The 48,663-nt window shown below is 62.8% G+C and carries 48 protein-coding genes, 1 tRNA gene and 1 other RNA gene (1 of these 50 cut by a window edge); 23 read left to right on the forward strand and 27 right to left on the reverse strand.

The features are described 5' to 3' along the window. The 6 genes from AC0L18_RS02930 to ffs form a co-directional block, all read right to left on the reverse strand. Positions 1-332 carry the 5' portion of a lytic murein transglycosylase gene (locus AC0L18_RS02930; RefSeq protein ID WP_473490542.1) on the reverse strand. The gene continues 943 nt to the left of window position 1, outside the view, so 332 of the gene's 1,275 nt are visible here — the first part of the coding sequence; the start codon lies at positions 330-332; the stop codon falls past the left edge of the window. A 176-nt stretch (positions 333-508) separates the two neighbouring features. Further along, on the reverse strand, positions 509-1,114 hold the full coding sequence (recR, locus tag AC0L18_RS02935; protein WP_023802085.1) for a recombination mediator RecR: 606 nt from the start codon (positions 1,112-1,114) through the stop codon (positions 509-511). Positions 1,115-1,238: 124 nt separating this feature from the next. Then, the gene (locus AC0L18_RS02940; RefSeq protein ID WP_473490543.1) at positions 1,239-2,126 is read right to left on the reverse strand and encodes a cell wall hydrolase; all 888 of its coding nucleotides are present in this window, start codon (positions 2,124-2,126) and stop codon (positions 1,239-1,241) included. 325 nt (positions 2,127-2,451) lie between these two features. Further along, positions 2,452-2,775, reverse strand: a complete 324-nt coding sequence (locus AC0L18_RS02945) for a YbaB/EbfC family nucleoid-associated protein (RefSeq protein WP_023802083.1) — start codon at positions 2,773-2,775, stop codon at positions 2,452-2,454. A gap of 96 nt (positions 2,776-2,871) precedes the next feature. Next, entirely contained in the window at positions 2,872-4,713 is a 1,842-nt protein-coding gene (locus AC0L18_RS02950; RefSeq protein ID WP_473490544.1) for a DNA polymerase III subunit gamma/tau, read from the reverse strand. A 105-nt stretch (positions 4,714-4,818) separates the two neighbouring features. Continuing rightward, positions 4,819-4,915, reverse strand: an RNA gene (gene ffs, locus AC0L18_RS02955) — signal recognition particle sRNA small type. Between the two features lie 365 nt (positions 4,916-5,280). Here ffs and AC0L18_RS02960 point away from each other — a divergent pair. From AC0L18_RS02960 to AC0L18_RS02970, 3 genes are read left to right on the forward strand one after another with little or no spacing between them, the layout of a single operon-like run. Beyond that, positions 5,281-5,700, forward strand: coding sequence for an HIT domain-containing protein (locus AC0L18_RS02960; protein ID WP_023802081.1), 420 nt, complete (start codon positions 5,281-5,283; stop codon positions 5,698-5,700). Between the two features lie 34 nt (positions 5,701-5,734). Next, the gene (gene nudC, locus AC0L18_RS02965; protein ID WP_473490545.1) at positions 5,735-6,676 is read left to right on the forward strand and encodes an NAD(+) diphosphatase; all 942 of its coding nucleotides are present in this window, start codon (positions 5,735-5,737) and stop codon (positions 6,674-6,676) included. An 18-nt stretch (positions 6,677-6,694) separates the two neighbouring features. After that, positions 6,695-6,988 carry a Dabb family protein gene (locus tag AC0L18_RS02970; RefSeq protein ID WP_128170948.1) on the forward strand — a complete coding sequence of 98 codons (294 nt, stop codon included), beginning with the start codon at positions 6,695-6,697 and terminating at the stop codon, positions 6,986-6,988. Here the strand turns inward: AC0L18_RS02970 and AC0L18_RS02975 are convergent. The 5 genes from AC0L18_RS02975 to AC0L18_RS02995 all read right to left on the reverse strand — a co-directional run bounded on the left by AC0L18_RS02975 (position 6,985) and on the right by AC0L18_RS02995 (position 10,824). Further along, entirely contained in the window at positions 6,985-7,635 is a 651-nt protein-coding gene (locus AC0L18_RS02975) for a glutathione S-transferase family protein (RefSeq protein WP_473490546.1), read from the reverse strand. The genes AC0L18_RS02970 and AC0L18_RS02975 overlap by 4 nt on opposite strands. Before the next feature lie 379 nt (positions 7,636-8,014). Continuing rightward, entirely contained in the window at positions 8,015-8,701 is a 687-nt protein-coding gene (locus AC0L18_RS02980; protein WP_473490547.1) for a hypothetical protein, read from the reverse strand. 217 nt (positions 8,702-8,918) lie between these two features. Next, positions 8,919-9,431, reverse strand: coding sequence for an isoprenylcysteine carboxylmethyltransferase family protein (locus tag AC0L18_RS02985; RefSeq protein WP_473490548.1), 513 nt, complete (start codon positions 9,429-9,431; stop codon positions 8,919-8,921). A gap of 153 nt (positions 9,432-9,584) precedes the next feature. Continuing rightward, positions 9,585-10,169 (reverse strand): nuclear transport factor 2 family protein, encoded by a 585-nt coding sequence (locus tag AC0L18_RS02990; RefSeq protein WP_473490549.1) that lies wholly within the window; start codon positions 10,167-10,169, stop codon positions 9,585-9,587. Between the two features lie 58 nt (positions 10,170-10,227). Next, on the reverse strand, positions 10,228-10,824 hold the full coding sequence (locus tag AC0L18_RS02995) for a VOC family protein (RefSeq protein ID WP_473490550.1): 597 nt from the start codon (positions 10,822-10,824) through the stop codon (positions 10,228-10,230). Between the two features lie 289 nt (positions 10,825-11,113). Between AC0L18_RS02995 and AC0L18_RS03000 the strand changes: the two genes are divergently transcribed. Beyond that, on the forward strand, positions 11,114-11,587 hold the full coding sequence (locus tag AC0L18_RS03000) for a VOC family protein (RefSeq protein WP_473490551.1): 474 nt from the start codon (positions 11,114-11,116) through the stop codon (positions 11,585-11,587). 64 nt (positions 11,588-11,651) lie between these two features. Here AC0L18_RS03000 and AC0L18_RS03005 read toward each other — a convergent pair whose 3' ends face one another. From AC0L18_RS03005 to AC0L18_RS03015, 3 genes are read right to left on the reverse strand one after another with little or no spacing between them, the layout of a single operon-like run. Further along, positions 11,652-12,455, reverse strand: coding sequence for an alpha/beta hydrolase (locus AC0L18_RS03005; RefSeq protein ID WP_473490552.1), 804 nt, complete (start codon positions 12,453-12,455; stop codon positions 11,652-11,654). A 44-nt stretch (positions 12,456-12,499) separates the two neighbouring features. Next, the gene (locus tag AC0L18_RS03010; protein ID WP_473490553.1) at positions 12,500-13,363 is read right to left on the reverse strand and encodes a prephenate dehydratase; all 864 of its coding nucleotides are present in this window, start codon (positions 13,361-13,363) and stop codon (positions 12,500-12,502) included. A 27-nt stretch (positions 13,364-13,390) separates the two neighbouring features. Then, a complete protein-coding gene (locus tag AC0L18_RS03015) occupies positions 13,391-14,119 on the reverse strand; it encodes a 3-deoxy-manno-octulosonate cytidylyltransferase (protein ID WP_473490554.1) in 729 nt (242 codons plus the stop codon). A 193-nt stretch (positions 14,120-14,312) separates the two neighbouring features. Between AC0L18_RS03015 and AC0L18_RS03020 the strand changes: the two genes are divergently transcribed. The 10 genes from AC0L18_RS03020 (at position 14,313) to AC0L18_RS03065 (ending at position 24,741) form a co-directional block, all read left to right on the forward strand. Further along, positions 14,313-14,987 (forward strand): c-type cytochrome, encoded by a 675-nt coding sequence (locus AC0L18_RS03020; protein WP_473490555.1) that lies wholly within the window; start codon positions 14,313-14,315, stop codon positions 14,985-14,987. 159 nt (positions 14,988-15,146) lie between these two features. After that, a complete protein-coding gene (locus AC0L18_RS03025; protein ID WP_473490556.1) occupies positions 15,147-17,024 on the forward strand; it encodes an extracellular solute-binding protein in 1,878 nt (625 codons plus the stop codon). Then, on the forward strand, positions 17,024-18,910 hold the full coding sequence (locus tag AC0L18_RS03030; protein WP_473490557.1) for an extracellular solute-binding protein: 1,887 nt from the start codon (positions 17,024-17,026) through the stop codon (positions 18,908-18,910). Before AC0L18_RS03025 ends, AC0L18_RS03030 begins: the two co-directional genes overlap by 1 nt. After that, positions 18,897-19,163: a hypothetical protein gene (locus AC0L18_RS03035; RefSeq protein WP_473490558.1), complete on the forward strand. Its 267-nt coding sequence runs from the start codon at positions 18,897-18,899 to the stop codon at positions 19,161-19,163. Before AC0L18_RS03030 ends, AC0L18_RS03035 begins: the two co-directional genes overlap by 14 nt. Then, positions 19,163-20,257, forward strand: coding sequence for a microcin C ABC transporter permease YejB (locus AC0L18_RS03040; protein WP_473490559.1), 1,095 nt, complete (start codon positions 19,163-19,165; stop codon positions 20,255-20,257). Before AC0L18_RS03035 ends, AC0L18_RS03040 begins: the two co-directional genes overlap by 1 nt. Then, entirely contained in the window at positions 20,257-21,396 is a 1,140-nt protein-coding gene (locus tag AC0L18_RS03045; protein WP_473490560.1) for an ABC transporter permease, read from the forward strand. Before AC0L18_RS03040 ends, AC0L18_RS03045 begins: the two co-directional genes overlap by 1 nt. A 216-nt stretch (positions 21,397-21,612) precedes the next feature. Continuing rightward, a complete protein-coding gene (locus tag AC0L18_RS03050; RefSeq protein ID WP_473490561.1) occupies positions 21,613-21,846 on the forward strand; it encodes a hypothetical protein in 234 nt (77 codons plus the stop codon). Next, positions 21,846-22,142, forward strand: a complete 297-nt coding sequence (locus AC0L18_RS03055) for a hypothetical protein (protein WP_473490562.1) — start codon at positions 21,846-21,848, stop codon at positions 22,140-22,142. The genes AC0L18_RS03050 and AC0L18_RS03055 overlap by 1 nt, the downstream gene beginning before the upstream one ends. Further along, positions 22,139-23,767, forward strand: coding sequence for an ABC transporter ATP-binding protein (locus tag AC0L18_RS03060; RefSeq protein ID WP_473490563.1), 1,629 nt, complete (start codon positions 22,139-22,141; stop codon positions 23,765-23,767). Before AC0L18_RS03055 ends, AC0L18_RS03060 begins: the two co-directional genes overlap by 4 nt. A gap of 32 nt (positions 23,768-23,799) precedes the next feature. Continuing rightward, entirely contained in the window at positions 23,800-24,741 is a 942-nt protein-coding gene (locus AC0L18_RS03065) for a 2-hydroxyacid dehydrogenase (protein ID WP_473490564.1), read from the forward strand. On the opposite strand, the gene AC0L18_RS03070 is transcribed toward AC0L18_RS03065, so the two are convergent. Then, positions 24,738-25,070, reverse strand: coding sequence for a hypothetical protein (locus AC0L18_RS03070; protein ID WP_027151648.1), 333 nt, complete (start codon positions 25,068-25,070; stop codon positions 24,738-24,740). The genes AC0L18_RS03065 and AC0L18_RS03070 overlap by 4 nt on opposite strands. 216 nt (positions 25,071-25,286) lie before the next feature. Between AC0L18_RS03070 and AC0L18_RS03075 the strand changes: the two genes are divergently transcribed. Both AC0L18_RS03075 and AC0L18_RS03080 read left to right on the forward strand, forming a co-directional pair. Further along, positions 25,287-26,297 carry a ligase-associated DNA damage response exonuclease gene (locus AC0L18_RS03075; protein WP_027151647.1) on the forward strand — a complete coding sequence of 337 codons (1,011 nt, stop codon included), beginning with the start codon at positions 25,287-25,289 and terminating at the stop codon, positions 26,295-26,297. 76 nt (positions 26,298-26,373) lie between these two features. Continuing rightward, complete coding sequence (locus AC0L18_RS03080) at positions 26,374-27,975, forward strand: cisplatin damage response ATP-dependent DNA ligase (RefSeq protein WP_473490565.1); 1,602 nt, start codon at positions 26,374-26,376, stop codon at positions 27,973-27,975. A gap of 106 nt (positions 27,976-28,081) precedes the next feature. Here the strand turns inward: AC0L18_RS03080 and AC0L18_RS03085 are convergent, their stop codons facing one another. Beyond that, positions 28,082-29,314, reverse strand: a complete 1,233-nt coding sequence (locus AC0L18_RS03085) for a hypothetical protein (RefSeq protein WP_473490566.1) — start codon at positions 29,312-29,314, stop codon at positions 28,082-28,084. A gap of 338 nt (positions 29,315-29,652) precedes the next feature. Here AC0L18_RS03085 and AC0L18_RS03090 point away from each other — a divergent pair. After that, positions 29,653-29,728: transfer RNA gene (locus AC0L18_RS03090), tRNA-Thr, on the forward strand. 432 nt (positions 29,729-30,160) lie between these two features. On the opposite strand, the gene AC0L18_RS03095 is transcribed toward AC0L18_RS03090, so the two are convergent. The 4 genes from AC0L18_RS03095 to AC0L18_RS03110 all read right to left on the reverse strand — a co-directional run bounded on the left by AC0L18_RS03095 (position 30,161) and on the right by AC0L18_RS03110 (position 34,058). Continuing rightward, positions 30,161-30,469, reverse strand: coding sequence for a hypothetical protein (locus AC0L18_RS03095; protein ID WP_473490567.1), 309 nt, complete (start codon positions 30,467-30,469; stop codon positions 30,161-30,163). A gap of 224 nt (positions 30,470-30,693) precedes the next feature. After that, positions 30,694-31,392: an outer membrane protein gene (locus AC0L18_RS03100; RefSeq protein ID WP_473490568.1), complete on the reverse strand. Its 699-nt coding sequence runs from the start codon at positions 31,390-31,392 to the stop codon at positions 30,694-30,696. A gap of 466 nt (positions 31,393-31,858) precedes the next feature. Then, positions 31,859-32,695 (reverse strand): tyrosine-type recombinase/integrase, encoded by an 837-nt coding sequence (locus AC0L18_RS03105; RefSeq protein WP_473490569.1) that lies wholly within the window; start codon positions 32,693-32,695, stop codon positions 31,859-31,861. Between the two features lie 235 nt (positions 32,696-32,930). After that, a complete protein-coding gene (locus tag AC0L18_RS03110) occupies positions 32,931-34,058 on the reverse strand; it encodes a PQQ-dependent sugar dehydrogenase (RefSeq protein WP_473490570.1) in 1,128 nt (375 codons plus the stop codon). A gap of 289 nt (positions 34,059-34,347) precedes the next feature. Here AC0L18_RS03110 and AC0L18_RS03115 point away from each other — a divergent pair, with 289 nt between their 5' ends. The 3 genes from AC0L18_RS03115 (at position 34,348) to AC0L18_RS03125 (ending at position 35,826) form a co-directional block, all read left to right on the forward strand. Then, complete coding sequence (locus AC0L18_RS03115; RefSeq protein ID WP_473490571.1) at positions 34,348-34,773, forward strand: globin family protein; 426 nt, start codon at positions 34,348-34,350, stop codon at positions 34,771-34,773. Positions 34,774-34,838: 65 nt separating this feature from the next. Next, on the forward strand, positions 34,839-35,165 hold the full coding sequence (locus tag AC0L18_RS03120; RefSeq protein ID WP_473490572.1) for a hypothetical protein: 327 nt from the start codon (positions 34,839-34,841) through the stop codon (positions 35,163-35,165). A 127-nt stretch (positions 35,166-35,292) separates the two neighbouring features. Next, entirely contained in the window at positions 35,293-35,826 is a 534-nt protein-coding gene (locus AC0L18_RS03125; RefSeq protein WP_287217706.1) for a DUF2380 domain-containing protein, read from the forward strand. Between the two features lie 75 nt (positions 35,827-35,901). Here the strand turns inward: AC0L18_RS03125 and AC0L18_RS03130 are convergent, their stop codons facing one another. Genes AC0L18_RS03130 through AC0L18_RS03150 form a run of 5 tightly spaced genes read right to left on the reverse strand, consistent with a single transcriptional unit; the run spans position 35,902 to position 41,184 of the window. After that, positions 35,902-36,732, reverse strand: a complete 831-nt coding sequence (locus AC0L18_RS03130) for a dipeptide ABC transporter ATP-binding protein (protein ID WP_473490573.1) — start codon at positions 36,730-36,732, stop codon at positions 35,902-35,904. Further along, positions 36,729-37,604, reverse strand: coding sequence for an ABC transporter ATP-binding protein (locus AC0L18_RS03135; protein WP_473490677.1), 876 nt, complete (start codon positions 37,602-37,604; stop codon positions 36,729-36,731). Before AC0L18_RS03135 ends, AC0L18_RS03130 begins: the two co-directional genes overlap by 4 nt. A gap of 2 nt (positions 37,605-37,606) precedes the next feature. Beyond that, positions 37,607-38,524: an ABC transporter permease subunit gene (locus AC0L18_RS03140; protein ID WP_023802898.1), complete on the reverse strand. Its 918-nt coding sequence runs from the start codon at positions 38,522-38,524 to the stop codon at positions 37,607-37,609. 1 nt (position 38,525) lies between these two features. Next, the gene (locus AC0L18_RS03145; protein WP_027151636.1) at positions 38,526-39,533 is read right to left on the reverse strand and encodes an ABC transporter permease subunit; all 1,008 of its coding nucleotides are present in this window, start codon (positions 39,531-39,533) and stop codon (positions 38,526-38,528) included. Positions 39,534-39,591: 58 nt separating this feature from the next. Next, positions 39,592-41,184, reverse strand: a complete 1,593-nt coding sequence (locus tag AC0L18_RS03150; protein ID WP_473490574.1) for an ABC transporter substrate-binding protein — start codon at positions 41,182-41,184, stop codon at positions 39,592-39,594. Positions 41,185-41,612: 428 nt separating this feature from the next. On the opposite strand from AC0L18_RS03150, the gene AC0L18_RS03155 reads away from it, so the two are divergent. Further along, positions 41,613-43,583, forward strand: coding sequence for a long-chain-fatty-acid--CoA ligase (locus AC0L18_RS03155; protein WP_473490575.1), 1,971 nt, complete (start codon positions 41,613-41,615; stop codon positions 43,581-43,583). Positions 43,584-43,612: 29 nt separating this feature from the next. Beyond that, complete coding sequence (locus tag AC0L18_RS03160; protein ID WP_473490576.1) at positions 43,613-44,374, forward strand: class I SAM-dependent methyltransferase; 762 nt, start codon at positions 43,613-43,615, stop codon at positions 44,372-44,374. On the opposite strand, the gene AC0L18_RS03165 is transcribed toward AC0L18_RS03160, so the two are convergent. Then, complete coding sequence (locus AC0L18_RS03165) at positions 44,358-45,080, reverse strand: HAD family hydrolase (protein ID WP_473490577.1); 723 nt, start codon at positions 45,078-45,080, stop codon at positions 44,358-44,360. The two genes, AC0L18_RS03160 and AC0L18_RS03165, sit on opposite strands and share 17 nt — an antisense overlap. A 5-nt stretch (positions 45,081-45,085) precedes the next feature. Next, the gene (gene pgi, locus AC0L18_RS03170; protein ID WP_473490578.1) at positions 45,086-46,729 is read right to left on the reverse strand and encodes a glucose-6-phosphate isomerase; all 1,644 of its coding nucleotides are present in this window, start codon (positions 46,727-46,729) and stop codon (positions 45,086-45,088) included. A gap of 346 nt (positions 46,730-47,075) precedes the next feature. Between pgi and pdxR the strand changes: the two genes are divergently transcribed. Then, on the forward strand, positions 47,076-48,663 hold a 1,588-nt coding region (gene pdxR, locus AC0L18_RS03175; protein WP_473490579.1), incomplete at its 3' end, for a MocR-like pyridoxine biosynthesis transcription factor PdxR.

Consider the following 48,663-nt stretch of genomic DNA (forward strand, 5'->3'; position numbering starts at 1 on the left):
ACCGTCTTTTCGGCGAAATAGGCGCCGGGCGAACCGAACTCCGCCTGATGCTGCTTTTGCGGCGTCGTCGCCTTTTTGCCCGGCATTGCCAGGTCGGGCAGTTTGAGGTTCGGTTTGATGCCGTCGAAGGCGGCGTCGAAGGTTTTTCTCAAGATGCCCTTGGCGTTGGCCTCGGGCCAGAGGTCGTTGTTGAGCCAGGCACGGAACTGGGTGTCGAGTTTTGTGGCGGAGGCGGGAGTGGTGGCGAGGAGGAATGCAGTCAGTGCGGCGAGGAGAAACGCGACTTTGTGAAAGCAGCGATCCGTCCCACCCCCCTCTGTCCTGCCGGACATCTCCCCCTCAAGGGGGGAGATCGGCAGCTTCAATCTTGTCGCCACTCTTGCAACGTTGAAGAATAGCGAAAGCCAACGCGACAGCCAATCTCCCCCCTTGAGGGGGAGATGTCCGGCAGGACAGAGGGGGATGCCACGGAACGCAGTCATTTCAGAAGCACCTCCCCCCAACAGCCTCAAAACGCCGTTCGCGAGCGCAGCGCGGCGGCCAGCGTGCCTTCGTCGAGATAGTCGAGTTCGCCGCCGACCGGGACGCCATGCGCCAGCCGCGTCACCTTGATATCGAAGCCGGACAATTGATCGGTGAGATAATGCGCGGTGGTCTGGCCCTCGACGGTGGCGTTGACGGCAAGGATCACCTCCTTGACCTCGCCGCCGGCGACGCGGTCGACCAGCGAGCGGATGTTGAGCTGCTCGGGGCCGATGCCGTCGAGCGGCGACAGCGAGCCGCCGAGCACGTGATAGCGGACATTCATGGCGGCCGCCCGCTCCAGCGCCCACAGGTCGGCCACGTCCTCGACGACGATGAGCGTGCCGGCGTCGCGGCGCGGATCGGTGCAGATCATGCAGGGGTCGGACGTATCGACATTGCCGCAGGTCGAGCAGATGCGCACCTTATCCACCGCCTCGCTCATAGCGGCGGCGAGCGGCGACAGCAACTGCTCCTTCTTCTTGATGAGGTGAAGCGCTGCCCGCCTGGCCGAACGGGGCCCAAGCCCCGGCACTTTGGCCAGGAGCTGGATCAGGCGTTCGATCTCGGGACCGGCGATTCGCTTCGACATCGCATCGGTTTAGGATTTTTCAATGGGTTTTGGAACACCGCAGCGGCGCGTGTCCTTCGAGCGCAACGACGCTGCTGCGGGACAATCGCGTCGGCTTGCGCTGCCGACGTCGACTATCAATAGCTCAGTAGGCTTCCAGCGGCCTGCCCTGGCCGGCGATCATCGCACCGATGGCATCGGTATTCTCGGGTGTCGATTCAAACGACATCGTCGGCTCGGCCGGCGCCGTCGGGAATGAACTAGCCGGTTGCGCACCGGCGGTGCTGCCGAAACGGGCGGCGTCCGGCTCCTGCATCGCCACAAAGGTCACCTTCTCCGGCGTTGCCTTCCCTGGAGTAGCCTTTGCCGGTTGCGATGCGACCGCCGTCACATAGGTTGCCTTGGTCGGTGTTAATTTGGCGGCCGGCGCCGCAGAGGCCATGAGCGTCACCGGTGCGGCGCGCGACCGCCGCGGCGTCGCCTGCGCCACCGCGACCGTTGGCTCGTCCGGCAACGGTTTCCAGTTCCGGCCGCGCTTTTCGTAGAAGGCGTTGCCGCCGGCGACCATGGTGTAGTGCATGTTCTTGTAAGGGAAACGCAGGCCGGCAGTGTGAAAGAACATCGAGTTCTTCAGCTTGGCCTTGCGCTCGCCCCTGAGCACCGCCTCGGCAGCTTCCTCGACATCGGGCATCGCCTTCGAATTCATCGGCCGTGTCATCACGCCCGGCGCGAACTGGCCGCGTTCGCCGACCACCTGGCAGATGGTGTTGCCGTGCTTGCCGGAGCGCAGCCGGTTCATCACCACCGTGCCGACGGCAATCATGCCGTCGCGGCTCGACCGGTTGGATTCGAAGAACATCGCGCGCTGGAGGCACTCCTTGTCCTTCGCCGTGTGATTGTAGGGCCGGGACCTGGCGGTATCGGTCAGGCTGGCCACGGACAGGCCGTGCGTGGTCTGACTGCAGGCGGCCAAAAACAGCGGAGAGGTGATGACGCCGAGCAGCAACGGCGTCTTCCATCGGGTCACGATCAAAGATATCCCTCATTCTGTCGCCAGCCCGCCCCTGGTTGCGGCAAGAATGAGACACTTTCGGGCAAAAAGATGGCTAAAGCGTTATTAAGTCTGCGGAGTTGCCCAATAGACACAGCGGGCGGGCAGACGGTGAAGCGGTGCGCTCCCCGGACTCGCTCGATCGGCACAACCATCAATACAGCTGAGAGGCTGTTGGAAAGTCGTTCCGGCGAGTCATATGGTGGTGGTTTCGAGAACCGGAGCGGAGCGGACATTTTGGGTCCGTGAGCACCGGAAGCGCAGAAACCGCCATCAGATGGCCGCCGGAGTAGAGTTTCCAAGCCTCTTAGAACGGCAGCTTCATTCCCGGCGGAATCGGCAGTCCTGCGGTCAGTGCCTGGGTCTTTTCCTGCATCATCTGTTCGACCTTGGCCCTGGCGTCATTGTGGGCGGCGAGAAGCAGATCCTCCAGAATCTCGACCTCGTCCTCCTTGAACAGTGACGGGTCGATTTTCAGGGACTTCATCTCGAATTTGCCGGTCAGCGTCACGCTGACCAGGCCGCCGCCGGCCTGTCCGGTGGCTTCCAACGTGGCGATCTCGTCCTGCATGGCCTGGAACTTGGCCTGCATTTCTTTCGCCTTGCCCATCAGGCCGAGAAGATCTTTCATCGCGTGGTCCTCTACGATTGATTTGTTTCTTTTTTAAGCATGATCGTCTCCGAAAACCGGCTCCCATTTTTTTTTGCTTCGCTGACCTTCGGTTGCTCAGGTTTCGTCTTCGTCGGTGGCCGGCTCGATCGGAACCTCGGCCTCCACCGCATCGGCTTCCGGTGCGTCGGGAATGCGCACGTCGATGATCTTGGCGCCGGGAAAACGCGCCAGGATGGCGGCGACGGTCGGGTCGCTCTTGGCATCAAGGAGGGCGTTTTCGCGCTTGGTCGATTCCATCTCGGCCAGCGTCTGGCCGCCCGCTTCCTTCGACAGCGACACCAGCCAGCTGCGTCCGGTCCAAGCGCGCAATTTGGCGGTCAGATCGTTGAGCAGCATCTTCGGCGCGTCGTCGGTCAGGCTGACGTCGATGCGGCCCGGCTCGATGCGCACCAGGCGCACGCAGCGCTTGACCAGCACCTTGAAGGCGATGTCGCGCTGGGCGTCGGCAAGGGCGATGATGTCGGCCAGCGATTTCACCGGCACCGGCGGCGCATCGGCGACCGGCTCCGGCGCCGGAACGAAAGGCGCAGGCATCGGCTCGGGTTCGACCAGCCGCATGGTCTGGGCGCCGCCATTGGCCGCCGGCATCCGCGTCTGCGCCACGCTGGCGCCGCCATTACCGGGATTTGCTGGGCCGGGATTTGCCGGGCCGGGATTTGCGGCGGCAGGGGTTGCGGGTGCACCATTCGAGCGTGGCGCGCCATTCGGCACCGACGCTGCGCCCTCCAGCGATTTCAGCGCCTCGTCCAGTGTCGGCAAGTCGGCGGCATGCGCCAGCCGGATCAGCACCATTTCGGCGGCGCTGACCGGCCGGTTGGAGGACTGCACCTCGGGAATGCCTTTCAACAGCATCTGCCAGGTCCGCGACAGCACCCTGACCGACAGCGCCTTGGCGAAATCGGCGCCGCGCCGTCGCTCGTCCTCTGACAGCGAGGCGTCCTCGAGGGCTGTCGGCACGAAGCGCAGCCGGGTGACGAGATGGTTGAACTCGGCCAGGTCGGTCAGCACAGCGGCCGGATCGGCGCCGGTGTCGTACTGGTTGCGGAATTCGGCCAGTGCGGCCGCCACATCGCCTTTCATCACATGTTCGAACAGGTCGACGATGCGGGCGCGGTCGGCCAGCCCGAGCATGGCGCGCACCGCTTCGGCGCTGACCACGCCGCTGCCATGGGCGATCGCCTGGTCGAGAATGGACAGCGAATCGCGCGCCGAGCCCTCGGCCGCACGGGCGATCATCGCCAGCGCGTCGTCATCGACCGCGATGCCTTCTTTTCTGGCGATCGAGGAGAGGTGCGCGACCAACGTGCCGGCATCGATACGCCTGAGATCGAAGCGCTGGCAGCGCGACAGAACGGTGATCGGAACTTTTCTGATTTCGGTGGTGGCGAAAATGAATTTGACGTGCGGCGGCGGCTCTTCCAGCGTCTTCAGCAGGCCGTTGAAGGCCTGCGTCGAGAGCATGTGCACTTCGTCGATGATGTAGACCTTGTAGCGCGCCGACACCGGCGCGTAACGCACGCGCTCGATGATGTCTCTGATGTCGTCGATGCCGGTGTGCGAGGCGGCGTCCATCTCAATGACGTCGACATGGCGGCCTTCCATGATCGCCTGGCAATGCTCGCCCGGCACGGCAAGATCGACCGAAGGCTGGTCGACATCAGATGTTTTGTAGTTCAGGGCCCGCGCCAGTATGCGCGCCGTCGTCGTCTTGCCGACACCGCGCACGCCGGTCAGCATCCAGGCCTGGGCGATGCGGCCGGTGGCGAAAGCGTTGGTGAGGGTGCGGACCATCGGCTCCTGGCCGATCAGTTCGGAGAAATTGGCAGGACGGTATTTGCGCGCCAGAACGCGATAGGCGGCGGCTTTTTCCGTTCCCGAATTTCCGGCTTCGCTCATTCGCCCGTAAAGCTCCAAGGGCCGCGGCTCAAGGCGGCCGATTCCTGCGCATAGTTTCGCCCGCAGGGCTTGGCGCCGTCAATGTCGCGGGAGAAAGGCGAAGAGGTGGGAGGCTGGAACAATGACCCGTTCCGGGCTCGTTAGGGCTGCTTCCTTCCGGACCTGACCCGGTTGGCGAGTGGACCGTCCACCACCAACCTCCCGGCTCCCATATCGGCAATCCGGCGATGAAATGCAAGGGCGCAGTGACAGGCGGCGAAACCAGAAAATAAAAAAACCGCCTCGGAGGCGGATCGCTGGCGCGATTAAGCACCAAGTTGAAACTACTGGCATAGCGGCCGGCACAAAGCAAGAACAGATGAGCGAAAGCCATGACCGGCAGACCAGAGAGGGCGAGATGGTGACTTCATTCCAGCCCAAAGTCTTGGCAGACCATACCCTGAGTTCTTCGCCGGACCATCATCGCCACGATAGGCCTTGATTCGCTTGCCGCCCTCTTGCGGGCTAACGGCGGCCGCTCTAGCGTCCATGGAGTAAAAAAATACTACAAAAGTGAAGGAAACGCCGATGTCGCCGGGCCTCGAGGCCGGATTCACGCTGGATGCTCGTCTGGAGGCCGACAGCGAGCAGTTGATGTGGCTCGGCCTGTGCGAGTTGCGGGTGATGAACGACCGCCGCTGGCCGTGGCTGCTTCTGGTGCCGCAGCGGCCGGGCGCGGAGGAAATCCATGATTTGACGCCGCTCGACCAGGCGATGCTGACCTTCGAGACCAATATGGTGGCGCAGGCGCTGAAAAGCGTGACCGGCTGCACCAAGATAAACAGCGGCGCACTTGGCAACATCGTCCGCCAGTTGCATGTCCATGTCATCGCGCGCTCGGAAGGCGATCCCGGCTGGCCGGGCCCGGTGTGGGGGCACGGTATGCGCGAGCCCTACGAGCGCTCGGACCTCCGCCGGTTTGCGCAGAAGATAAAGGCGGCGCTATAAGCCTGTCCCGTGTCCATCCTGAAGTTGAGTCTCGATGAGCTTCCGCCTGTTTGACGCGCCCTTGCGCGAGCCGAGCCAGTTCGTCGGCTTTGCCGGCAACATGATCGACCGGCAATCGGAAAACCGCGCCGACGATTCCGTCGAAAAGGCGCTCGCCGATCCTTCAGCCAGGCTTTTGCTGATTCATGGCGGGCGGCTCTACCTGAAGCTCATTGGTGGCGGCTTCGACCCCTGGTTCGGCGCCGAGGAAAGCCGGCCGCTCGAGGCGTCGCTCGACCGTGGCGTCCTGCTCGGTTTTTCCGACAGCGGCCCGGTGCTCGCCGTACCGGCCGGCATCGACCCCGAACAGCTGCCCGATACCATCAAGGCCATCGACTATCGCTCGGTCTACATGCAGGGGCTGATCGACGAGGCGGCGGCCGGCGCGATGGCGCAAGGAGCAGCGCTGCTCGCCTGGCATGCCAGCCACCGCTTCTGCAGCAAATGCGGCGCTGAAGCCGCGATGCGGGCCGGCGGCTACAAGCGGCTTTGCCCGGCCTGCGCCACCGAGCATTTTCCGCGAACCGACCCGGTGGCGATCATGCTGACGGCGACGCGTGAAAAATGCCTGCTCGGCCGCGGCCGGCATTTCGCGCCCGGCATGTATTCGGCGCTTGCCGGCTTCATCGAGCCGGGCGAGACGATCGAGGCGGCGGTGCGCCGTGAAACGCTGGAGGAAGCCGGTATCCGGCTTGGCCGCGTCGTCTATCACGCCAGCCAGCCCTGGCCGTTTCCCTATTCGCTGATGATCGGCTGCTTCGGCGAGCCGCTCAACGACGACATCCAGGCCGACCTCAACGAGTTGGAAGACTGCCGCTGGTTCTTTCGCGACGAGGTGCTGTCGATGCTGGCCCGCGAGCATCCGGGCGGCCTGGTCACGCCGCCGAAGGGGGCGATCGCCTACAACCTCATCCGCGCCTGGGCCGACAGCGCATAGCCTGCAGGGGAAGCAAAAATGATCCGTCATACAGTGGTGTTCAGGCTGAAGCACAAGGAGAGCTCGGCCGAGGAGGCAAAATTTCTGGCAGACGCCAAAATACTGGCGGCGATACCGGGCGTCGAGAAATTCGAGCAGTTGCGGCAGGTCAGCCCGAAGAACGATTATCGTTTCGGCTTCTCGATGGAGTTCGCCGACCAGGCTGCCTATTCCGGCTACAACGACCATCCCGACCACGTCGCCTTCGTCCGCGACCGCTGGATCCCGGAAGTCGCGGCGTTTTTGGAGATCGACTACGCGCCGCTGAGTTAAGTTGGTGACTTGCCGGTGAAAACCGCCAGTTGAGCGGCGAAAGCACGCTTGTAGGCGGGCCGGGCTTCGCCACGGGCGACATAGGCGGAGAGGTTCGGATATTCGTCCAGCATACCCGACCCGCTCAACCTTAGCAGCACGTGCACCATCATCAGGTCTCCGGCGCTGAATGCACCATCGAGCCAGTCGGCATCGCCAAGGCGACCGGAAAGCTCGCCCAGCCGGTCACGGATGCGATCTTCGACCATAGGCAGGCGCTGTTCGTGCCAGGTCTCGTCGCGCTCCAGGAGCACGGCGGTTTGGCGTTCAAGGATCGGCGGCTCCACGGTGTTTAGCGCGGCAAACATCCATGAGATTGCGCGCGCCCTGGCATTCGCCTCGTCCGGCAGCAGGCCCGCATGGCGCTCGGCGATATGGAACACGATCGCCCCCGACTCGAACAGCGCGAGATCGCCTTCTTCAAAGGTCGGAATCTGCCCGAAAGGATGAAGCGCGAGTTGCGCGGGTTCCTTCATCGCTTTGAACGAAACGAGACGAACCTTGTAAGGCAGGCCGACTTCTTCGAGCGCCCAGCGAACACGCATGTCGCGCGCCAGTCCCCTGCCGCGATCGGGCGACCGTTCAAAGGCGGTGATGGTGGGGCTCATTGGCAGGCTCCAGGTGATTGAATGACGCCATCGTGCGTGCCGTCGTTGATCGAGATCAGGCTCCGCATCTCGTCGCCTTCCTTCTTCGATTGTGCCAAGCAAAGGACGAATGTCGAGCCGGAATTCCGACATCTGGGTAAGAGAAGTTCGCGGGATCTGGGAGTGATCTCGCAGTCAGCCCCGGTGCTGTCGCCGCGCCGGAAGATGGCGTGAGATTCGGGTCCGGCGAAGACTGGCTTGCTTGAGCCCGTTGTCCCACATGTGACTGGCGCTGTCCTGGCGTTGCCGAGATTGCGTTCGTTGAGCGCCCGCGCCGAGCGCGTGCGCTCCGAGCGTCACCTGCCGCTCGGCGCGAGCCGAACGGCAGGTGGGCTGGGTCTTACTGGCCTGATGCATGCTGGTGGGCGTGTGGCGCACCGGGATTGTGATGCGCGCAGGTCACCCGCGGATTGAACTGGGCGAAGATGCCGTTCGGGTTTTCTCGATAGAGCCAGACATGCCGGTCGTGATGCGGCTCGAAGTTATGCGCCTCATCCACGGGCGTCGCCGGGTCGTCGATCATAGTGTCCCAGGGAACGCCGTGGAACGAAGGCGGGGCGTCGTGGCCGGCTTCCTTCCACGCTTTCGCGAAGACGAGATTCTCCACCGCGATCAGCTCGAGCGATCCGTCGGCCTGCGGCTCGTAGACGAGGACCGCGGGCTTGCCGAAGTCCGTGTGCGTGCCGGTGCCGTCGACGCGCGGGTTGGGCGGAGCGGTGATGCCGAGCATATCGGGGCGAAAGTAATGGAGGCCCATAGCCCCTAATTTCGGCGGCTGTCCCGTCATTTCGGCGGTCTCGCACATGTTTGCGGGATCGCGGATGTAGCCCTCCGCGACCGCGACATTGACGTTGCGGAACCGCTCCGTTGCCTGGCGGATTTCGGCAAGGCTCGGCTCGCCGGGCGCGGGGGACGATGATGCGTCGATCCGCGCTGCCTCCGCAAGTGTCAGCGGAGCGGCCGGGGCGGCGGTGATAATTATGATCGCGATTGCAGACGCGACAAAGGTTGCTGATCTTGAGGTCATCTGGATGATCTCCCGTATTCCTATCTTGTGATGACGTGGTAACTATGCCTGTAATTGGCACACTTAGTTTCTCTCGACGTCCCGAGGCAACCTGGCTACCACCACAATGTTTATGCAGTATGTCTCGATTGTTTCATTTGAAATGCATCAACTTGTTTGATTGATAACCACCTCTGTTTATACTGAAGCGCCCCAACAAGCAGACGGCATCAGTCTGTCAGTAGCCAGGGAAGTGCTTGCGCATGGCCCGCTCCTCCTGGAATATGCGGATGCCAAGCGGCACCGCGTAAATCGCCAGGCCGACCACAAGAGTGAAAAAGGCATGCAGCGTAAGCGCGAAACCAAGGAGCTCGGGGAGAATGTTGAGATAATAGTTCGGATGGCGAACCCACCCAAAAAGAGGGTGCGTTATCAGCACATGGTCTCGGGCGATCATTAGCTTTACCGTCCAGAAACGACCAAGCAGAAACGCGACGACCAGCAACATCACGGCACCGAAGCCATACAGGACTAGCCCGATGATCGTGACGAGGTCGAAAGACGTCGGTCGAGCAAGGCCTTCAATCGAAGCTGCGATGTAAAACGTAATGTGGGCCAGGGCGAGCCAGCGCGAGTTCCGCGAACCGTACTCGATGGCCCGGTTCTCTCGCAGCGCTTTTTCATTTCGCATCGAGATCGCAAGCATCACGATGCGAAAGACAATGGCTGCGATGATGAACAAGATAAGCATGCGGACGCATTCCAATCACAAGTTTCACCGCGTCGACGGAAGCTACCGTCGTAGCCAGCGGTGCCGCCATGCGGACGGTAATAATCCGGCCGCAGCGACTCTCAATCCGAGAGCCGCCACGCCGATCGGTCTCTTTCGCGGCGCTGCCGGTCTTCACCTGTCTCTTCTTGGCCGCGCGAAGCGCGCGGAGGAGGAAATCAGCGCGTTGAGCGGCTCGGCTGCATCGGTCAGCGCGCGTGATTGCGTCGCACCGAGGATCGGCAGAGCCGTCTTGTCGATCAGTCCGATCTGCGCAAGCACCGAAGCTTGGTCCCAATAGATGTGCTCGCTTTCGACCCGGCCGTCCTGAATTGAAACGATAGCGACCACCGGGATGTTCACCGGCCTGCCGGTCGGCTCGACGCCGGGCAGGATCCACGGCATCTCGATATCGTGAATGAAAGAGAACAGAAACTCGTCGACGATGCGTTTCTCTCCTACGGTCCGTGAGATGAGATCGAGCCTGGTGTTTTGCGGACTGCGGCCAATAAAGGACGTCGCATAGAAGTTCCGGACGTTGTCCCAGCCGCGGCCGCCGGTGGCGACCGGTACATGAATGACGTGTGGGTCGTTGACCATGGTCTGCATGGTTGCATCGACGTCCTTGGTGATGAATTCGTGATCCATATGGGCCTGCCAGACGTCCGTCATGACATGGTCAGGCGCAGCAGTACGCGTCCGTGGTAGCGGTGTCGTCATTGCTATTTCCTCGTCAGACGTGAGAATTGAATAGTGGGAGGGATGAAGGAGCGACCCGCTACGACGCGGATGCGAACGGCAGAGATTGTGGCGTCTGTTCACTCGCCTGCCGCACCAGTTGCTCGACCTCCTGCCGCAACGCCTCTTCGGGCAGCGCCAAATCGAGCGGATCCCCGTAAGGCTGGTCGAAGGCCATGCCGGTCGCCCAGTAGACTTCGACGAGATTTCCCTCAGGGTCATCGAAATAGAACGCAAGCGATACACCGTGATTGAAGGCCATTTTGATCGGCAGCCCCATGTCGATGATGCGCGTGTAAGCGGCGCGCAGATCGGCCAATGTGCCAACCTTGAAGGCGATGTGGCGCAAGGCAGGATTGGTGAAGATCGCGATCTGATGGGACTCTTCGGCCGGATCGCTGCTCAGGAAGGCGGTGGCGCCGAACGGGTTTTCTTCGCCGCTGCCGCCGACCACCTGAAGGCCGAGGACATCCTCATAAAATCGCGCGAGCGCAGCCGGGTTTTCGGCGACCATGCCGACGTGGCGAAGACCAACGATCCGTGGCGCGGTCGGCCTGCCTGTTTTCTTCTCAGTTACGATGGCGGGATCGGACCGATCGACGGCGATCCCCCCGTTTCTGAAGTGCTTCGTGGTCATGGTGACAAACTCCGTGTTGACTCAATTCCGTCCGCTCGTCGATCCGATGCGAACGAAGGCGGGGCGAAAAATTCGCGGAGGACGTTACATTCCGATTTCAGGAGCGAAGGAATCTGCTTTCAATTGAAACACCTTCCGCAACCCACCTGTCATGTCCATGGCCGGCCACCCTGTGATGGTGTGCAGAAAGGCCAACTCCAGTCATCGCAGGGTGGAGAAAAGTGGTTGGCTACCTATTTCGGAAGAGGGCGGATGGGGAACTTGGCCCCAAAGCGAAAGGAACCCGCAAATGGCAAAGAATACGATTTGCCTCTGGTACGATAAGGACGCCGAAGCTGCCGCCCGCTTCTACTCCGAGATATTTCCTGACAGCGTGGTGGGTGCTGTGCACCGTGCACCCAGTGACTACCCGGCCGGCAAAGAAGGCGACGTGTTGACGGTCGAATTCACAGTCGCAGGCCTTCCTTGTGTCGGCCTCAACGGGGGTCCCGAGTTCAAGCACAACGAAGCGTTCTCGTTCCAGATCGCCACCGACGATCAGGAGGAGACCGACCGTTATTGGAATGCCATCGTCGGCAATGGCGGCCAGGAGAGCGTGTGCGGCTGGTGCAAAGACAAATGGGGGATTTCCTGGCAAATCACGCCGCGCGTGCTGACTGACGCGATGGCGGCTGGCGGCGACGAGGCAAAGCGCGCGTTTGATGCGATGATGACCATGGTGAAAATCGACGTCGCCGCGATCGAGGCGGCGCGGCGCGGTTGACGCCCCATTGTGTCTTGCGGCCAAATTGCTGCCAGAGCTTGTCCGTTCGCCACCCAACTGCTCGTCAATCGCGCGTGACCGCCGCAACGGAGGCGCGTAGCGCTCCGGCGAAGTCGGGATGGCCATAGAGGTCGTTGTGGCCAGCCGCTATGGCGATGTGGCTGCGCAGGTCACGGGCAGCCTCGCGCAGAGGTGCCGAACGCGCCGCAGGTACGATGGTGTCGTTCTCGGCGGTGATGACGGCTGTGGGCACATCGAGGTTGCGCAGCGTTTCTGCCGTCTCCATGCGGTGCCGCAGCAAGAGGCGCACCGGCAGCCAGGGATAGTGGTGAGCGGCGAGTTCTCTGAGCGAATCGAACGGGGTCACCATGACGATACCGCGCAACGGCCGGGCCGTCGCCAGATCGGCCGCAACCGCAGCGCCGATGCTAAGGCCGATGGCGACGATGCCGGCTTTGGCATCGCTGGCCAGCTGGTCATGGGCGCGTCGGGCGTCCTCGAACAGGGCGGCGGCCGACGGGCTGCCGCTGCTCGGCGCATAGCCGCGGTAGTGCAGCGCAGCGACCTCATGTTCGGGAAATAACTGGTGCAGCATCAGGGCAAGTGCGTCGGCGTTCCAGGCGTTGCCGGCGAACCCCAGCAGCAGCGGGCGTGGCTCGGCCGGCGCCTGCCTTGCCGGCAGGCGGACCAGAACGACGCGCTCGCCATCCTCTGTCGCCAGTTCGACATGGCGGGCCCCAGCCGGCAGATCGGGTCCGAACCCCGCAAGGCCGGCCGGAAAAATCAGCCAGGACTGGAGCACATACACGACGGCAACAATCACCGCATACAATCCAGCGACCGCGAGCGTCAGTTTCAAAAGCCACATCGCAGGAATGTCGCCCGATGCTCGTCACCTGGCAAGGCGCTGCGCTAGTCCGCCACCTTCCATTGCTCGCGCGACTGGCTGGCCGGGTAGACGCCCAGAATCCGCATTTCGCGCGAGAAGAAGGCAAGCTCGTCGAGCGCCAGTTTTACCAGCGGATCGTCGGGATGACCCTCGATGTCGGCATAGAACAGGGTCGCCGTGAATGCGCCGAGCTGGTAGCTCTCCAGCTTGGTCATGTTGATGCCGTTGGTGGCGAAGCCGCCCATCGCCTTGTAGAGCGCGGCCGGCACGTTGCGGACGCGGAAGATGAACGTCGTCATCATCCTGGCCTCGACCGAGGGACGTTCGGCCCACTGCCTGTTCCTGGTCAGCACGACGAAGCGGGTGACGTTGCTGTCGGTATCCTCGACATTCTGCTCGATGATGTCGAGCCCGTAGAGCGTCGAAGCCAGCGCCGGCGCCAGCGCGGCCATGGTGCGGTCCTTCAGCTCGGCAACCAGCTTGGCGGCGCCCGCCGTGTCGCCGGCGACCACCGGCTTCCAGCCGTTCTTGCGGATATATTTGCGGCACTGGCCGAGCGCATGGATGTGGCTGTGCACGGTCTTGATCTCGTCGCGCCTGACGCCCGGCAGAACCATCAGCTGGAAATGGATCGGCAGGAAATATTCGCCGACGATGTGCAGCTTCGATTCCGGCAGGAGATGATGGATGTCGGCGACGCGCCCGGCAATCGTGTTCTCGATCGGGATCATGGCGAGGTCGGCCTTGCCGGTCTCGACCGCATTGAAAGCATCCTCGAAGGTCGGGCACGGCAACGGCTCCATATCAGGGAACATGTTGCGGCAGGCGGTGTCGGAATTGGCGCCCGGCTCGCCCTGGAAGGCTATTCTGTTGGTTTTCTCAGGCATGCCAAATGTCTCAGGTGTCCAGATGTCTCAGGTTGAAAGGACGGTTCTGGCGCGTTCGAGATCGTCCGGCGTGTCGACGCCGAACGGCGCCGACTGCACGATCTCGGCATCGATGCGCATGCCGGCCTCCAGCGCCCGCAACTGCTCGAGCTTCTCGCGCCGTTCCAGCGGCGACGGCTTCAGCGCGACGAAGCGCTCGAGCGCTGAGCGGCGATAGGCATAGAGGCCGATGTGATGATAGAGCGGCCCCTCGCCCCAGGGTGCGGTGGCGCGGGTGAAATAGAGGGCCCGCAGCCGTGTCTCCGACTGCGTCGAGCCGACGATCTTGACGACATTCGGATTGGTCTTTTCCTCGTCGCGGACGATCTCGATGCAAAGCGTGGCGATGTCGACCGTCGCATCCTCGAAAGGCTTCAGTGCGGCATTGATGATGTCGGGATCGATGGTCGGCAGGTCGCCCTGCACATTGACGATGGTTTCGACCTTGCGCCCGGGATCCAGCGTGGCCAGCGCCTCGAAGATGCGGTCGGAGCCCGATTCGTGGCCGACGCGCGTCATCACCGCCTCGAAACCGTGCGTCCGCACCGCGTCCGCCACGCTGTCAGTATCGGTAGCGACCACCACCCGGCCGAGCCCGGCCTCGGCGGCGCGGCGGGCGACATGGACGATCATCGGAACGCCGGCGATGTCGGCCAGCGGCTTGCCCGGCAGGCGGGTCGAGGCCATGCGGGCCGGGATGAGGATCAGCGTGGACATCGGGTGATGAAGCATCCGAAAAAGAGGAAGGGAAAAGTGGCAAAAGGTCTCACTGGAAGCGCCCTTATAGGTGTTGCAACGCCAGAGCAAAAGACCTAGTTTCCGCCCGATTTGACCGCCTCGCGGGGTGGTTCACGATTGCCGACGGACGGAGTGGACAGATCGGTCCGCCGGAAAAGGGAGCCTGGGGCGTATGGACTCTTTCGAAATCAACAAGCTGATCGGCGGCCTGCTCGGAACCGTGTTCGTCGTCTTCTCGGTCGGCATCATATCCGACGCGCTGTTCGCCTCCCCAGCACCGGAAAAACCCGGCTACGCCATCGAGGCGACCGAGGAGCCTGCCGAGGGCGGCCCGGCAGCCCCCGCCGAAGCCAAGCCGATCGCCGACCTCCTGGCCAACGCCAATGCCGAGGCGGGTGCGGCCGTGTTCAAGAAGTGCCAGGCCTGCCACACCGGCGAAAAAGGCGGACCGAACAAGGTCGGCCCCGATCTGTGGGACATCGTCGACCGTCCCATCGCCGAACATGCGGGCTTCGCCTATTCGGCCGGCATGAAAGAGTTTTCCAAGGGCGGCGCGGAAAAATGGACCTACGACCACCTCAATAACTTTCTGCTTTCGCCGAAGAAGCTGGTGAAGGGCACGGCGATGGGCTTCGCCGGCCTGCCGAAGGACGAGGACCGTGCCAACGTCATCGCCTATCTGCGCACGCTGTCGGACAGTCCGAAGCCGCTGCCGACACCCGGCGCTTCGGCCGAGAATGCAGCCGCGCCCGCCGAAGGCGCGGCGCCGGCCAAGCCGGTAGAGGGTGCGGCACCGGCCGCACCAGCTCCGGCCCCTGCTGCTCCCGCACCGGCTCCGGCGCAATAACGCAATTGTAATCGAAACATTCCTTGAAAAGGCCGGGTTCAGCCCGGCTTTTTCAATTGGAAAAGCGCATGTGCGGCGACAAAGCCGGCCTGTCGCGGTTTTCATGAGCGTCAAATGAACTAGATTGTCCGCTAGCAGCTATCGCACAGAGGAGAAGGCATGACGGTTGGCCGAACGTTTCTCAGATCGATGCTGGTTGTGGCGGCTTTCGCCGGCGGCCTGCAGGCAGCCTTGGCGGACGAATGGCGCACCACCTCGTCGCTGATCGGCGACTCCAAATATGGTGACAACTTCCAGCATTATGATTACGTCAATCCGAACGCGCCGAAGGGCGGCTCGCTGAATTCGGTGGTGCTTGGCACGTTCGACAGCTTCAATCCCTATATCGTCCAGGGTTCCGCCGCGGCTGGCTTCGCCCCGTTCGGCGGCGGATTGCTCTACGACACGCTGATGGAGCAGGCGACTGACGAAGGCAGCGTCAGCCATCCGCTGATCGCCGACGCCTACAAACATCCGGACGACTATTCGTCGGCAACATACCGCCTCGACCCGCGGGCCAAGTGGCATGACGGCAAGCCGATCACCACCGACGATGTAATCTGGTCGTTTCAGGTGCTGAAGGCCAACAGCCCGATGTACAGCCGCTATTTCGAGAATGTCACCGATGCGGTCGCGGTTTCCGACCGCGAGGTGGAATTCCATTTCGACCAGAAGGGCAACCGGGAACTGCCCAAGATTCTCGGCGATCTCGTCGTGCTGCCGAAGCACTGGTGGGAAGGTACCGACGCCACCGGCAAGAAACGCGACGTCACCAGGCCGACGCAGGAGCCGCCGCTCGGCTCGGCCGCCTACAAGATCGCCAGCTTCAAGCCGGGCTCTGAAATCATCTGGCAGAGGGTTCCGGACTACTGGGCTGCCAAACTGCCGGTGAAGATCGGCCGCGAGAATTTCGACAGGCAGCGTTTCAGCTACTTTCTCGACGACAATGCCGCCTGGCAAGCCTTCACCAAGGGCGGACTGCATGACATCAGGCCAGAAAACAGTTCGAGGCGCTGGAACACCGCCTATAATTTCCCGGCGATCCAGGCCGGCGACGTCATCAAGCAGGAATTCAAGACCGCCTCACCCGAACCGATGCAGGCCTTCATGCTCAACACGAGGCGTCCGCTGTTTGGGGATCGTCTGGTGCGCGCCGCGCTGACTTACCCGCTCGACTTCGAGGCCATGAATCGTACCTTGTTCTTCGGTTCCAACACCCGTACCAGCAGTTACTTCCAAGGCACCGAACTGGCATCGAGCGGCCTGCCACAAGGCAAGGAGCTGGAAATCCTTGAGCCATATCGCGACAAGCTGCCGCCCGAAGTCTTCACCCAGGAATTCAAGCTGCCGGTCTACGATTCGCCGCAGGCGGAACGCAAGTATCTCAAGACTGCGGTCGATCTCTTCGCCAAGGCGGGCTGGGTGATCAAGGGCGGCAAGATGGTCAATGCCAAGACAGGCGAGCCGTTCAAGTTCGAAATCCTCGGCTGGAACGATACCGACCAGGTCCTTTCCAGTCCCTACATCGCCAATCTGCGCAAGATCGGTGTCGACGCCACGTTGCGGCTGATCGACCAGACCCAATACATCAACCGCCTCAACAATTTCGATTTCGACGTCACCATATCGCAGTTGGGGCAGTCGGATTCGCCTGGCAACGAGCAGCGTGACTTCTGGAGTTCCAAGTCCGCAGACACGCCTGGATCCCGCAACTACGCCGGCATCAAGAATCCGGTCGTCGATGCGCTGGTCGACCGCGTCATCTTTGCGAAAGACCGTGACGATCTGGTTGCTGCCACCCATGCGCTCGACCGGGTGCTGCTGTGGAATTACTATGTCGTGCCGCAACACCATCGGTCGATGGTCTGGATGGCCTACTGGAACAAGTTCGGCATCCCGGAAAAACAGCCGACCTATAGCGGCGTCGACCAGAATTCCTGGTGGATCGACCCGGACAAGGAAAAGGCGCTGGCGGCAAAATACAAGAGTGGCAATTGATGGCGGCGCTGCCTCGCCGCGCCCCTCTGGCCCGCCGCGACTTTCTGGCCTTGGGCACTGCTGCCGCGGCGGCCGCGCTGCTGCCCGGCCGGGCCTTCGCCGCCATCCCGACCGGCGTCAACCTGCACGGCCTGTCGGCCTTCGGCGACCTCAAATATCCCCAAGGTTTCACGCATTTCGACTACGTCAATCCGGACGCGCCCAAGGGCGGCCAGATAAATTTCGCACCGCCTAACGCCACCTTCAACCAGAGCTTCCTGACGTTCAACACGCTGAATTCCCTGGTGTTGAGGGGGGATTCGCCGCCGCGCACCGAACACTGTTTCGATTCGTTGATGGCAAGCGCACTCGATGAGCCGGATGCGTTCTATGGGCTGCTTGCCGAGTCCGTTACCCTGTCTGAAGACCGCAATGGCTTCCGCTTCAATCTGCGACCGCAAGCGCGCTTCCATGACGGCACGCCACTGACTGCCGAGGACGTCGCCTTCGCATTGAAGCTTTACAAGGACAAGGGCCATCCGAACCTTTCCCAGACATTGCGGCATATGACGGACGCGGCTGCGGTCGATCCGGTTACCGTGGACCTCACCTTCGACGGCAAGCAGTCGGCGCAAAATATCCTTGCGATCGTCGCAATGCCGATCGTGTCCAAAGTGTTTTATATGGCCAACGAATTCGATGCCTCGACGATGACACCGCCGCTCGGCTCCGGACCCTACAAAATAGGGCGCGTGGCGGCCGGACAGACCGTCGAATATGAGCGCGTCGCCGACTATTGGGGCAGGGATCTGGCGGTGAACCGCGGCCTCTACAATTTCGACCGCATCCGTATCGACTTTTATCTCGATCGCCAGGCAGCGTTTGAAGCCCTGAAAAAGGGTGACACGCATTTTCGCGAAGAATTTACCTCGCGGGTATGGGCGACCGGCTACGACTTTCCGGCGCTGAAGGACGGCAGGGTCGTCAAACGTGAATCTCCCGGCGAGAAAGCGCCGGACATGCAGGCGGTCGCGCTGAACCAGCGTCGTCCGCAATTCCGCGATGTGCGCGTCAGACGTGCTATCGCCAATTGCTTCGATTTCGAATGGAGCAAGCGGGTTCTGTTTTACGGCTCTTACGAGCGCTCGCAATCGAACTTCGAACCGTCGGATTACAAGGCCGAGGGCCTGCCTTCGCCCGAGGAATTGGCCTTGCTGGAGCCGTTCCGAGCCGAGTTGCCGCCGGAAACCTTCGGCGAAGCGGTGATGCAGCCTGTCTCCGACGGTTCGGGCCACGATCGCAAGCTGCTGCGCGCAGCTTCGAGACTGCTTGCCGAGGCCGGCTGGAAGCGAGCCGGCAATTTCGTCGTCAATCAAAAGGGCGAGCGACTGCGGGTGGAAATGCTGGCCGAGGACGATGGCATCGTTCGGCTGTTCTCGCCGTGGTCCGAGAATATGAAGGCGATCGGCATCGACGCTTCGATCCGACAGGTCGACTCGACGCAATACGAAGCGCGGCAGAGCAATTTCGATTTCGATTTCAACCTGTTCAGATCGTCGATCGGGGCGACGCCGACTGTCGATGGCCTGGAAAACCTCTATCACTCCCGGATGGCGAAAACACCGGGAACGCGCAACTATCCCGGCACCGAAAGCAAGGCCATCGATGCGCTGATCGAGGCAGCCGGCAAGGCGCAGAGCCGGAACGAACTGGTGACGGCGCTCAAAGCACTCGACCGGGTCTTGCGCGCGCGGCTAGACTGGATTCCAACATATTATCTCGCGAATCACCGAGTCGCCTATTGGGACATGTTCGGCTTTCCCGAGCAGAAGCCCGATTTCGGCTTTCCGGTCGAGACGCTGTGGTGGTTCGACAAGGACAAGGCGGCAAAGATTGGCAAAGGGTGAATTTCCTGCAGGCGTCGGCGCCGCCCCTCACCTGCCTGCCGGCATCCTCTCCCCGTATAGCGACGGGGAGAGGGGCGCTTTCATCGACGGTTTCGCCAATCACAAGCGAGGCAATAAAGGCGCCGAGATTGCGGCCAGCCCCTTTCTCCCCGTCACTATACGGGGAGAAATGTCCGGCAGGACAATGAGGGGCGGCGCTGCCGTCGACGATTGGTCTGAAGCAGTGCTCTTCCTCGAGATGGACAATTTCTGATGGGCGCCTATATCCTGCGTCGCATCCTGCTGATGATCCCGACCCTGTTCGGCATCATGGCAGTGTCTTTCGCCGTCATCCAGTTCGCGCCGGGCGGGCCGGTGGAGCAGGTCATCGCCCGGCTGACCAACCAGGGCGGCAGCGATCGCCTTGGCGGCGGCGGTGGTGACGCCGGCGCCAGCAATTTCGACGTGGCCGGCGACGCCGGTTCGAGATATCGCGGCGCGCAAGGGCTCGACCCCGAGTTCATCGCCAAGCTGGAAAAGCAGTTCGGCTTCGACAAGCCGCCGCTCGAGCGCTTCGGCATGATGCTGTGGAACTATTTCCGGTTCGATTTCGGCGACAGCTATTTCCGCGACATTTCGGTGATCGATCTGATCCTGGAGAAGATGCCGGTGTCGATCTCGATCGGACTGTGGATCACGCTGCTGTCCTACCTGATCTCGATCCCGCTCGGCATCCGCAAGGCCGTCAAGGACGGCACGGCATTCGACGTATGGACCAGCGGCGTCGTCATTGTAGGGTACGCCATTCCGGGCTTCCTGTTCGGCATCCTGCTGATGGTGCTGTTTGCCGGCGGATCGTTCTACGACTGGTTCCCGCTGCGCGGCATCACCTCCGACAATTGGGACCAGTTGTCCTGGCCGGCGCGGATCGTCGACTATCTCTGGCACATGACCCTGCCGCTGACGGCGCTGGTGCTGTCGGCCTTCGCCACCACGACGCTGCTGACCAAGAATTCGTTCCTCGAGGAAATCCGCAAGCAATATGTGGTGACCGCCCGCGCCAAGGGTCTGTCGGAACGACAAGTTCTCTACGGTCACGTCTTCCGCAACGCCATGCTGATCGTCGTCGCCGGCTTTCCGGGCGCCTTCATCTCGGCCTTCTTCACCGGCTCGCTGCTGATCGAGAACATCTTTTCGCTCGACGGCCTCGGCCTGCTCGGTTTCAGGTCGGTGGTCGAGCGCGACTATCCGGTGGTGTTCGCCAATCTCTACATCTTCTCGCTGCTTGGCCTGATCGTCGGGCTGCTGTCCGACCTGATCTATACCTGGGTCGACCCGCGCATCGACTTCGAGCGGAGAGACGTCTGATGGCCGGGGCCGCAGCCGAAACAGCGCCAGGCCGGATCGCACGGCCCTGGCTGTCGCCGCTCAACCAGCGGCGGCTGCAGAATTTCAGGGCCAACCGGCGCGGCTACTGGTCGTTGTGGATCTTCCTCGTGCTTTTCGTGCTGTCGCTGTTTTCCGAATGGATCGCCAACGACAAGCCGGTCCTCGTCTCCTACAAGGGCGAAATCCTGTTTCCGGTCGTGGTCGCTTATCCCGAAGAGAAGTTCGGCGGCTTTTATGCGGTCACCGACTATCGCGACCCGGTCATCCAGGACGAGATCAATGCTCATGGCTGGATGATCTGGCCGCCCGTCCGCTACTCCTACCGGACCGTCAACAACGCCATTCCCGAGGCAGCCCCAACCAAGCCGTCCTGGCTCTATGACACCAAGGCACGTTGCAACCAGTATCCGCAAGGCGCCGCCGACCCCAATTGCGTCGTCGGCAACTGGAACTGGCTGGGCACCGACGACCAGGCGCGCGACGTGCTGGCGCGCGTCATCTACGGATTCAGGGTCTCGGTGCTGTTCGGCCTAATCCTCACCGCCGGCTCGGCGGTGATCGGCGTGACGGCCGGCGCATTGCAGGGTTATTTCGGCGGCTGGACCGACCTTCTGTTCCAGCGCTTCATAGAAATCTGGTCGGCGATCCCGGTGCTTTATCTGCTCCTCATCGTCGCCGCCATCCTGCCGCCCGGCTTCTTCATCCTGCTCGGGCTGATGCTGCTGTTCTCCTGGGTGGCGCTGGTCGGCGTGGTGCGGGCCGAGTTCCTGCGCGCCCGCAACTTCGAATATGTCAACGCCGCGCGCGCGCTGGGCGTACCCAACGGTACTATCATGTTCCGGCATCTGTTGCCCAACGCCATGGTGGCGACGCTGACCTTCCTGCCCTTCCTGCTCAGCGGCTCGATCTCGACGCTGACCTCGCTCGACTACCTTGGCTTCGGCCTGCCGCCCGGCTCGGCCTCGCTGGGCGAGCTCCTCAAGCAGGCGCAGCGCAACCTCAACGCGCCATGGCTGGGCATCTCCGGCTTTGTCGTCATCTCGCTGATGCTGTCGCTGCTGGTCTTCGTCGGCGAAGCGACCCGCGACGCCTTCGATCCGCGCAAGACGTTCAGATGAGGGCGATGCAGGCTGGCATTCGGCATGTTATATTCCGGAATGGCAATCCGGACAAAAAGCCGACGTACCTCAAGGAACCGGCGGCTTTGATCGGTGGAACACCAGTGGCGGCCATCGCTCGATCGCTGCAGAGCAAATTGGCCGATATGAGCGAATCCGGAGCCATGACGGTGTGTTGGCGTCCGTTCAGTCCGTCAATCCGCAGAGGAAAGGGTCATGAATAGGGTCATCCTTGAACACTACCCGGCATCGAAGCTCCCGGATGAACTGCGAAAGGGCATAGCTCCGAGCGCCTCGGTCAAAGTGACAGTGGAGGAGGAGGCCACCAGGCCCGTTGGCCGCGCACAATTGCTTGAACTCATGCGGAATGCCCAGGCCAACGCGCCGGGAACAAGCCTCGACGAGGCTGTCGCGCGTGTTCGTGCCCTCCGCGATGAGTGGGAGGATTGATGGCTGCAGTCCGGCTTTATGTCGATACCAACATTTTCATCTATGCCTTTGAAAACAATGATGCCCTTGCAAAAAAACTGCTTCAGCTCATTTCACTGAACGAGGGCAGAAAGCAGCCGTTCCTGGCGACGAGTGAGATCGGCTGCACACAATTTCTGACTGAAGATACGAGATTGAAAGAGACCTATTCCATCGCACCAAATCGTCTCGTTCCCCCTCAAATGGCAGCCAAAATTTCGGTCATACGACCGGAAATTTCCGCCTTGGACAGGGTTGTCGCGGAAGTTGAGCGATGACCGCCCCTCTCCTTTCCGTGCAAGACCTCAGCGTTGCCTTCGCGCAGGAAGGCCGCCAGTCGATGGCCGTCGACCACATCTCCTTCGACATCGCCAAGGGCGAGACGGTGGCGCTGGTCGGCGAATCCGGCTCCGGCAAGTCGGTCTCGGCGCTGTCGGTGCTGAAGCTGCTGCCCTATCCGGCCGCCAGCCATCCGTCGGGAAAAATCCTGTTCCAGGGCGCCGATCTGCTCGCTGCCGACGAGAAGGCATTGCGCCGCGTGCGCGGCAACAAGATCACCATGATCTTTCAGGAGCCGATGACCTCGCTCAACCCGCTGCACACGATCGAGCAGCAGATCGTCGAGGTGCTGACGCTGCACCAGGGCCTGGGTGACCGCCAAGCCAAGGCGCGCACGCTGGAACTGCTCAACGAGGTTGGCATCCGCGAGCCGGAGAAGCGGCTCGACGCTTATCCGCACCAGCTTTCCGGCGGCCAGCGCCAGCGCGTCATGATCGCCATGGCGCTGGCCAACGAGCCGGAACTGCTGATCGCCGACGAGCCGACGACCGCACTCGACGTCACTGTGCAGGCGCAGATCCTCGAGCTGCTCGCGGAGTTGAAGAGCCGCAAAGGCATGTCGATGCTGTTCATCACCCACGATCTCGGCATCGTCAGAAAGATCGCCGACCGGGTCTGCGTGATGACCAAGGGCAAGATCGTCGAAACCGGGCCGACGAAAGAAATCTTCGCCAACCCGCAGCACAGCTATACGCGGCATTTGCTTGCCGCCGAACCCAAGGGCAAGCCGCCCGCCGCCAACACAGCCGCCAGGCCAGTGATGACCGGCCAGGACATAAAAGTCTGGTTTCCGATCAAGAAAGGCTTTTTCCGGCGCACTGTCGACAATGTGAAGGCGGTCGACGGCATCGACGTCACCGTGCGCGCCGGCCAGACGCTCGGCGTCGTCGGCGAATCCGGCTCGGGCAAGACGACGCTCGGCCTGGCGCTGGCCAGGATGATCTCGTCGACCGGAACCATCCAGTTCAACGGGCGCGATATCAACGAGCTGTCATTCAACGCCATGCGGCCGCTGCGGCGCGAGCTGCAGATCGTCTTCCAGGATCCGTTCGGGTCGTTGAGTCCGCGCATGTCGGTCGCCGAGATCATCGAGGAAGGGCTGAAGATCCACGAGCCGAAACTGTCGCCCGATGAGCGCGACAAGCGCATTGTCGATGTGCTCGGTGAAGTCGGGCTCGATCCCGCCACGCGCAATCGCTATCCGCACGAGTTTTCCGGCGGCCAGCGCCAACGCATCGCCATCGCCCGCGCCATGGTGCTCAACCCGCGTTTCGTCATGCTGGACGAGCCGACCTCGGCGCTCGATATGAGCGTGCAGGCGCAGGTGGTCGACCTTCTGCGCAGCCTGCAGGCGAAGCACGACCTCGCCTATCTGTTCATCAGCCACGACCTGAAGGTCATCCGTGCGCTTGCCAACGACGTCATCGTTATGCGCAATGGCAGGATCGTCGAGGCCGGCCCGTCCGAACAGATTTTCGAACGGCCGCAGACCGACTATACCAAGGCGCTGATCTCGGCCGCATTCAGGATCGAAACGGCGCCGGTCGGCATCGTCAGCGAGTAGGCTGAACCCGCATAAAGGAAAAAGAACCCGCCATGGAAAAAGGCCGTGTCCTGCTTGCCCTCACCGGTATCCATCCGGGCCGTTGGCGCGAACTCTTGGCGGCCGAACGCGAGGTGGTGCTCGAGCCGGAAGGCGCCAGCGATCCTTCGATCACCTATGCGGTGGTTTGGAAGCAGCGGCCGAACCTTCTGTCGTCGCTGCCCAATCTGCGCGCTGTCTTTTCGATCGGCGCCGGCGTCGACCACATCTTCGCCGATCCCACTTTGCCCGACGTGCCGATCGTCAAGGTCGTGGCCGACAATTTGACCCAGTACATGACCGAATATGTCGTCTGGCGGGTGCTCGATCACCATCGGCAGGGCCTGCTTTACCGGTCGCAGCAGCAAAGGAAGATCTGGCACGAGTCGCCGCAGCGGCCGGCCGGCGACATCTCCATCGGCATCATGGGGCTCGGCACGCTTGGCCGCGCGGCGGCGTCGGTGCTTTTGTCGCTCGGCTTTGCGGTCAATGGCTGGTCGCGCAGCGACAGGCCGATGGAAGGCGTTTCGACCTACGCCGGCGAGGCCGGCTTGATTCCCTTCCTCAACGCCACCGATATCCTGGTGGTGCTGTTGCCGCTTACGCCGCAGACGCAAGGCATCATCAATTACGGCGTGCTGAAGGAGTTGAGGAAACGCAACGGCCTCGGCGGCTCAGTGCTGATCAACGCCGGGCGCGGCAAGTTGCAGAAGGACGCCGACATTCTGCGTGCGCTGGAGGACGGCACGCTGAAGGAGGCGAGCCTCGACGTGTTCGAGGTCGAGCCGCTGCCGAAGACCAGCCGGCTGTGGAGCCACCCGAAAGTGTTCGTGACGCCGCATGCGGCGGCGACCTCCGATCCCGTGCATCTGGTGCCGATCATGCTGCGCCAGATGGCCGCCTTCGAGCGCGGCGAGAAGCTCGAGAACGTCGTCGATCGCAACGCCGGGTATTAACCCGGCTTGCCGCATTCGCGGCGGGCGATCGACCGGTTCATGGCGTCGATCCGGCCGCTTGCCTGTTCGACGTCGCGCTGGGCCTTGGAACGGGCGTCCGGCGTGAACGGGCCGAGGCCCACCCCGGGATCGGAGAAGGACGGCTTGGCATCCAGTGGAAGGCGGTATTGCTGCGCCAGCCGGTTTCGTTGCGCCAGCAATTGATCGCAAGGCACGCTGTCATATTGCAGCGAGGACTGGACATTCGCGTCCTGTCGCTCGGCAATCGAGGTGCCGACGCAACCGGCTATTGCCAGGCAAGATGCCAAGACCACCAAGTTCCAGCGCATGCAACGTCCTCCGTGTCAGTGTCCTGCCCTTTCGGGCACGCGAATCGGACTTTTTCGCAGCCGCCGCCACGCGTGGCGCAGGTGAACGAAAAGGGTCGCCGGACAAGGCCTGATGCGATTTCGTGATGGAGATCCCGCCGGCAGTTGCCTGTATGCCGAGTCAGCAGTCACTTGCAACAGGCTTCCCGCGCCGGAATTAGCAACTATCTTGGAGCCATGCGCGCCAGCGACCTGCTTCACCCTCGGCCCGAGGGCCTTTATTGCCCGCCCGGCGATTTCTTCATCGATCCGGTGCGGCCGGTCAGCCGGGCGCTGATCACACACGGCCATTCCGACCATGCCCGTTCCGGCCACCGCTCGGTGCTGGCTACACAACAAACGCTGGACATCATGCGGCTGCGGTACGGCGAGGGTTTTGCCGGGACGACGCAAGCGGCAGCACTTGGCGAGGCGATTGCGCTGAACGGCGTCACCGTAACCTTCCATCCGGCCGGCCATGTGCTGGGCTCGGCGCAGATCGAGGTCGTGCATCAGGGCTCATGCATCGTCGCTTCGGGCGACTACAAGCGCCAGAGGGACGCGACTTGCGAGCCGTTCGAACCGGTCAAGTGCGACGTGTTCATCACCGAGGCGACTTTCGGCCTGCCGGTGTTCCGTCATCCGCCCGATACCGAAGAGATCGCCCGCCTGCTGAAATCGACGGCGCAGTTTCCCGAACGCGCGCATCTGGTCGGCGCCTATGCGCTCGGCAAGGCGCAGCGCGTCATGCGCTTGCTGCGCGACGCCGGCTACGACAGGCCGATCTATATCCACGGCGCGCTGGCCAAGCTCAGCGACTACTATCAGAGCCAGGGCATCGAGCTCGGGACGCTGGAGCCGGCGACCGTCGAGAGCAGTGGCAAGGAGGATTTCACCGGCGCCATCGTCGTCGGCCCGCCATCGGCGTTCGCCGACCGCTGGGCGCGGCGCTTTCCCGATCCGATCTCGTGCTTTGCCTCCGGCTGGATGCGCATCCGCCAGCGCGCCAAGCAGGGCGGCGTCGAGCTGCCGCTGATCGTTTCCGACCATGCCGACTGGGACGAACTGACCGCCACGATAAGGGAAACCGGCGCCGGGGAAATCTGGGTGACGCATGGCCGCGAGGAGGCCCTGGTGCGCTGGTGCGAACTCGAAGGCATCGCTGCCAGGCCGCTGCATCTCGTCGGCTATGAGGATGAGGGCGATTGATGGCGGTCACGGCCGATGTAGCGCTCTACGGCGGCGCGACAGAACGCAAGGCTGGCCCATTGGCGCGGCCCGCATCATGAACCGCTTCGCCGAACTTCTCGACCGCCTCGTGCTGACGCCGTCGCGCAACGGCAAGCTGACGCTGTTGAGCGATTATTTCCGCAGCGTCGAGGATCCGGATCGCGGCCTGGCGCTGGCTGCCATCACCGGCGACCTGACCATCGCGGCGGTCAAGCCGGCGATGCTGCGCGCGCTGGTCATGGAGCGCATGGACCCGGTGCTGTTCGGCTATTCCTACGACTATGTCGGCGACCTGGCGGAGACGGTGTCGCTGGTCTGGCCGCAATCGCCGGCGGATATCGCCAACCATGAGCCGACGCTCGCCGAGGTCGTCGCGAAATTGCAGGCGGCGAGCCGTTCCGACGGGCCGACGGTGCTGGCCCGGCTGCTCGACAGCGCCAGCGTCTCGGCGCGCTTCGCCATCATCAAGCTGGTCACCGGCGGCCTGCGCATCGGCGTTTCGGCGCGATTGGCCAAGCAGGCGCTGGCCGACCTCGGCAAGGTCGACGTCGCCGAGATTGAAGAACTCTGGCATGGGCTGACGCCGCCCTATGCCGAGCTGTTCGCCTGGCTGGAGGGCAAGGCAGAAAAACCCAAAAAGACAGCGCTGGCGCTGTTCCGGCCGGTGATGCTGTCCAACCCGATCGGTGACGGCGACCTCGAAAAGCTCGATCCCGCCGACTATGCCGCCGAGTGGAAATGGGACGGCATCCGCGTCCAAGCGGTATCGGAAGGCGGTGTTCGCCGGCTCTACTCGCGCACCGGCGACGATGTCTCCCGGGCTTTTCCTGACCTCGCAGAGGCGATGGATTTCTCCGCCACCCTCGACGGCGAGCTTCTGGTCGGCGATCCCCGGCAAGCGACCGGCACGTTCTCGGACCTGCAGCAGCGGCTGAACCGCAAGAGCGTGACACCGAAGATCCAGCAGCAATACCCGGCCTTCATGCGCTGCTACGACGTGCTTCAGATCGGCGACGAGGACTTGCGCATGCACCCTTTCCGCGAGCGGCGCGGCCACCTCGAAGCCTTCGTGCAGACGCTCGATCCGAGCCGCTTCGATCTTTCGCCGCTGGTCGAATTCACCGACTGGCAGGCGCTGGAGGAATTGCGCCGCAAGCCGCTGCATCCGGTGATCGAAGGCGTGATGCTGAAGCGCTGGGATTCGCCCTATCTCACCGGCCGGCCGAAAGGCCCATGGTTCAAATGGAAGCGCGATCCGCACACAATCGACGCCGTGCTGATGTATGCCCAGCGCGGCCACGGCAAGCGTTCGAGTTTCTATTCCGATTACACGTTCGGCGTCTGGTCCGGCCCGGAAGGATCGGAGGAACTGGTGCCGGTGGGGAAAGCCTATTTCGGCTTCACCGACGAGGAACTGAGGCAGATCGACAAATATGTCCGCGACAACACGATCGAGCGCTTCGGCCCGGTCCGCTCGGTGCGGGCCGACCGCAGACAAGGCCTGGTGATGGAGGTGGCGTTCGAAGGGCTCAACCGCTCGATACGGCACAAATCCGGTGTCGCCATGCGCTTTCCGCGCATTTCGCGGCTGCGCTGGGACAAGCCCGCGGCCGAAGCCGACCGCATCGAGACGCTGCAGGCGCTGCTCGATAGTTAGAGCGACGTGCGTCCAATTGGACGCACAAAGTACGCTCTAACAGTTATAATCTACGCATCGTGCTTTCCGAAAATCGATTCCGATTTTCGGGCCGATGCGTTGAGGCTCAAGGAACAATCGCGACGCGGATCTCGTAGATGTCGACCGACTTGCCCTGCTTGTCGAAGTCGGAATTGATGGCGATGGTGCCGGCAGCGCCCGGACGTTTGTCGGGAAACCGCACATCGAAGAGGTATTCGTTGCGCTCGTGGCCGACCGCGTAGCGCTTGCGGCCGCAGTCGCCGAGTTCGCCGAAATTGCAGTCGACGGAGATCTGCGTCTCCTGGCCCTCCTCGGAGCGGGCGATGATGTCGAACGTGGCGTGCTTGCCGGCGAGTTTGTCCAAGACGCCTTGCTCGACGTCGAAGCTGATCGCCGAACCGGAGGCGCCCGACCGGATGCGAAGGAAAGAACCGCTGTCGTCCTGCATGACTTCGGCCTTGGCATCCGAAGGCGCGCTGACAAGCGTTGGGTCGCTCGGTGAAAACACATTGATCCAGTCGCGCGCCTCATCCGCCTCGCCGGCGTTCAGCGGCGGGGCCGTGTCGCCTGGCGGCGTGAAATCATCATCTTCCACCGTCGGTGGCGTTTGCGGCGGGGCGGTGTCGAGTTCGGCCGCCGACTTGAAGACGCCGGTCTGGGCAGCGAAATAGAGGCCGATGCCGGCGGCTGCAAGCAGCGTCACGCCGAGGAAGATCGCGGTGAGAGGCAGGCGGGGGCCTCTCACCCGCCTGTCGTCGCGGTCGGGCATCACCTCTGCGTCGCCGTCTCCGGCCGATTGGGGGGACGACAAGTCGATCTCCGGCGCATCGGGAAAAGCCGCTTCGGGCATGATGTCGGGAACGACCGGCAAGACGCGCGAGCGCGGCACATCGGAAGCTGGGGGTGCGTCGGAAGCAGGAGGCGCGACCGATGCAGGAGGCTCAGCCGGACCGTCGACAACGACCTCAGGCGGCGGCGCTGGTTCAGCGTCGGCGCCGGCATCCGGTTCGGCATCGGCGTCGGGTTCGGCATCGGCTTCGCTGCCAGCCGGCTGCTCCGCAGCCGGTGCTGCAGCGTCGTCATCGGTCGGCCGGCCGACAGCGGGAACCGCCGGCAGGAATTCGGATTCGATTTCGGTTATCTTGGCCTGCACCGCCTTGCGGCGCTTGATGGCGACTTCCACCGTCACGTTCGGGTTGGCCTGCAGGGCACGATCAAGCGCGGCGAAGGCCGATCGGTAGACCCGCTCGCGAAACGCGCGGTCTTCGGCATTGCCTTTCTCGAAGGCATTCCGGATCGCTTTTTCGATCGCGTCCAACGGGGACCCCCTGCACGTATGGTCACATAGTCATGATCGTTAGCCGCAGGCGACCGATCAATCAACGGGCCAGCGGCCGCATTCTGCCTTGGCGATGCATCGAAAGCCGATTTCGGCGGTTTTCGGTAAAAGAATCAACATTTTTCGCCGGTTTCCCGATGCATCGCCGACGCGACAAGCACAACCTGGCGTTGAGGCTTCGCGCAACCGCATGGCCGGTCGGAGGGGCGGTCGCTTATAGGCCCGGGATGAGCCGACACGAATTGCCAAGTCCCATCTTGAATTTGTGGCGGGTTGCGTCTATCACCCAGCGCATCTTGGAGGCCTTGGCTTCCCGGGCCGCTTTAGCTCAGTTGGTAGAGCACATCATTCGTAATGATGGGGTCAGGTGTTCGAGTCACCTAAGCGGCACCACTTTTTTCCAACAAACTCAACAGCTTACGACCAACAGACCAATGCCGCCGATCAACCTGTTGTCACCGTGTCGCCACCGTGTCACCACTGCATCCAGCGAAGGCGCGCCGGAATGACGCAGCGCCGCCGAGGGGTCCGCAAGACTGGCCCGCGACTGTCTCAGGCTGAGCTGACGGCAGCTCGGAAACAGACCTCCTTCTCGGCGGCGGCGGTCGACCGCATCGTGTCAAAGGTCGCGGCAGCTCTCAAGCGCGGCGTTGCTGCGATCTCGGCAGGGCTCGACCGGCAGCAGCTCGGCCGCGATCTTGACCGCTGGCTGGCCGATTGTCGGACGTTCGCTGATCTAGCCCCATCGAGGCGTCATTCGCTGTACGCTGATCTAGCCCCATCGAGGCGTCATTCGCTGTACGCTGATCTAGCCCCATCGAGGCGTCATTCGCTGTACTTTGTGTAGCAGGCCAGTTCGACTTCGTTGCGGAAGCGTTTCGCGGCGCGCTTGCGCCCTTCGTCCGACGAGTATGCCGGCTGCTCGTAGGCGAACGTGACCATCGCGCGCATGGCTTGATTGATCTCTGGTGTGGTTTCGATCTGGTGGACCTTCGACATCGGCGTGTCGAGTTGCCGTGCCGTCATCAGCGAGTTGGCGGTTTCGCCTATCGTCGCGCAGAGGGAGGCCGGCGTCGCAGCCGGCTCCGGTTTCGTGTGTGCAGTCGCCTGCGACGCCGGTTCCGGCAGTTCCATCGTCGGCTCGGTGGCAAATGCTGAACTCGCGATCAAGGCCGCGGTGGCGGCGCCGGCAGCGGCGGGTCAAGTTGCCTGCTATCGCCCGTCCACGCCTCACGCGGCGGGGAGGGTGTCGAGACCTGAACGGTCGAGACGAAGAAGGGCACGCTCGGAGAAGTTATCTCCTCCGATAATGCCAAGGGAGAGTGAGCGCCGGAACGAGAAACCCGCCCTCGCGACGATCAGAACTTGTAGGCTATACCGAGGCGGACGTCGTGAGTTTCGAGATCGACGTCGTAGTCATCGAATGCAACTGCTCCGGCTCGTTCGTCCCCGTAGTCGGCATAACGATACTCGATCTTGCCGAGCAGATTGTCAGTAAATGCGTATTCCACGCCGCCCCCGATGGTCCACCCAGTCAGGGTCTCGTCCAAAGCGTGTTCGGTCGTGCCAAAGACCGTGTTGCCTACGTCGTAGTGGGCGAACGAAACGCCACCGGTGACGAACGGCAGAAATCGGTCGATCGCGTAGCCGACCCGCGCGCGAACAGACCCCACCCAGTCGATCTCTCCGTCGAAGCTCTGGCCAGCTACCGGATCTCCGGCGGGGTTCAAAAGGGGGCTTGATCCATCGACGTCGGCATAACTTATGTCGGCTTCGACGCCGAGCACCAGCGCGTTGCTGAACTGATAGTTGTAACCCGCATAGACACCGCCGAACCATCCGTCGGGGTCGATTGGGGATGTGAAACCGGGAAAGCCGGTATCCGAGTAGTCGGCGGTGGAATCTCCCCAAAGGTAGCCCGCTTGAAGGCCGACATAGCCGCCAGTCCATACGAATACGCTTGGCGCTTCAATCGCCACGTCCTCAACCACGGCGTCCGCGGCAAAGGCCGTGGAAGCGAGCAGCGAAAACGAAAGTCCTAGCAGCAACTTCTTCATGTGGGCGAGCCTCTTCGTGAAGGTAGGTAGAATTCTAAATTACATTTTTAGCAGCGTTTCTCACAATGCGCAGTTGTACATTTGCAACACAGGCTGGCATTTGTTGCAGTGACAATCGACTTACGGCCATGCGCAGGGTGGTTCGCGTGCTACTGCCGCACCCTGCTACCTATGTTAGGTTCTATCGAAGTTGACTGGAATCGCTTAAGAGGGCGTTAGGATCACGCGAAGAATTTCATCGTGAAATTAAGGGTTTGCGGACGTGCCCGGCATGACGGGCGAGATACCCCTGCTGATACTGGCGCGAGTAGTGGTTGTCGGTGCCGTGCAGCCCCGCCAGCCGGCGCGTCGATGTCGGAGCGGCCACAGAAGGCTCAGGCCGAGCGCGAGGCTTAGGACGATGGAACCCACCACCCGGCGGCTGCGTGCGCCTGCCTGCGGCTCGCAGGCGGCAAGGCGAGCGATTTCATCGGGCCGCCCGCTTCTTCATCGGCAGCAGCTTGCCGGGCGTCTTGCCGGCGAGCGGCGCCGCGATTGGCCCCACCGCACGGTCAGCGGCACGCTGGACGGGCGATGCCTGAAGATGAGCATAGATCGCAGTCGACTGGTGATCGGCGTGGCCGAGGATCGCCCCCGTCATCGCCAGCGTCTCACCGAAGGACACGGAATGCGAGTCGAGCGTGTGGTGCAGGGTGTGCGGCGTGACGCCGGTCAGTTCGGCCTTCTTCACGATCTTTGGCCATAGTCCCTTGGTGCCTTGGAAATGGCGGTTGCCGCGCTCGGCCGGAAACACCCACGGCGACAGGCCATCCGCCTCGCTCGCCTTGGCGTAGCGCGGCAGCGATGCCAGCAGTATCAGAGCTGGTGCCGCGAGCGGCCGGATGCTCCTGCCGGTCTTGCTTGTGGCGAGCCTGAGACAGGCGTGCTTGTCATCGACCTCGCTCCATTTGAGCCCGGCCATCTCATCGCGCCGGCAGCCGGTCAGCGCCCACAACCGCGTGATGTTGAGCGCCTTCGGGTTGACGCCTTCGGCCTCCAGCGCGTCGAGCGCCTTGCCGAGGCGGCGCACCTCGTCGAGGTCGAGGAACCGCGTGCGCTTGCCGTCGACCTTGTTGACCTTCGCCTTCTCGCAGGGGTTCTGCGCCGCCAGCGGTGGCGTGCGGCGAAGCGCAAAGCTGAACATGGCCGAGAGAACTCGCACCACCCGGCGCGCCGCCCCCGCGCCGCCCTTGACGATGATGCGGCGGCGCGGGCCGACCTTCTCGTCCTTGGCGGTCTTGCCGGCGGCGATGTCGCGCACCATGCGTTCGCTATTTAGATGATTTTGAGGTGATCACCGGAAACCCGCAGAAACCCGCTGGGCCATCATTCGTAATGATGGGGTCAGGTGTTCGAGTCACCTAAGCGGCACCACTAATCCACTGATACCATTGCGCTTTCTGTCGTATCGAAACGCAACGTTTCGAATGATTTAAAAATGTGGCAAAAAGTGCGGCAGCGAGGATGGTCGGCCCTTTCGCAAGCGCCACTGCGCGGCATCACTGCGACGCTGCTGCCGGCGTCAGTCGCAATATCTTTCCCGCTGGTTCGTCGGTCAGAGCCATGACCGCGCCGTCGGGAGCTTGCACCACGTCCCGGATACGCCTGCCGAGAGCGAGGACTTCCTCGCCGGCGACCTGCTTTCCATCGATCCTGACACGAACGATGCCTTCCGCCGACAGTCCGCCAATCAAGAGGTCGCCGCGCCAATCGGCAAACATGTCGCCGGTGTAGAAGGTCATGCCGGAAGGCGAGATGACGGGTGTCCAGCTATGGATGGAGTCGGCAAACTCCGGCCGCGTCGACGGTTCGGGGATGCGTTCGCCCGAATAGTGCCGGCCCCAGCTGACCAAGGGCCAGCCGTGATTCCTGCCCGCTTGCGGAATGTTCAGCTCATCGCCGCCGAGCGGTCCCATTTCCGCCGTCCAGAGCACGCCGGTTTGGGGATGGAGCGCAGCACTTTGCACATTGCGATGGCCGTAGGACCAGATCTCGTCGGCGCCGTTCTTGCCGACGAAGGGATTGTCGTCAGGCACGGAACCATCGGGGTTGATGCGGACGATCGTGCCGAGATGATTGTTCGGGTCCTGCGCCTCTCGCATCTTGCCGCGCTCACCGAGCGTGACGAAGAGCTTGCCATCCGGCGCGAATACCAGGCGGGAGCCGTAGTGCAGCCGGCTGGATACGGCTGGTTCCTGCCGGAAGATCACTTCGAAGTTCGAAAGCGCGCTGCCGTTCTCGTCCAGGCGTCCACGGCCGACCGAGGTGGCCGCGCCGCCGCCGCGTTGCTCCGAATAGGAGAGATAAACCGTTCGGTTGTCGGCAAAGTCCGGATCGAGCGCCACATCCAGCAGACCGCCTTGTCCGCTGGCAAGGACGTCCGGCACACCGTCGATCGGGTCGGAAACGGCTTCGTCGGTCGAGACGAGCCGCAGCCGCCCCGGACGCTCGGTGACCAGCAACGCGCCGTCGGGCAGGTAGGTCGCGCCCCAGGGATGCTCGAGCCCTTCGGCAAAGGTCTTGACCGCAACGCGGCCTGTTTCGCTCTCGATGCTGTCCTGCGCGAGCGTGGTCGAGGGCGCACCGAAGGCGAGAAGAAGAGACGAAGCAATGAGTATCCGCAGCATGATTTCTCCATCCGAACGGAGGCATAGGGACCGGCTCCCCGATATAATGACCGACTGCCGATGCAGTTCCAAGCTGGCGCCGCGCCCCAGGTTTTCAGCTATGGTCAGGTCGAGGTCCGCGAGAGTTCGGCCTGGCACTCTCGGCGTGCCTCTCGATAAAGAAGTCAAATGAGCGCGAACTGAAAACCAATTGAGACACAACTGAAACACATCCAGGCGCAGGCGACATGTATACGAAACGCTTTGGGGCGATGGTCGCCGCAAGAGCAGGAACGCAGGAGCGTCGCCGATGACACCCGACCAGACCAGACTTGTCCAGGACAGTTTTCGCGAGATCGTGCCGATCCGCGTGGCCGCCTCCGCGCTGTTCTACGAGCGCCTGTTCGCGATCGACGCGGATCTTCGCGCGCTGTTTCCGGTGACATACATGTCCAAGCAAGGCGCCAAGCTGATAGCGAGCCTCGGCTTCGTCGTGCATGGACTGGACCGAGCCGACACCATCCTGCCGACGGTGCGCGTGCTCGCCAGGCGTCACGTGACTTACGGTGTCGAGGAGCGTCATTACCCGATCGTCGGGCAAGCGCTCATCGAGACGCTGGCGGCCGGCCTCGGCACGGCTTTTACGCCGGCTGTCCGCGAGGCTTGGGAGGCGGCCTACGGGTTGCTCGCCAGCGTAATGATCGCGGCTGCCCGTGAGGATCAGCTCGCCGCGTAATTTTTGGGGATGCAGCCGCAGGCGACCACCCACCCAAACGACAATTCCAAATGGAGAGAAACACGATGTTCAGATACACAGCACTTGCGGCGCTTTGCGTCGTGGCAGGTTCCGCTTCTGCCGGCGAACTCACGGCCCGTCAGGGTGGGACCGTCGATCTCGGAAATTTTCATGGCGTCGTCTACTACACGGAGGCGGATGACGGCTACCGGGTGGTCACCACGATGGCGGCGGGCGAAGAAAACCTGCCAGTACGCTTCGTCGCGACCCTCAGCGAGGGCCAGGCGTTCGTGATCTCGGTCCCGGGCGCGTTGACAGGGGCCGGCCAGGCACTCGAAATCTCGCGCGCCAAAGGCAAGCTGGTTGTCGCGGAGGTGGAGTCCACCCAGTAACGGGTTGAAAGTTGACGTCGCGACGCAACCGGGTAGTCTGCGCCCGCTTCCGCGTCTTCCAACAGCGCGAAGAGACAAATCGGCACCGTCATTGGGATGGGTATCGTCCTAACCTCGGAGAAACGAGATGCTCAAGGTGCAAAGTGCGGAAGTTCGATTTCGACTTTTTGAGTGTGGACAATTTTTCCTGATCCTGATGGGCGCTGGTCTACTTGCGCCGGCCGCTTTTGCCGATGTCGTCGAGCCAGCGACCCTCGCTGTCGCGGATTTCGAGTTCAGGGATACATCAGGCGAAGTCAGGGACCAGACCGCCGAACACGAAGCGCGACTGAAGGCATTTGGCGTTGCGTTGCAGGATGGCCTTTCGGAGAAGATCAAGCTCGTCGCGTTACCCTGTCAGGCAGAACAGTGCACGATCAAGGACCCCGGCCTTGTCGATCTCTCGAAACAGGCAAAAACAGCCAGCGCGAAATATCTCCTGATCGGTCAGGTGCACAAGATGAGCACGCTGGTCGGCTGGGTGAAGTTTGCAGTGCTGGATTTGAGCAACAACAAACCTGTCTGCGATCGATACCTGACTTACCGGGGAGATACCGACGAAGCATGGCGGCGAGCAGCAGAGTTCACCGCGCGTGACGTCGAGAAGCACTGCATTCCGTAGGAATCGCGGTCGCTGCAGCCTTTGATCAGCCGGCGCCCTGAACCTCAGCATGGGCTGGGTACCGCAATTGCGGCGTCAGGCGGCCTTCTTCTTCGCCAGCCTCGCCTTGATGCTGGCGACATCGGCGCGCGGCGTCGCCGCGAACAGCGTCTTGGTGTAGCTGTGCTTGGGGTCGGCAAAGACCTCGTCGCGCGAGCCGTATTCGACGGCCTCGCCGTAATACATGACCATCACATCGTCAGCGATGTAGCGCACCACCGACAGGTCGTGGCTGATGAAGACATAGGTCAGCTCGAACTCGTCCTGCAGGTCGGCGAGCAGGTTGAGCACCTGCGCCTGCACCGACAGGTCGAGCGCCGAGACCGGTTCGTCGAGCACCAAAAGGCTCGGATTGAGCATCAGCGCGCGGGCAATGGCGATGCGCTGGCGCTGGCCGCCCGAGAACATATGCGGGTAACGGTTGTAATGCTCCGGTCCGAGGCCGACCTTCTTCAGCATCTTCATGGCGAGATCGCGCCGCTCGTCGGCTGGCGTGTCGGTGTTGATGAGCAGCGGCTCGCCCAGCACGTCGCCGATCTTCTGGCGCGGATTGAGCGAACCGTAAGGGTTCTGGAAGACGATCTGCACCTTGCGGCGCATCTCCTTCGTCAGCCCATCCCTGGCGATGTCGACCTTGTTGCCGTCGATGAAGAGCTCGCCCGCCGTCGCGGGATCGATCAGGGTTATGATACGTGCGAGCGTTGACTTGCCGCAGCCGCTTTCGCCGACGATGGCCAGCGTCTTGCCCTTTTCGACGCTGAACGAAACGCCCTTGACCGCGTGCACCGTGCGCGAGGGGCGAAACAGGCCGCCGCCGACATGGTAGTCGCGCACGATGTTCTTGCCTTCGAGAACCGCCACGCTCATGACGCGGCTCCCGTCGCAGGCCCGCTTCCCACGGCAGACGGAGCCGGTTCGAACAGCATGTCGGAAATGGTCGGCAGCCGGTCGCCGACGGCGTTTTCCGGCAGCGCCGACAGCAGCGCCCGGGTGTAGTTGCTCTTCGGCTGCTCGAACAGCGACAGAACGTCGGCCTCTTCCATCTTGCGGCCCTTGTACTGGACGATGACGCGGTCGGCGGTCTCGGCCACGACGCCCATATTGTGGGTGATCATGATCAGCCCCATGCCGTATTTGGCCTGCAGGCCGACCAAAAGGTCGAGAATCTGCTTCTGGATGGTGACGTCGAGCGCGGTGGTCGGCTCATCGGCGATCAGCAACTTGGGGTTGCAGGCGATGGCGATGGCGATCATGACGCGCTGGCACTGGCCGCCCGACATCTGATGCGGGAACGAGTTCAGCCGCTCTTCCGGATCGGCGATGCCGACCAGCTTCATCAGCTCGATGGCGCGGGCCCGACGCTGGGCGCGGTCCATGCCCAAATGGAAGCGCAGCACCTCCTCGATCTGGAAACCAGCGGTGAAACACGGGTTGAGGCTGGCGATCGGCTCCTGGAAGATCATCGAGATGTCCTTGCCGACGATCTTGCGGCGCTCGGACGGGCTGAGCTCAAGCAGGTCGATGCCGTCGAAGGCCATGCGATCGGCCTTTACCGTCGCCGTGTTCGGCAACAGCCCCATCACCGCCAGCATCGCCACCGATTTGCCGGAGCCGGATTCGCCGACGATCGCCAGCACCTCGCGCGGCTCGATCGACAGGTCGATGCCTTGCACGGCCATGAACGGTCCGGCGGCGGTATCGAACGACACGGTGAGGTTCTTGATGTCGAGAAGAGGCATGGTCACGACCGCTTCAGCTTGGGGTCGAAGGCATCGCGCAGGCCATCGCCGATCAGGTTGATGGCGAGCACCGTGATCAGGATGGCAAGGCCGGGGAAGGTCACCACCCATGGCGCGCGCAGGATGAACTCGCGCGCCGTGGCCAGCATTGTACCCCATTCCGGCGTTGGGGGCTGCGCGCCGACGCCAAGGAAGCCGAGAGCCGCGGCCTCGAGAATGGCGTTGGAGAAGGACAGCGTCGCCTGCACGATCAGCGGCGCCATGCAGTTCGGCAGGATCGTCTTCACCATCAGCCTGAGATGGCTGGCACCGGCCACCTTGGCGGAGATCACATACTCGCGGTTCTTTTCGGCCATCACCGCCGCACGGGTGAGCCGCGCGAAATGCGGCTGCAGCACCAGAGCGATCGCCAGCATGGCGTTGAACAGGCCGGGTCCGAGGATCGCCACCAGAACCAGGGCAAGCAGCAGCGACGGGAAGGCCAGGATGACGTCCATGACGCGCATGATCAGCGTATCGACCCAGCCGCGGAAATAGCCGGCGAGCACGCCGAGGACGATGCCGCTGGTCAGCGAGAAAACAACGACGACCAGACCGATGAACAGCGAGAACCGAGCCCCGAAAATCAGCCGCGAAAGCATGTCGCGGCCAACGGCGTCGGTGCCGAGCAGGAACGTCGATCTGCCGCCCTCCTGCCAGGCCGGCGGCGCCAGCAGCGCATCGCGGAACTGTTCGTCAGGCGAATGCGGCGCGACCAACGGCGCGAAGATCGCCACCAGCACCAGCGCAGTGAACACGACCAGGCCGATGACGGCGCCGGTGTTCATCGAGTAGTAATGCCAGAACTCGGTGAAGGCGCGTTGCCGGCCGCCGGTCGGAATGGAGGCGGCGGTGGCTTCTGCCGTGGTTTGGTCGGTCATCTCACTGCACCCGGATACGTGGGTTGATGACGGCGTAGAGCACGTCGACGATCAGGTTCACCGCCATGACGATCAGCGCGATGATCAGCAAGCCGCTCTGGACGACAACATAGTCGCGCTTGGCGATCGCGTCGATCATCCACTTGCCGATACCGGGCCAGGAAAAGATCGTTTCGGTCAGGATGGCGCCCGCCATCAGCGTGCCGACCTGCAGGCCGATGGTGGTGACGACGGGGATCAGCGCATTGCGAAAAGCGTGGAGCCCGATGACGCGACGCGGCGCCAGACCCTTGGCGCGGGCGGTGCGGACGTAGTCTTCGCCCAGCACCTCCAGCATCGCCGACCGCGTCTGGCGCGCTATGACGGCGAGCGGGATTGTCGCCAGCACGATCGCCGGCAGGACAAGATGACTGGCGGCGGACCTGAAAGCGCCGCTCTTGCCGGAGATCAGGCTGTCGATCAGCATGAACCCCGTCGTCGGCTTGAAGAAATATTGAAGGCCGATGCGGCCGGAAACCGGCGTCCAGCCGAGATAGCCGGAGAAGAAGATGATGAGCAGCAGTCCCCACCAGAAGATCGGCATCGAATAGCCGGTCAGCGCCACGCCCATCGTCGCCTGGTCGAACCAGGATCCGCGCTTGACCGCGGCGAAGATGCCGGCGGGAATGCCGATGAGCACGGCTATGATCAGCGCGATCGTCGCCAGTTCCAGCGTCGCCGGAAACAGCGCCTGGAATTCACCGAGCACCGGCCGCTTGGTGGCGAGCGATATGCCGAAGTCGCCGGTCAGGACCCTGCCGATATATTCCAGATACTGGACGACATAAGGCCTGTCGTAGCCAAACCGCTCGACAAGCTCGGCGTAGCGTTCGGGGCTGACGCCGCGCTCGCCGGCCAAGGCCGTGATCGGGTCGCCCGGCAGAAGCCGGACGAAAGCGAACGCCGCCAGCGATATGCCGAACACGGTCGGGATGATCAAGGCGAGCTTGTGGAGGAGATAGCGGAGCATCTTGCTTCATAGAACGGCGGCGCTTTAAGTCCAGCGTCGCCGTTCTATTTCTCAGCAGTTATTCGGCGACGTCGACGCCGTCAAACCGATGAATGCCGAGCGGATCCATGACGAAGCCCGTAACTTTCTTGTTCATCGGCATGAAGACCTTGGAATGGGCGATGGTCAGCCACGGCGCGTCACGCTTGAACACGACCTGAGCCTCCTCGTAGATCTTGGTGCGCTCGGCGACATCGGTGGTCGCCTTGCCCTTCTGCAACAGGGCTTCGAACTCCTGGTTGCACCAGATCGCATAGTTGGACTGGCCGATGGCATCGCAGCCGAGCAGGAACAGGAAGTTGTCCGGGTCGCCATTGTCGCCGGTCCAGCCGAGCTGGAAGGCGCCGTCACGGTCCTTCTGCTTGCCGCGTTCGCGATACTCGGTCCATTCGTAGCTGACGATCTCGGCCTTCACGCCGATTTTGGCGTAGTCGGCCTGGATCAGTTCCGCGACCCGTTGGGCATTCGGATTGTACGGGCGGCTGACCGGCATTGCCCAGATCTTCATCGACAGATCCGTGACGCCGGCATCAGTCAGCATCTTCTTGGCCGCGTCCGGATCGTACGGATCGTCCTTGACCTCCTTGTTATAGGACCACATCGTCGGCGGGATCGGGTTTATCGCCGCCTGGCCAGCGCCCTGATAGACCGCATCGAGAATGGCCTGCTTGTTGACGGCCATGTTGAGGGCCTTGCGGACCTCGACCTTGTCGAAGGGCGCCTGCGTCGTGTTGTAGGCCATGTAGCCGATGTTCAGGCCTTCCTGCTCGTCGACCTTGAGGTTCGGGTCGGCCTTCAGGCCGGCAATGTCGGCCGGCGCCGGGTACGACATGATATCGCACTCGCCCGCCTTCAGCTTCTGCGCGCGCACGGCCGGATCGGTCGTGATGGCGAAGATCAGATCGTCGATCTTCTGGCGGCCGCCATAGTAACCGTCCCATGCCGCGTAGCGGATGACCGCGTCGACCTGGTAGTCGACGAACTGGAACGGACCGGTGCCGATCGGCTTCTGGGTGAATTGCTGCCTGGTGCCGGCCTTGTCGAGCTGGTCGGCATATTCCTTGGAGACGATCGAAGCGAAATCCATGCCGAGATCCGGCAGGAAAGCGACCTCAGGCTTGTTCAGCACGAATTTCACAGTCAGGTCGTCGACCTTGACGATCTCCTTGAGAAGATCCGGGAAGCCCATGCCGGCAAAATACTCCCAGCCGGTGCCTGTTAGATAGTCGAACCACGGGTTTTCCTTCTTCCACTGGCGTTCGAAGGAGAAGATCACGTCGTCGGCGTTGAGATCGCGCGTCGGCGTGAAGTAGTCGGTGGTCTGGAACTTCACGCGCGGCCGAAGCTTGAACGTGTATTCGAGACCGTCGTCGGAAACCGTCCAGCTCTCGGCGAGGCCAGGCGTGATGGTGGTCTTGCCGTGTTCGAACTCGACCAGGCGCGAATAGATGGTGCGCGACGACGCGTCGAAATCGTTGCCACCGCTCCACGGCGACGGGTCGAAGCCGGCCGGCGACGCCTCCGAGCAGTAGACCAGCTGTTTCGCATTGGCCATGCCGCCGAGGACGCTTGCGGCCAGCAACGCGGCCGCAAAAGTCAGTTTCTTTTTCATGGAGGACTCCCTGATGTTCTTCCAAGCCCCTCTATCAGGCTCGTGAAGCGCGCATATAAGCACCGTTTTTCCGGCTTTGGAACACCCCGTTTGCCTACCCCATGGGAAGCAGAATTTATTTCTGCGCACTCGCCAAAAAGGAGAAGGAAATGTCAATTACCGCCTATCACGGTAATGTTAACGACTGCATTTTTTTATTGATCTTCAACCCGGCGTTGGTGAGGAACTGCGACCTTCGGCTGGTCGTTGCCGCGGACGATTTCTTCCCACCTTGCCGCGGGGGCAGACTTGCACGGCTGCCGATAGTCGCAATACATAGATGACAGGCTGGATTTCCTGGATGCCGGCAGCAGCGGAGGACGTCTCTGTCATTCGGAGGCGACGCGGCGAGCAGGCAGAGACAATAAGAACAATCGAGGGAGGGACGAGTGGCAAAAACACCAAGGACGACGGCACCAGCGACAGCCAAGGCCAAACCTGCTGCGCAACCGGCTAGCCCCGACAAGCCCCCGACAAGCCAAGGGCCAAAGGCGCCGACGGCCAAAACCAAGCCGAAGGCGGCCGCGGTGTCCACCAAGACCAATGTATCCGCGAAGACCAATGTATCGCCGAAGCCTGGCGCAAAGCCCGCCGCCGTCAAACCGGCGGCGAAGGCGGCACCGACAGCGGCTGCATCGACGTCAAACCCAGGTCCGGCCACAAGGTTGCCGAATGTGGTTGCCGCCGGATTGCCGGAAAAACCCTGGCTCAAAAGCTATCCGAAAGTCGTTCCGGCCGAGATCGGCACTCTGCCCTTCGGCTCCATCGGCGATTTGCTCGCCGACGTCTGCAAGCAGTACGCCAGCCGGCCCGCCTTTACCTGCATGGGCAAGACCATCACCTATGCGGAAGTCGAGCGGCAATCGGCCGCCTTCGGCGCCTATCTGCAATCGACGGGACTGCCGAAAGGCGCACGCGTGGCGCTGATGATGCCGAACGTGCTGCAATATCCGGTGGCGATGATGGCAGTGCTGCGCGCCGGTTATGTCGTGGTCAACGTCAACCCGCTCTACACGCCGCGGGAGCTGGAACATCAGCTCAAGGATTCCGGCGCGCAAGCCATCGTCATTCTCGAGAATTTCGCCAGCACCTTGCAGGCGGTGATCGCCAAAACGGCGGTCAAGCATGTCGTGGTCGCGGCGATGGGCGACATGCTTGGCGGCCTGAAGGGGGCGATCGTCAATCTCGTCGTGCGCCGCGTGAAGAAGATGGTGCCGGCCTGGTCGCTGCCGGGCCATGTCAAATTCAATGCCGCGTTGAAGGCAGCCGCCGGCATGAATTTCAAGCCGGTGCATGTCGCTGCCGACGACGTCGCCTTCCTGCAATATACCGGCGGCACCACCGGCATCTCGAAGGGCGCGGTGCTGCTGCACAGCAACGTGCTGGCCAACGTGGCGCAGAACGCGCTGTGGATCGAGGACGCCTTCACGGTCAAGCCAAAACCGGCGCATCTCAACTTCATCTGCGCGCTGCCGCTCTATCATATCTTCGCGCTGACGGTGAACGCACTGATGGGCATGCAATTGGGCGGCCAGAACATACTCATTCCCAATCCGCGCGACATTCCCGGCTTCGTCAAGCAACTCGGCAAATACCCGATCCACATCTTTCCAGGCCTCAACACGCTGTTCAACGCGCTGCTCAACAATGAGGATTTCCGCAAGCTCGACTTCAAGCCGCTGATCCTGACGCTGGGTGGCGGCATGGCGGTGCAGAAGGGTGTCGCCGAACGCTGGAAGGCGTTGACCGGCTGCCCGGTCACCGAGGGCTACGGGCTTTCGGAAACCTCGCCGGTGGCCACCGCCAACACATTCAGCGACGGCAACTTCACCGGCACGATCGGCCTGCCGCTGCCCTCGACCGAGATCGCCATCCGCGACGAAGACGGCAATGATTTGCCGCCCGGCGAAGTCGGCGAGATCTGCATCCGCGGACCGCAGGTGATGGCCGGTTACTGGAACCGGCCGGACGAGACCGCCAAGGTGATGACCAAGGACGGTTTCTTCAAGTCGGGCGACATGGGCTTCATGGACCAGCGCGGCTACACCAAGATCGTCGACCGCAAGAAAGACATGATCCTTGTGTCCGGCTTCAACGTCTATCCGAACGAACTCGAGGAAGTGGTGGCGCTGCATCCGGGCGTGCTCGAAGTTGCCGCGATCGGCGTGCCGGACGAGCATTCAGGCGAGGTGCCGAAGCTGTTCGTCGTCAAGAAGGACCCGTTGCTGACCGCAGAGGTGCTGACTGTGTATTGCCGCGAGAACCTGACCGGTTACAAGCGGCCAAAATACATCGAGTTTCGGACCGAACTGCCGAAGACGCCGGTCGGCAAGATCCTGCGGCGGGCGTTGCGGGAATAGGAAGAATTTGGGCGGGAATAGGGACAATTTTGGCCGATAGCCTTACTGTCGACGACGCGGCGGATACGCTTTCCCGCCCCGATCCGCTAACGTTCATCAAGGCGAACATGCGTATCGCCCCTGTTGCCGCGCTTCCCGAAATCCGGCTTTATGCAGCCCATCCAGCGAGCGGACTGTGGCGGCTGACGCGTCCACAAGGACGAGCAGCCGAGCCGGAAGAAGAAGCAAACGAAGCCGACGAGGATGGCCCCGATCCGCAGCCTCCTTACTGGGCCTATGCCTGGGCCGGCGGCGCGGTGCTTGCCCGCTACATCCTCGATCGACCGGAGACCGTGGCTGGGCTTCGCGTGCTCGATCTCGGCGCCGGGTCTGGCCTCGTCGGTATCGCCGCGGCAAGGGCCGGCGCCAGTGAAGTGATTGCATCCGAGATCGACCGCAACGGCGTCGCCGCGCTCGGTCTCAATGCGGCGGCGAACGGCGTCGCAATCACGGTCGTCGGCGAGGACATCACCGCTGGTCCGCCGCCGCCAGTGGACGTCGTGGCAGCCGGCGACTTGTTTTACCGGCAAGATCTCGCCGACCGGGTCATCCCCTTCCTCGACCGCTGCCTGGCCGCCGGCATCAAAGTGCTGATCGGCGACCCGGGCCGCGCCTACTTGCCCCGCTCGCGGCTTCACCTTCTGGCCAAATACCAGGTGCCGGATGTCGGCCAAGGCACGGCGACGAAGCCTAGCGGCGTCTTCTCGTTCGAGCCGGAGCAACTCAGAGGCGAGTTCAGATCGTCTCCTTGACCTTTGCCGAAAGAAAGTCGGGCAGATCGGCAACCGAATCCAGAATGACGTCGGCGATCTGCGACAGCGATTCCCGCGTGCCGGTGCCGGAAAGCACGCCGATCGCCAGACCGCAGCCGCCGGCCCGCGCCATCTCCAGATCGTGGCGATTGTCGCCGACCACGGCGATCGCGGCAGGCCTCAGGCCGGTCAGGTCCGAGAAGGCGAGGATCGTGTCGGGCGCCGGTTTCGGATTGGCCACCGCGTCGTAACCATAGGCGGCGTCGAACAGCTGCGCGACGCCCAGCGTCAGCAATGTCTTCTCCGCGCCAGTGGTCGAATCGTTGGTGGCGACGCCGAGCCGGTAGGATTTCCTGTGAAGAACGCCAAGCGTCTCGACGATGCCCGGCAGCGCCACCGCCATCGATGAGCCCTGCACCGACGTGATCTCGTTGAAGCGGGCGACGGCAAGCATCTGGTCTTCATCCGACAGTCGCGGAAACCAAAGCTCGACGACATCCATGTTGGTGCCGGAGGCAAAGATGGAATCGGGCTTGAAGCGTTTGGTGGCGAAATCGTAGCCCGCCGCGGCAAGCAGCCTGTCGGCCCTCCAGCGGTCGCCCTCCGCCGCATCCATCGCCATGAAATCGGCAACGCCGAGCCACGTCGCGTTGAAGTCGACAAGGGTGCCGTCCTTGTCGAACAATATTCCTTTGATCTCGGCCAAGCCGCTTACTCCGATCCGCGCAATCGATGGATGTGTCCCACCAGTCCGGCAGTCGAAGCGTCCCGCTTTGCGGCATTCTCCTTGCCTTCCACGACAGGCAGTAGCCCGGTCGCCAGTTCCTTGCCCAGCTCGACGCCCCATTGGTCGAAGGAATTGATGTTGAAGAGCGTGCCCTCGACGAAGACGCGGTGCTCATAGAGCGCGATCAGCCGTCCGAACGTATGCGGATCGAGTTGTCTGTAGAGGATCGTCACCGAGGGCCGGTTGCCGGAGAAGACGCGATGCGGGGCGATCCTGTCGACCTCGGTGGGCGCAATGCCCTTTGCCAGCATCTGCGCACGCGCTTCCTCCAGCGTGCGACCCTTCATGAACGCCTCCGACTGCGCCAGGCAGTTGGCGAGCAACAGGTCGTGGTGATGCTTGAGATCCGGCTCATGGCCGATGGCTGCGGCGAGGAATTCGACCGGAATGAAATCGGTGCCCTGGTGCAGCAGCTGGAAGAAGGCGTGCTGGCCGTTGGTGCCCGGCTCGCCCCAGACCAGCGGGCCGGTCGGCGTGGTGACAGCGCCGCCGTCGAGGGTGACGCTCTTGCCGTTCGATTCCATATCGAGCTGCTGCAGATAGGCCGGCAGCCTGGACAGGCGCTGGTCGTAGGGAATGACGGCGCGGGCGAGGTATTGGCAGATCACCCGATGCCACCAGCCGATCAGCCCCATCAGCGCCGGCAGGTTGCTGGCCAGCGGCGCCGTCTGGAAATGTTCGTCCATCGCATGCGCGCCATCGAGAAAAGCGCGAAAATTCTTCGGGCCGACGGCGATCATCACCGGCAGGCCGATCGCGCCCCACACCGAATAGCGTCCGCCGACCCAGTCCCAGAAGCCGAAGACGCGGTCGGACGCAATGCCGAACTTGGCCACCAGGTCGAGCGCCGTCGAGACGGCGGCGAAATGCTTGCCGACCGCTTCCTTGCCGAGCGCCTTCTGCACCCATTCGCGCGCCGTCTCGGCATTGGTCATCGTCTCGATCGTGGTGAAGGTCTTGGAAGCAACGATGAACAGCGTGGTTTCGGCGGAGAGGCCCTTCAGCGTGTCGTGGATATGGGCGCCATCGATGTTCGACACGTAATGCGTGCGCGGCCCGTCGTGATAGGGCGCCAGCGCCAGCGTCGCCATGGCCGGGCCAAGGTCGGACCCGCCGATGCCGATGTTGACGATGTCGGTGATTTTCTTGCCGGTGGCGCCGGCCGCCTTGCCGGAGCGCACGGCATCGGCGAAGCCGCCCATCGCATCGAGCACGGCGATAACCTGCGCCTTCACGTCCTGGCCGTCGAGCACGATGCCCTTGCCGTTCAGGTTGCGCAGCGCGGTGTGCAGCACGGCGCGGCCTTCGGTGACGTTGATCTTCTTGCCCGAGAACATCGCCGCGCGCCGGCCTTCGAGATCCGCGGCGGCCGCCAGCTGCTCGAGCAGAACCATCGTCTGCGCATCGACCGCGCATTTCGACCAGTCGAGCAGCAGGTCGCCGTCGGTGGCGGAGAATTTTTCGAAGCGCTGCGGATCGGCGGCGAAGGCCTCGCGCATGCTGCCCGATTTGGCCGCACGGTGATCGCGCAGGGCGTCGAGTTGTTTCTGAAAGGACGATTGATCCACTGCCTCACTCCGAGCCTTGAAATGCCAACATAACAGACCGGGTGTTTCCGGCGCGTGTCGTCGCGGCGAACTATCTAGCCGAAATCCACTGGTTTCAATGCGCCGCGATGACGCGTTGCGTCAGGCAGGGGATGACGCAAGGCGTCACGGTGGGGATGACGCCTTGCGTCAGGCAGCGGCATGACGCTTTGCGTCACCAGCGGGACGACGCTTTGGTCACCCTTGGGAAGGATCACTGGCGTAAATCCCAGCGATCAGAAAAATTGATTGGCGCAACAGCTTGTGCCACCGGTACATTCGACTGGTCCAGCCAGATGAAAAATGCTGGCCATCGAGGAACATCCCCATGCCACAGCGAAACGACACGGCCATATGGTCCGGCCTGTTCCGGATTTCGGCGGAATCCGGCCAGACCCTGCAGGCGCAGATCCGCCAAGCGATCGTCGCCGCCATCCTCGACCGGCAAATCGCCGCTTCGATGCCGCTTCCGTCCTGCCGGATCCTGGCCGAGAAACTCGGCGTGGCGCGCGGCACCGTGGTGCTGGCCTTCCAGCAGCTCGTCGACCAGGGTTTTCTGGTGGCGCGCGAACGGCGCGGCCATTTCGTCAATCCGGACGTGCTGGCGACGCCTGCCAAACCGCACCAGAAGGCGCCAGACCAGGCCAACGAGATCGACTGGAAGGCGCGCCGGCAGATCGCGGCCAGCGACATGCCGCCGCCGGCCAAGCACGACAACTGGATCAAGTCGTCCTACCCCTTCGTCTATGGCCAGTTCGATCCGGCACTGTTCCCGACCGCCGAGTGGCGCGAGTGCAACCGCATGGCGCTGGCCGTGCTCGAGATCCGCAATTGGGCGTCCGACATGGTTGACCGCGACGATCCGCTTTTGATCGAGCAGATCCAGGCGCGGCTGTTGCCGCGGCGCGGCATCTTCGCCAATCCCGATGAGATCATCGTCACGCTCGGCGCGCAGAACGCGCTCTACATGCTGGCGACATTGCTGATGACCAAGGGCTCCAAGGTGGCCATGGAAGACCCCGGCTATCCCGACGCACGCTCGATCTTCCGGCTGGCGGGCGCGGACGTCGCACCGGTCCCGGTCGACCATTCCGGCATTGTAACCGCTTCTATTCCCAGCGATTCCGGCTTCGTCTTCGTGACGCCCAGCCACCATTGCCCGACCATGGTGCCGCTGTCGGCGGAGCGCCGGCAGGATTTGCTGGCGCGGGCCAATCGCCACAACCAGATCATCATCGAGGACGGCTATGACAGCCAGCTTCTGGACGAGGCGCCGCAGCAGGCGCTGAAGAGCCTCGACCGTTCCGGCCGCGTCATCTATGTCGGCTCGATGTCGAAGACGCTGGCTCCGGGTCTGCGGCTCGGCTACATCGTCGCCTCGGCCGGGCTGATCTCCGAGCTTCGCGCGCTGCGTCGCTTCATGCTGCGTCATCCGCCGGCCAACAACCAGCGCGCGGTCGCGCTGTTCCTGTCGCTTGGCCATCACGAGGCGCTGGTGCGGCGGCTGTCGAGTGCCTTCGATGAACGGCGCAAGCGCCTGATCCACGCGATCTCCGCCTTCCTGCCGGAGTGGCGCTCGACAGATTCCGCCGGTGGCGCGTCGCTCTGGCTCGAAGGGCCGCGCGGCACCGATTCGCGCGGGCTGGCCGAGGCCGCCGCCTCGCGCAGCGTCATCATCGAGCCCGGCGACCGCTTCTTCGACCGCACCGAAAAGCCGTCACGCTTCATGCGGCTGGGCATCTCCTCGATTGCGCTGCAGCACATCGAGCCCGGCATCCGCGAACTGGCGACGGCGGCCGGGGGCCGGCCCGCCCCCCCCCGATTGCGCGGGGGGGGCGGGGCCCCCCACCCGTGTTTTTGCCCCCCGGAAAATAGGCGGGGAACGGGGGGGGAAATGGGGTTGCAAATACCGCGGG

It is taken from the genome of Mesorhizobium sp. WSM4819, assembly GCF_055811215.1.

Bases quoted from the DNA above. Each gene is read 5' to 3' on its own strand.
- AC0L18_RS03100 (WP_473490568.1), bottom strand. From the start codon at position 31,392: ATGAAGAAGTTGCTGCTAGGACTTTCGTTTTCGCTGCTCGCTTCCACG.
- AC0L18_RS03125 (WP_287217706.1), top strand. From the start codon at position 35,293: ATGCTCAAGGTGCAAAGTGCGGAAGTTCGATTTCGACTTTTTGAGTGT.
- AC0L18_RS02980 (WP_473490547.1), bottom strand. From the start codon at position 8,701: ATGACCTCAAGATCAGCAACCTTTGTCGCGTCTGCAATCGCGATCATA.
- AC0L18_RS03070 (WP_027151648.1), bottom strand. From the start codon at position 25,070: ATGCGCTGGAACTTGGTGGTCTTGGCATCTTGCCTGGCAATAGCCGGT.
- AC0L18_RS02975 (WP_473490546.1), bottom strand. From the start codon at position 7,635: ATGAGCCCCACCATCACCGCCTTTGAACGGTCGCCCGATCGCGGCAGG.
- AC0L18_RS03105 (WP_473490569.1), bottom strand. From the start codon at position 32,695: ATGGTGCGCGACATCGCCGCCGGCAAGACCGCCAAGGACGAGAAGGTC.
- AC0L18_RS03110 (WP_473490570.1), bottom strand. From the start codon at position 34,058: ATGCTGCGGATACTCATTGCTTCGTCTCTTCTTCTCGCCTTCGGTGCG.
- AC0L18_RS03130 (WP_473490573.1), bottom strand. From the start codon at position 36,732: ATGAGCGTGGCGGTTCTCGAAGGCAAGAACATCGTGCGCGACTACCAT.
- AC0L18_RS03135 (WP_473490677.1), bottom strand. From the start codon at position 37,604: ATGCCTCTTCTCGACATCAAGAACCTCACCGTGTCGTTCGATACCGCC.
- AC0L18_RS03080 (WP_473490565.1), top strand. From the start codon at position 26,374: ATGAACCGCTTCGCCGAACTTCTCGACCGCCTCGTGCTGACGCCGTCG.
- AC0L18_RS03005 (WP_473490552.1), bottom strand. From the start codon at position 12,455: ATGTGGCTTTTGAAACTGACGCTCGCGGTCGCTGGATTGTATGCGGTG.
- AC0L18_RS02990 (WP_473490549.1), bottom strand. From the start codon at position 10,169: ATGACGACACCGCTACCACGGACGCGTACTGCTGCGCCTGACCATGTC.
- AC0L18_RS03045 (WP_473490560.1), top strand. From the start codon at position 20,257: ATGGCCGGGGCCGCAGCCGAAACAGCGCCAGGCCGGATCGCACGGCCC.
- AC0L18_RS03140 (WP_023802898.1), bottom strand. From the start codon at position 38,524: ATGACCGACCAAACCACGGCAGAAGCCACCGCCGCCTCCATTCCGACC.
- AC0L18_RS03115 (WP_473490571.1), top strand. From the start codon at position 34,348: ATGACACCCGACCAGACCAGACTTGTCCAGGACAGTTTTCGCGAGATC.
- AC0L18_RS02950 (WP_473490544.1), bottom strand. From the start codon at position 4,713: ATGAGCGAAGCCGGAAATTCGGGAACGGAAAAAGCCGCCGCCTATCGC.
- AC0L18_RS02960 (WP_023802081.1), top strand. From the start codon at position 5,281: ATGTCGCCGGGCCTCGAGGCCGGATTCACGCTGGATGCTCGTCTGGAG.
- AC0L18_RS03040 (WP_473490559.1), top strand. From the start codon at position 19,163: ATGGGCGCCTATATCCTGCGTCGCATCCTGCTGATGATCCCGACCCTG.
- AC0L18_RS03065 (WP_473490564.1), top strand. From the start codon at position 23,800: ATGGAAAAAGGCCGTGTCCTGCTTGCCCTCACCGGTATCCATCCGGGC.
- AC0L18_RS03060 (WP_473490563.1), top strand. From the start codon at position 22,139: ATGACCGCCCCTCTCCTTTCCGTGCAAGACCTCAGCGTTGCCTTCGCG.
- AC0L18_RS03000 (WP_473490551.1), top strand. From the start codon at position 11,114: ATGGCAAAGAATACGATTTGCCTCTGGTACGATAAGGACGCCGAAGCT.
- AC0L18_RS03010 (WP_473490553.1), bottom strand. From the start codon at position 13,363: ATGCCTGAGAAAACCAACAGAATAGCCTTCCAGGGCGAGCCGGGCGCC.
- AC0L18_RS03055 (WP_473490562.1), top strand. From the start codon at position 21,846: ATGGCTGCAGTCCGGCTTTATGTCGATACCAACATTTTCATCTATGCC.
- AC0L18_RS02945 (WP_023802083.1), bottom strand. From the start codon at position 2,775: ATGAAAGATCTTCTCGGCCTGATGGGCAAGGCGAAAGAAATGCAGGCC.
- AC0L18_RS03150 (WP_473490574.1), bottom strand. From the start codon at position 41,184: ATGAAAAAGAAACTGACTTTTGCGGCCGCGTTGCTGGCCGCAAGCGTC.
- AC0L18_RS03145 (WP_027151636.1), bottom strand. From the start codon at position 39,533: ATGCTCCGCTATCTCCTCCACAAGCTCGCCTTGATCATCCCGACCGTG.
- recR (WP_023802085.1), bottom strand. From the start codon at position 1,114: ATGTCGAAGCGAATCGCCGGTCCCGAGATCGAACGCCTGATCCAGCTC.
- AC0L18_RS03120 (WP_473490572.1), top strand. From the start codon at position 34,839: ATGTTCAGATACACAGCACTTGCGGCGCTTTGCGTCGTGGCAGGTTCC.
- AC0L18_RS03020 (WP_473490555.1), top strand. From the start codon at position 14,313: ATGGACTCTTTCGAAATCAACAAGCTGATCGGCGGCCTGCTCGGAACC.
- AC0L18_RS03075 (WP_027151647.1), top strand. From the start codon at position 25,287: ATGCGCGCCAGCGACCTGCTTCACCCTCGGCCCGAGGGCCTTTATTGC.
- AC0L18_RS02995 (WP_473490550.1), bottom strand. From the start codon at position 10,824: ATGACCACGAAGCACTTCAGAAACGGGGGGATCGCCGTCGATCGGTCC.
- AC0L18_RS03050 (WP_473490561.1), top strand. From the start codon at position 21,613: ATGAATAGGGTCATCCTTGAACACTACCCGGCATCGAAGCTCCCGGAT.
- AC0L18_RS03030 (WP_473490557.1), top strand. From the start codon at position 17,024: ATGGCGGCGCTGCCTCGCCGCGCCCCTCTGGCCCGCCGCGACTTTCTG.
- nudC (WP_473490545.1), top strand. From the start codon at position 5,735: ATGAGCTTCCGCCTGTTTGACGCGCCCTTGCGCGAGCCGAGCCAGTTC.
- AC0L18_RS03095 (WP_473490567.1), bottom strand. From the start codon at position 30,469: ATGGAACTGCCGGAACCGGCGTCGCAGGCGACTGCACACACGAAACCG.
- AC0L18_RS02985 (WP_473490548.1), bottom strand. From the start codon at position 9,431: ATGCTTATCTTGTTCATCATCGCAGCCATTGTCTTTCGCATCGTGATG.
- AC0L18_RS03015 (WP_473490554.1), bottom strand. From the start codon at position 14,119: ATGTCCACGCTGATCCTCATCCCGGCCCGCATGGCCTCGACCCGCCTG.
- AC0L18_RS02970 (WP_128170948.1), top strand. From the start codon at position 6,695: ATGATCCGTCATACAGTGGTGTTCAGGCTGAAGCACAAGGAGAGCTCG.
- AC0L18_RS03025 (WP_473490556.1), top strand. From the start codon at position 15,147: ATGACGGTTGGCCGAACGTTTCTCAGATCGATGCTGGTTGTGGCGGCT.